Annotated in this window: 58 protein-coding genes and 1 pseudogene (1 of these 59 only partly in view); 29 read left to right on the forward strand and 30 right to left on the reverse strand. The window is 68.2% G+C overall.

Going from position 1 to position 55,389, the window contains the following annotated elements:
* Window positions 1–68: 68 nt before the first annotated feature.
* Window positions 69–1,430, forward strand: coding sequence for an HNH endonuclease signature motif containing protein (locus CRM90_RS17175; RefSeq protein WP_102808160.1), 1,362 nt, complete (start codon window positions 69–71; stop codon window positions 1,428–1,430).
* 22 nt (window positions 1,431–1,452) lie between these two features.
* Here CRM90_RS17175 and CRM90_RS17180 read toward each other — a convergent pair whose 3' ends face one another.
* Together CRM90_RS17180 and CRM90_RS17185 are read right to left on the reverse strand one after the other, a co-directional pair.
* On the reverse strand, window positions 1,453–2,274 hold the full coding sequence (locus CRM90_RS17180; RefSeq protein ID WP_102808161.1) for an SAM-dependent methyltransferase: 822 nt from the start codon (window positions 2,272–2,274) through the stop codon (window positions 1,453–1,455).
* A gap of 49 nt (window positions 2,275–2,323) precedes the next feature.
* Window positions 2,324–3,116 (reverse strand): annotated as a pseudogene (locus CRM90_RS17185) (helix-turn-helix domain-containing protein).
* A gap of 130 nt (window positions 3,117–3,246) precedes the next feature.
* On the opposite strand from CRM90_RS17185, the gene CRM90_RS17190 reads away from it, so the two are divergent.
* From CRM90_RS17190 to CRM90_RS17200, 3 genes are all read left to right on the forward strand, one after another.
* Window positions 3,247–3,945: a YciI family protein gene (locus CRM90_RS17190; RefSeq protein ID WP_102808162.1), complete on the forward strand. Its 699-nt coding sequence runs from the start codon at window positions 3,247–3,249 to the stop codon at window positions 3,943–3,945.
* Window positions 3,946–5,166 carry an RNA polymerase sigma factor gene (locus tag CRM90_RS17195; RefSeq protein WP_102808163.1) on the forward strand — a complete coding sequence of 407 codons (1,221 nt, stop codon included), beginning with the start codon at window positions 3,946–3,948 and terminating at the stop codon, window positions 5,164–5,166. It abuts the gene before it with no gap.
* Window positions 5,167–5,317: 151 nt separating this feature from the next.
* Window positions 5,318–5,599, forward strand: coding sequence for a hypothetical protein (locus CRM90_RS17200; RefSeq protein ID WP_142391389.1), 282 nt, complete (start codon window positions 5,318–5,320; stop codon window positions 5,597–5,599).
* Here CRM90_RS17200 and CRM90_RS17205 read toward each other — a convergent pair.
* Window positions 5,562–6,194, reverse strand: coding sequence for a TetR/AcrR family transcriptional regulator (locus tag CRM90_RS17205; protein WP_102808165.1), 633 nt, complete (start codon window positions 6,192–6,194; stop codon window positions 5,562–5,564). The two genes, CRM90_RS17200 and CRM90_RS17205, sit on opposite strands and share 38 nt — an antisense overlap.
* 62 nt (window positions 6,195–6,256) lie before the next feature.
* Window positions 6,257–7,495 (reverse strand): cytochrome P450, encoded by a 1,239-nt coding sequence (locus CRM90_RS17210; protein WP_102808166.1) that lies wholly within the window; start codon window positions 7,493–7,495, stop codon window positions 6,257–6,259.
* An 87-nt stretch (window positions 7,496–7,582) separates the two neighbouring features.
* Between CRM90_RS17210 and CRM90_RS17215 the strand changes: the two genes are divergently transcribed.
* Window positions 7,583–9,121: an acyl-CoA carboxylase subunit beta gene (locus tag CRM90_RS17215; protein ID WP_102808167.1), complete on the forward strand. Its 1,539-nt coding sequence runs from the start codon at window positions 7,583–7,585 to the stop codon at window positions 9,119–9,121.
* 27 nt (window positions 9,122–9,148) lie between these two features.
* The gene (purD, locus tag CRM90_RS17220; RefSeq protein WP_102808168.1) at window positions 9,149–10,420 is read left to right on the forward strand and encodes a phosphoribosylamine--glycine ligase; all 1,272 of its coding nucleotides are present in this window, start codon (window positions 9,149–9,151) and stop codon (window positions 10,418–10,420) included.
* Here the strand turns inward: purD and CRM90_RS17225 are convergent.
* Window positions 10,407–11,678 (reverse strand): cytochrome P450, encoded by a 1,272-nt coding sequence (locus CRM90_RS17225; RefSeq protein ID WP_102808169.1) that lies wholly within the window; start codon window positions 11,676–11,678, stop codon window positions 10,407–10,409. The two genes, purD and CRM90_RS17225, sit on opposite strands and share 14 nt — an antisense overlap.
* Before the next feature lie 152 nt (window positions 11,679–11,830).
* Entirely contained in the window at window positions 11,831–12,739 is a 909-nt protein-coding gene (locus CRM90_RS17230) for an alpha/beta hydrolase (RefSeq protein ID WP_102808170.1), read from the reverse strand.
* A gap of 104 nt (window positions 12,740–12,843) precedes the next feature.
* On the opposite strand from CRM90_RS17230, the gene CRM90_RS17235 reads away from it, so the two are divergent.
* Window positions 12,844–13,473 (forward strand): TetR/AcrR family transcriptional regulator, encoded by a 630-nt coding sequence (locus CRM90_RS17235; RefSeq protein WP_199189936.1) that lies wholly within the window; start codon window positions 12,844–12,846, stop codon window positions 13,471–13,473.
* 18 nt (window positions 13,474–13,491) lie between these two features.
* The gene (locus CRM90_RS17240; protein ID WP_102808171.1) at window positions 13,492–14,490 is read left to right on the forward strand and encodes an SDR family NAD(P)-dependent oxidoreductase; all 999 of its coding nucleotides are present in this window, start codon (window positions 13,492–13,494) and stop codon (window positions 14,488–14,490) included.
* A gap of 20 nt (window positions 14,491–14,510) precedes the next feature.
* On the opposite strand, the gene relZ is transcribed toward CRM90_RS17240, so the two are convergent.
* On the reverse strand, window positions 14,511–16,229 hold the full coding sequence (relZ, locus tag CRM90_RS17245) for a bifunctional ribonuclease/(p)ppGpp synthase (protein WP_102808172.1): 1,719 nt from the start codon (window positions 16,227–16,229) through the stop codon (window positions 14,511–14,513).
* A 40-nt stretch (window positions 16,230–16,269) separates the two neighbouring features.
* Between relZ and purB the strand changes: the two genes are divergently transcribed.
* From purB to CRM90_RS17260, 3 genes are read left to right on the forward strand one after another with little or no spacing between them, the layout of a single operon-like run.
* Window positions 16,270–17,688: an adenylosuccinate lyase gene (purB, locus tag CRM90_RS17250; RefSeq protein WP_102808173.1), complete on the forward strand. Its 1,419-nt coding sequence runs from the start codon at window positions 16,270–16,272 to the stop codon at window positions 17,686–17,688.
* Between the two features lie 4 nt (window positions 17,689–17,692).
* Complete coding sequence (locus CRM90_RS17255; protein WP_102808174.1) at window positions 17,693–18,919, forward strand: cytochrome P450; 1,227 nt, start codon at window positions 17,693–17,695, stop codon at window positions 18,917–18,919.
* A gap of 1 nt (window position 18,920) precedes the next feature.
* Window positions 18,921–19,862, forward strand: coding sequence for a tellurite resistance/C4-dicarboxylate transporter family protein (locus tag CRM90_RS17260; RefSeq protein ID WP_102808175.1), 942 nt, complete (start codon window positions 18,921–18,923; stop codon window positions 19,860–19,862).
* On the opposite strand, the gene CRM90_RS17265 is transcribed toward CRM90_RS17260, so the two are convergent.
* Window positions 19,830–20,651 (reverse strand): mycofactocin-coupled SDR family oxidoreductase, encoded by an 822-nt coding sequence (locus tag CRM90_RS17265; RefSeq protein ID WP_102808176.1) that lies wholly within the window; start codon window positions 20,649–20,651, stop codon window positions 19,830–19,832. The genes CRM90_RS17260 and CRM90_RS17265 overlap by 33 nt on opposite strands.
* 51 nt (window positions 20,652–20,702) lie before the next feature.
* On the opposite strand from CRM90_RS17265, the gene CRM90_RS17270 reads away from it, so the two are divergent.
* Window positions 20,703–21,356 (forward strand): TetR/AcrR family transcriptional regulator, encoded by a 654-nt coding sequence (locus tag CRM90_RS17270; protein ID WP_102808284.1) that lies wholly within the window; start codon window positions 20,703–20,705, stop codon window positions 21,354–21,356.
* Here the strand turns inward: CRM90_RS17270 and CRM90_RS17275 are convergent.
* The 8 genes from CRM90_RS17275 to CRM90_RS17310 all read right to left on the reverse strand — a co-directional run bounded on the left by CRM90_RS17275 (window position 21,344) and on the right by CRM90_RS17310 (window position 27,838).
* Entirely contained in the window at window positions 21,344–22,090 is a 747-nt protein-coding gene (locus CRM90_RS17275) for an amidohydrolase family protein (protein ID WP_102808177.1), read from the reverse strand. The genes CRM90_RS17270 and CRM90_RS17275 overlap by 13 nt on opposite strands.
* Window positions 22,087–23,649: a GMC family oxidoreductase gene (locus tag CRM90_RS17280; RefSeq protein ID WP_102808178.1), complete on the reverse strand. Its 1,563-nt coding sequence runs from the start codon at window positions 23,647–23,649 to the stop codon at window positions 22,087–22,089. The genes CRM90_RS17275 and CRM90_RS17280 overlap by 4 nt, the downstream gene beginning before the upstream one ends.
* Complete coding sequence (locus CRM90_RS17285; protein WP_102808179.1) at window positions 23,649–23,840, reverse strand: ferredoxin; 192 nt, start codon at window positions 23,838–23,840, stop codon at window positions 23,649–23,651. Before CRM90_RS17285 ends, CRM90_RS17280 begins: the two co-directional genes overlap by 1 nt.
* A 14-nt stretch (window positions 23,841–23,854) precedes the next feature.
* Window positions 23,855–24,280, reverse strand: a complete 426-nt coding sequence (locus tag CRM90_RS17290) for a hypothetical protein (RefSeq protein ID WP_102808180.1) — start codon at window positions 24,278–24,280, stop codon at window positions 23,855–23,857.
* Window positions 24,280–24,807 carry a hypothetical protein gene (locus CRM90_RS17295; protein WP_102808181.1) on the reverse strand — a complete coding sequence of 176 codons (528 nt, stop codon included), beginning with the start codon at window positions 24,805–24,807 and terminating at the stop codon, window positions 24,280–24,282. Before CRM90_RS17295 ends, CRM90_RS17290 begins: the two co-directional genes overlap by 1 nt.
* Window positions 24,804–26,159, reverse strand: a complete 1,356-nt coding sequence (locus CRM90_RS17300) for an aromatic ring-hydroxylating oxygenase subunit alpha (RefSeq protein WP_102808182.1) — start codon at window positions 26,157–26,159, stop codon at window positions 24,804–24,806. Before CRM90_RS17300 ends, CRM90_RS17295 begins: the two co-directional genes overlap by 4 nt.
* A 104-nt stretch (window positions 26,160–26,263) precedes the next feature.
* Window positions 26,264–27,124, reverse strand: a complete 861-nt coding sequence (locus CRM90_RS17305) for a PDDEXK-like endonuclease domain-containing protein (RefSeq protein ID WP_102808183.1) — start codon at window positions 27,122–27,124, stop codon at window positions 26,264–26,266.
* Between the two features lie 75 nt (window positions 27,125–27,199).
* The gene (locus tag CRM90_RS17310) at window positions 27,200–27,838 is read right to left on the reverse strand and encodes a hypothetical protein (protein ID WP_102808184.1); all 639 of its coding nucleotides are present in this window, start codon (window positions 27,836–27,838) and stop codon (window positions 27,200–27,202) included.
* A gap of 51 nt (window positions 27,839–27,889) precedes the next feature.
* Here CRM90_RS17310 and CRM90_RS17315 point away from each other — a divergent pair, with 51 nt between their 5' ends.
* From CRM90_RS17315 to CRM90_RS17330, 4 genes are all read left to right on the forward strand, one after another.
* Window positions 27,890–28,798, forward strand: a complete 909-nt coding sequence (locus tag CRM90_RS17315) for a phosphoribosylaminoimidazolesuccinocarboxamide synthase (protein ID WP_102808185.1) — start codon at window positions 27,890–27,892, stop codon at window positions 28,796–28,798.
* On the forward strand, window positions 28,795–30,906 hold the full coding sequence (locus CRM90_RS17320; protein WP_102808186.1) for a S9 family peptidase: 2,112 nt from the start codon (window positions 28,795–28,797) through the stop codon (window positions 30,904–30,906). Before CRM90_RS17315 ends, CRM90_RS17320 begins: the two co-directional genes overlap by 4 nt.
* Window positions 30,903–31,391 carry a glutathione peroxidase gene (locus CRM90_RS17325; protein ID WP_102808187.1) on the forward strand — a complete coding sequence of 163 codons (489 nt, stop codon included), beginning with the start codon at window positions 30,903–30,905 and terminating at the stop codon, window positions 31,389–31,391. The genes CRM90_RS17320 and CRM90_RS17325 overlap by 4 nt, the downstream gene beginning before the upstream one ends.
* Before the next feature lie 68 nt (window positions 31,392–31,459).
* On the forward strand, window positions 31,460–32,164 hold the full coding sequence (locus CRM90_RS17330) for a DUF2334 domain-containing protein (RefSeq protein ID WP_102808188.1): 705 nt from the start codon (window positions 31,460–31,462) through the stop codon (window positions 32,162–32,164).
* On the opposite strand, the gene CRM90_RS17335 is transcribed toward CRM90_RS17330, so the two are convergent.
* From CRM90_RS17335 to CRM90_RS17345, 3 genes are read right to left on the reverse strand one after another with little or no spacing between them, the layout of a single operon-like run.
* Window positions 32,165–32,971, reverse strand: a complete 807-nt coding sequence (locus CRM90_RS17335; RefSeq protein ID WP_102808189.1) for an SDR family oxidoreductase — start codon at window positions 32,969–32,971, stop codon at window positions 32,165–32,167.
* Between the two features lie 18 nt (window positions 32,972–32,989).
* A complete protein-coding gene (locus CRM90_RS17340) occupies window positions 32,990–33,331 on the reverse strand; it encodes a hypothetical protein (RefSeq protein ID WP_102808190.1) in 342 nt (113 codons plus the stop codon).
* 33 nt (window positions 33,332–33,364) lie between these two features.
* Window positions 33,365–34,003 (reverse strand): MBL fold metallo-hydrolase, encoded by a 639-nt coding sequence (locus CRM90_RS17345; protein ID WP_102808191.1) that lies wholly within the window; start codon window positions 34,001–34,003, stop codon window positions 33,365–33,367.
* Window positions 34,004–34,013: 10 nt separating this feature from the next.
* On the opposite strand from CRM90_RS17345, the gene CRM90_RS17350 reads away from it, so the two are divergent.
* The 3 genes from CRM90_RS17350 to purQ are packed head-to-tail and all read left to right on the forward strand — an operon-like array spanning window position 34,014 to window position 35,659.
* Window positions 34,014–34,691, forward strand: coding sequence for an ATPase (locus CRM90_RS17350; RefSeq protein WP_233209374.1), 678 nt, complete (start codon window positions 34,014–34,016; stop codon window positions 34,689–34,691).
* Window positions 34,692–34,745: 54 nt separating this feature from the next.
* On the forward strand, window positions 34,746–34,985 hold the full coding sequence (purS, locus tag CRM90_RS17355; RefSeq protein ID WP_102808192.1) for a phosphoribosylformylglycinamidine synthase subunit PurS: 240 nt from the start codon (window positions 34,746–34,748) through the stop codon (window positions 34,983–34,985).
* Entirely contained in the window at window positions 34,982–35,659 is a 678-nt protein-coding gene (purQ, locus tag CRM90_RS17360; RefSeq protein WP_102808193.1) for a phosphoribosylformylglycinamidine synthase subunit PurQ, read from the forward strand. The genes purS and purQ overlap by 4 nt, the downstream gene beginning before the upstream one ends.
* On the opposite strand, the gene CRM90_RS17365 is transcribed toward purQ, so the two are convergent.
* Both CRM90_RS17365 and CRM90_RS17370 read right to left on the reverse strand, forming a co-directional pair.
* The gene (locus CRM90_RS17365; RefSeq protein ID WP_102808194.1) at window positions 35,656–36,453 is read right to left on the reverse strand and encodes a family 1 encapsulin nanocompartment shell protein; all 798 of its coding nucleotides are present in this window, start codon (window positions 36,451–36,453) and stop codon (window positions 35,656–35,658) included. The genes purQ and CRM90_RS17365 overlap by 4 nt on opposite strands.
* Window positions 36,453–37,475, reverse strand: coding sequence for a Dyp-type peroxidase (locus CRM90_RS17370; protein WP_102808195.1), 1,023 nt, complete (start codon window positions 37,473–37,475; stop codon window positions 36,453–36,455). Before CRM90_RS17370 ends, CRM90_RS17365 begins: the two co-directional genes overlap by 1 nt.
* 42 nt (window positions 37,476–37,517) lie before the next feature.
* Between CRM90_RS17370 and CRM90_RS17375 the strand changes: the two genes are divergently transcribed.
* On the forward strand, window positions 37,518–38,789 hold the full coding sequence (locus tag CRM90_RS17375; protein ID WP_102808286.1) for a M18 family aminopeptidase: 1,272 nt from the start codon (window positions 37,518–37,520) through the stop codon (window positions 38,787–38,789).
* Window positions 38,790–38,795: 6 nt separating this feature from the next.
* Here CRM90_RS17375 and CRM90_RS17380 read toward each other — a convergent pair whose 3' ends face one another.
* The gene (locus tag CRM90_RS17380; RefSeq protein WP_102808196.1) at window positions 38,796–39,188 is read right to left on the reverse strand and encodes a nuclear transport factor 2 family protein; all 393 of its coding nucleotides are present in this window, start codon (window positions 39,186–39,188) and stop codon (window positions 38,796–38,798) included.
* Window positions 39,189–39,332: 144 nt separating this feature from the next.
* On the opposite strand from CRM90_RS17380, the gene CRM90_RS17385 reads away from it, so the two are divergent.
* The 4 genes from CRM90_RS17385 to CRM90_RS17400 are packed head-to-tail and all read left to right on the forward strand — an operon-like array spanning window position 39,333 to window position 45,241.
* The gene (locus CRM90_RS17385; protein WP_102808197.1) at window positions 39,333–40,598 is read left to right on the forward strand and encodes a cation:proton antiporter; all 1,266 of its coding nucleotides are present in this window, start codon (window positions 39,333–39,335) and stop codon (window positions 40,596–40,598) included.
* Between the two features lie 10 nt (window positions 40,599–40,608).
* Window positions 40,609–42,915 (forward strand): phosphoribosylformylglycinamidine synthase subunit PurL, encoded by a 2,307-nt coding sequence (purL, locus tag CRM90_RS17390; protein WP_102808198.1) that lies wholly within the window; start codon window positions 40,609–40,611, stop codon window positions 42,913–42,915.
* The gene (locus CRM90_RS17395; protein ID WP_102808199.1) at window positions 42,912–44,696 is read left to right on the forward strand and encodes an alpha/beta hydrolase; all 1,785 of its coding nucleotides are present in this window, start codon (window positions 42,912–42,914) and stop codon (window positions 44,694–44,696) included. Before purL ends, CRM90_RS17395 begins: the two co-directional genes overlap by 4 nt.
* Window positions 44,693–45,241, forward strand: coding sequence for an Rv0804 family intramembrane glutamic endopeptidase (locus CRM90_RS17400; RefSeq protein WP_102808200.1), 549 nt, complete (start codon window positions 44,693–44,695; stop codon window positions 45,239–45,241). Before CRM90_RS17395 ends, CRM90_RS17400 begins: the two co-directional genes overlap by 4 nt.
* Here CRM90_RS17400 and CRM90_RS17405 read toward each other — a convergent pair.
* Window positions 45,238–45,663 carry a PPOX class F420-dependent oxidoreductase gene (locus tag CRM90_RS17405; protein WP_102808201.1) on the reverse strand — a complete coding sequence of 142 codons (426 nt, stop codon included), beginning with the start codon at window positions 45,661–45,663 and terminating at the stop codon, window positions 45,238–45,240. The genes CRM90_RS17400 and CRM90_RS17405 overlap by 4 nt on opposite strands.
* A gap of 51 nt (window positions 45,664–45,714) precedes the next feature.
* Between CRM90_RS17405 and CRM90_RS17410 the strand changes: the two genes are divergently transcribed.
* Together CRM90_RS17410 and purF are read left to right on the forward strand one after the other, a co-directional pair.
* Window positions 45,715–46,107, forward strand: coding sequence for a sterol carrier family protein (locus tag CRM90_RS17410; RefSeq protein WP_102808287.1), 393 nt, complete (start codon window positions 45,715–45,717; stop codon window positions 46,105–46,107).
* Between the two features lie 89 nt (window positions 46,108–46,196).
* Window positions 46,197–47,729 carry an amidophosphoribosyltransferase gene (purF, locus tag CRM90_RS17415; RefSeq protein WP_102808288.1) on the forward strand — a complete coding sequence of 511 codons (1,533 nt, stop codon included), beginning with the start codon at window positions 46,197–46,199 and terminating at the stop codon, window positions 47,727–47,729.
* Window positions 47,730–47,732: 3 nt separating this feature from the next.
* On the opposite strand, the gene CRM90_RS17420 is transcribed toward purF, so the two are convergent.
* Entirely contained in the window at window positions 47,733–49,055 is a 1,323-nt protein-coding gene (locus CRM90_RS17420) for a DUF2867 domain-containing protein (protein WP_102808202.1), read from the reverse strand.
* Window positions 49,056–49,111: 56 nt separating this feature from the next.
* Window positions 49,112–49,522 (reverse strand): cupin domain-containing protein, encoded by a 411-nt coding sequence (locus CRM90_RS17425; RefSeq protein ID WP_353616981.1) that lies wholly within the window; start codon window positions 49,520–49,522, stop codon window positions 49,112–49,114.
* Between the two features lie 53 nt (window positions 49,523–49,575).
* Here CRM90_RS17425 and CRM90_RS17430 point away from each other — a divergent pair, with 53 nt between their 5' ends.
* Together CRM90_RS17430 and purM are read left to right on the forward strand one after the other, a co-directional pair.
* Window positions 49,576–50,193, forward strand: coding sequence for a DUF2461 domain-containing protein (locus CRM90_RS17430; protein WP_102808204.1), 618 nt, complete (start codon window positions 49,576–49,578; stop codon window positions 50,191–50,193).
* 48 nt (window positions 50,194–50,241) lie between these two features.
* A complete protein-coding gene (gene purM / locus CRM90_RS17435) occupies window positions 50,242–51,312 on the forward strand; it encodes a phosphoribosylformylglycinamidine cyclo-ligase (protein ID WP_083118618.1) in 1,071 nt (356 codons plus the stop codon).
* 37 nt (window positions 51,313–51,349) lie between these two features.
* Here the strand turns inward: purM and CRM90_RS17440 are convergent, their stop codons facing one another.
* Together CRM90_RS17440 and ygfZ are read right to left on the reverse strand one after the other, a co-directional pair.
* Window positions 51,350–51,541, reverse strand: a complete 192-nt coding sequence (locus tag CRM90_RS17440) for a DUF3073 domain-containing protein (protein ID WP_102808205.1) — start codon at window positions 51,539–51,541, stop codon at window positions 51,350–51,352.
* Window positions 51,542–51,678: 137 nt separating this feature from the next.
* The gene (gene ygfZ / locus CRM90_RS17445) at window positions 51,679–52,770 is read right to left on the reverse strand and encodes a CAF17-like 4Fe-4S cluster assembly/insertion protein YgfZ (RefSeq protein WP_102808206.1); all 1,092 of its coding nucleotides are present in this window, start codon (window positions 52,768–52,770) and stop codon (window positions 51,679–51,681) included.
* A 65-nt stretch (window positions 52,771–52,835) separates the two neighbouring features.
* Between ygfZ and CRM90_RS17450 the strand changes: the two genes are divergently transcribed.
* Complete coding sequence (locus tag CRM90_RS17450) at window positions 52,836–53,696, forward strand: aminodeoxychorismate lyase (protein WP_102808289.1); 861 nt, start codon at window positions 52,836–52,838, stop codon at window positions 53,694–53,696.
* A gap of 276 nt (window positions 53,697–53,972) precedes the next feature.
* Here CRM90_RS17450 and CRM90_RS17455 read toward each other — a convergent pair whose 3' ends face one another.
* From CRM90_RS17455 to CRM90_RS17465, 3 genes are all read right to left on the reverse strand, one after another.
* Entirely contained in the window at window positions 53,973–54,314 is a 342-nt protein-coding gene (locus CRM90_RS17455; protein WP_102808207.1) for a hypothetical protein, read from the reverse strand.
* A gap of 144 nt (window positions 54,315–54,458) precedes the next feature.
* Window positions 54,459–54,776, reverse strand: coding sequence for a hypothetical protein (locus CRM90_RS17460; protein ID WP_102808208.1), 318 nt, complete (start codon window positions 54,774–54,776; stop codon window positions 54,459–54,461).
* Window positions 54,776–55,389, reverse strand: the 3' portion of a protein-coding gene (locus CRM90_RS17465; protein WP_102808209.1) for a heme-binding beta-barrel domain-containing protein. 31 nt of this gene lie beyond the right edge of the window; the window shows 614 of its 645 coding nt (coding positions 32–645); the start codon falls outside the window, past its right edge; the stop codon is at window positions 54,776–54,778. Before CRM90_RS17465 ends, CRM90_RS17460 begins: the two co-directional genes overlap by 1 nt.

Raw genomic sequence — 55,389 nt, forward strand, 5'->3', positions numbered from 1 at the left:
CCGAAAATAGCCTCTGAACAGCAAAAAGCGCCCACTAGAACACTAGGAGCGCCACTAGTGTTCGAGTCATGAGCTCGATCGATGCGACGCTGGAGGCGCTCGACGATGCGGTCGCGGCCCTGGCTGGAGTCGATCTCGATGTGCTTGATCCGCCGCAGCGGTTTGTGGTGTTGGAGCGGCTGGAGTCCGCGCGGCGTCGGCAGGTGGCTGTGGCGCATGCGGTGGTCACCCGGTTGGAGCAGTTCGAGGGCTGCCCGCCGGTGCCGATCACACTGGCCGATGTGTTGCGGATCAGCCCGCGCGAGGCGAGACGGCGGATCCGGGATGCCGAGCAGGTGGCGCCTCGCCGGGCGTTGACCGGGGAACCGCTGGCTGCGGTCTTGCCGGAAACGTCGAAGGCCTGGCATTGCGGTGAGTTGGATGGTGAACATCTGCGGGTGATCCAGAAGTTCTTCCGCGAGCTACCCGAGCATGTGCCGCCGATCGAGCGGGCGAAAGCTGAACGCTCCCTGGCAAACAAGGCGCGGGTGCTGCGACCCGATCAGTTGGAGAAGGTCGCCCACCGGCTGGCGCTGCACCTGAATCCCGACGGGACATTCTCTGATGAGGACCGGGCTCGCAAGCGCGGATTCGTGTGGTGCGGTGGGCAGGGTGTCGATGGAATGAGTGTGGGGCGGCTGGTCGCCGACCCGGAGCTACGGTCGCTCGTCGATGCCTGGATGGCGAAGTTCGCCGCACCGGGTATGTGCAACCCCGCCGAGGAAAGTCCTACGACGACTCCGAGCGAGGAGGTCGCTGAACGGGATGCCCGCAGTTTCGCCCAGCGTCAGCATGATGCGCTCAAGGCGTTGGTGCGCGGACAGCTCGGTGATCCGAAATTCGGTCAGCACAACGGCTTACCCGTCACGGTGATTGCGACGGCAACGGTGCAGGACCTCCAAACGCAGGCCGGGCACGCGGTCACCGCGAGCGGAACACTGCTGCCGATCCCGGACCTGATCCGGATGAGCGCGCACGCCTACCACTACCTGGCACTGTTCGACGGTGTGGATGGCCGCGCGCTGTGGCTGGGCCGCACCAAACGGATTGCCTCGGCTGATCAGCGAATCATGTTGCACTCCAAGTACCTCGGCTGTACCCGGCCGGGTTGCGACGCGCCCGGCTATCACAGCGGAGTGCACCACGCGGCGCAAGACTGGAAGAACGGCGGCACCACCGACGTCGACGACCTCACCTTGGCCTGCCCACCGGATAACCAACTCGTAGAAACCGGTGGCTGGACCACCCGGCAACTCCCCGACGGCAGCACCGAATGGATCCCGCCACCCGATCTCCCCATGCTGCGGGGCGGTGTCAACGACTACCACCACCCGGAACGACTACTGGGCGACGACAGTGACCCGCCGTCGGATGAAGCAGGTGCGGCCTGAGAATTCGTGGACGCCTCGGCAATCAGCCCGGCTTGGACGCGACGACAAAGTAGCCACGTGGCACGTCTGGCTCGCCGGCCGGCGTGACCGGCGCGTACCAACGGCCCCAGCGGTTGCCGGGTTCGGCGACATCGGTCACCGTCGCCGACCATCCGGGTACCAACTGCGCGGGGTCGTCGGTGCCGAACAACCACGGAGCTCCGTTGTCCGCCATGGACTTCAGCAGCTCAGCCATGAACGGAGCGTTCAGCAGCGACTTGCCCACGACGTCGTAGCAGAGCACTGATCCCGGAGCCGACGCGGCGTCGATGCGCGCGAAGAGCCGATGCACGGCGTGTTCATCGAGGTACTGCAGCAGGCCCTCGATCAGCCACGCCGTCGGGGTGGTGGCGTCGAAACCCGCCGAGCACAGTGCCGTCGGCCAGTCATCGACGAGGTCCACCCCGATCGGCACACGCGCGCACTGCGGGGTGTCGTCGGCGAGTAGCGCGTCCTTCGCGGTCATCACCGACGGCTGGTCCAGTTCGAACACTGAGGTGCCCGTCGGCCACCTCAGCCGGTAAGCCCGGGCATCCATACCAGCTGCCACCAGAACGATCTGCCGGCAGGACGAGGCCGCCTCGAGCAGCGCGTCGTCCCAGAATCGGGTGCGCACCACGATCTGCAGGGTGGTCCGTTCGCCGGAGGTGGCCAGTGCCGCATCAAGGATCCGGTAGCCGGCCTCACCGGCGAGCTTGTCGGCGAACGGATCGGAGAAGAGCCGATCGCCGCGCACCGATTCGCGGGCGCGGATCGCGGCCACCAGCAGTCCGGTGCCGGCTACCGCATCTGGTCTGGTGTCCATCTCTCGATGGTGTCAGCCGTGATGTCGGCGGGTCTTGTACTTTTGCGCCCTAGGTGACGAGGTCCAGATGGCTGGGCAGGCTCGACCGGCGACTCGGGTACTGGCTCGGGGTGATCGCGGTGAAGCTGCGAAAGTCGCGGACGAAGTGGGCCTGGTCGCAATAGCCGAGGTCGGCGGCGATCTCCGCACCCCGTTGCGTCCCGGGCATCCAGGCGACGCAATGCTGCCTGCAACCGGCGCACCCGCAGATACGTCTTGGGGCCGAGTCCCACCTCGTGGCGAAAGAGTGCGGACAGCCGCTTCGCCGACAGCGATGTCATTGCGCAGAGTTCGGCAACACCGATCGACGGATCGGTCTCGACATAGCGGAGTAGGTTGCCGAGCCGTGCGTCTCGCACATCCATCTTGTCCACGAGGAATTGCTCCAGGATCAAGAATCGCGCAGCGGCCGAGAGTGTTTCGGTGAGCCTCGCGCGCAATGCCCGTGCCGGTGCGCCCCAGAGATCCTCGATGCCGACGCACCGGTCCTGCAACTCACCCAGCGGGATCGCGAGGAACGGTCGCGCCCCGGCCGGACGGAAGTGCACCGTCATCACGGTGTGCCCCGGGTCGATCTGGGTGACGTAGGACGTGGCGCCCGCGCCGGTGATGAACGCCGCCGGAACCCGCCCGGCCGGCGCACCTACGGCGGCGAACTCCACCTGGTCGCGGTTGCCGAGTTCGATGACGAGGGTGAGCGCGCCCCGGGGCAGGGCGGTGCTGCGATGTCCTACGGCGCCGTCGTGGCACCAGTAGCCGAGGTAGTTGATGTGCTGCGACAGCGGGGGTCCCGGACGGTACAGGCGCGGGCCCCCCGATTCCACGCGTCCAGAATAGTTCGATTCGGATGTCGGATTCCGCGCGCGCCATTCGTCGTAGGGATGGAGAGTGAAACCAGCGGGGTTTCACGGCCGACGTTGGAAGGACATCGCCATGTACTACTTCGCACTGCTGCAGGTCCGTGAGCGCGATCTCACCGCAGAGGAAGCAGGCCGGGAAATGCAGGCCTACGCCGAGTTCCACGCCCGCGAGTCGGCGGCGATCCGAGAGGGAGATGCGTTGGGTCCGGCCGCCGACGCGGTCCGGATCACCGGCGGACCGGATGCGCCGGTCATCACGGACGGTCCGTACGCCGAGGGCGCCGAGGTGGCCGGCGGTTATTACCTGTTCGAGGCCGACAACCTCGACGACGCACTGCAGTTGGCCCGGCAGATCCCGGCGGCCCAGTATGGCGCGATCGAGGTGTGGCCGGTGGTGCACTGGAACGCGGTGGGGCGGCCGACGACCGATTCCGATTGGCTGGCACTGCTTCTCGAACCCGCCGATGAGGTCAATGTTCCTGGCACGCCGGAATGGGATCAGGGGCTGGCCGAGCACGCCGAGTTCGGGGCCGCGGCGGGATCGCACATCCTCGGCGGGGCGCCGCTGCATCCGCCGTCGACGGCGACGACGGTGCGTGTGCGGGACGGCGAGGTGGTGTTGACCGACGGTCCGTACGCGGAGGGCGCCGAAGTCGCCAACGGGTTCTATGTGCTGTCGGCCGCCGACCGTGACGAGGCGACGAAGGTGGCGTCGATGATCCCGGCGTCGGTCGTCGAGCTGCGCCGGCTGGCGGGAGTGTCTGGGCTGTAGATGGGTTCGCTGGACAGTGTCTTCCGGCGGGAGTGGGGTCCCGCGGCGGCTGCGCTTGCGCGGTGGTCGGGTGATCTCGACATCGCCGAGGACGCCGTCCAGGAAGCCTGCGCGGAGGCACTGCGGAGCTGGCCACGCGACGGGTTGCCGGATAATCCCGGCGCGTGGCTGGTCACCGTCGGCCGTAATCGGGCCAGGGATCGCCTACGTCGCGAATCCGTGCGCCCGGGAAAGGAATTGCTGGCTGTGCAGGGTGATGGGCGTGCCGATGACCGCGTGGTGCACGGTGTGCGTGACGACGAGCTCCGGATGATCTTCACCTGCGCGCATCCCGCCCTCGAGCGGTTGTCACAACTCGCGCTGACCCTGCGGCTGATATCGGGCCTGACTGTGCCGGAGATCGCTCGCGCGCTTCTGCTCACCGAAACAGCCGTCGGACAACGCATCACCCGCGCCAAGAGCAAGATCCGGCACGCCAACATCCCGTTGCGAGTGCCCCCGTCCGAGCTGTTGGCCGAACGCACCCCGCACGTGCTGTCATGCATCTATTCGGTGTTCACCGAGGGGTACTGGTCCACGGCCGGACCGTCCGCGATCCGGGACGAGCTGTGCGACGAAGGTGTCCGGCTGGCCGGCGAATTGTGCCTGCTGATGCCCGCCGAGCCGGATGCCCGCGCGTTGTATGCCCTTGTTCTGTTGCATGATTCGCGACGGTCGACGCGGGTCGATGCCGACGGTGCGTTGGTGCCGCTCGACGAGCAGGACCGGTCCCGGTGGGACCGCGGCCGGATCTCCCGAGGACTCGACGAGTTACGCCGTGCGCAGGGGGCGAGCGGGCCGTACCTTCCGCAGGCGGTGATCGCCGCCGCGCACGCGACTGCGCCGAATTGGGAGCAGACCGACTGGCAGACCATCTGCCGGGCGTACGACCAGCTCGTGCGGCAGACGGACTCGCCGGTGGTGCGGGCGAACCGGGCGCTCGCGATAGGCCTGCGCGACGGCCCGGATGCCGGCTTGGCGGCTCTGGAGCAGGTGGCGCACGATCCGCGGCTCGCCCGATCCGCGCTCGTGCCCACGGTGCGTGCCGACTTGTTGCGCCGAGCGGGCCGACGCGCAGAGGCGGCGCGCTGGTATCGGAACGCGATCGATGTGAACGGATCCGAACCGGGCAAGGCGTTTCTGCGCCGTCGAATTGCCGAATGCGGCGGGGCGATCGCATAACAAAGAGGTCGGTAAGACAACGGTAAGGAAACGCGCAGATCGCAAACGGTTATCGCGCCGTGTCACAAATGTGACATTTGTGCACCAGTGTTACCGAAGTGAAATCGAGCGCCGCCGGCCTCGGTGAGGGATGGGAGTGGCCGTGACCTCTATGACTTCTATGACGATGTACGACCAGTCATGGACGGCCCCGACCATGTTGAGCCTGTGGACGGAGCCGCTGACCAAGCGCGGCAAGGTCGTTCGTCAGGCATCCAAATGGGCCGGTGTCATCGACACGACCGTGACGGTGCTCTGCCCGCCGGTGGTGTCGGTGTGCGCGATCTTCGCCGCCGTGTTGTGGCCTGCGCAGGACCCGAGCGAGCTGGTCGGCCACGCGGCGACCTCCGCGCCGGTCAACGCCCTGGTGCAGGAGAGCGCACCGGCTCCCTAGCCGGCGTGAGCAATGCCGCGCCGACCCAGCGGCGCAGATACTGGCGCAAGTCGTCGCCGTGTCGCGGCGGCCGGCCCGGATCGAGCACGAACGACTGGATGATCCGCAGCAGGTGTTCACCGAGCTCGTCGAGATCACTGTCGCTGAAACCCGCTGCGCCCCAATCGACGTCGAAGCGGCGCAGCATCGAACCCGCGAACGCCAGCGCGACATCGGAAGTGACCTCGGCGCTGAACGTGCTCGAGCGTTCGGGTCCGAGCAGCAGACCCATGTGCTTGTCGTGGGGCAACCATTCCACCGCCGCGGCGATGCCTTCGGTCACCGCGTCGGCCGGGTCGGTGATGCCGGCCAGGTGATCGGCCAGCCGGTCGAGGAACCCGGTCGCGGCCGCCATGGCCGACGCCTGCAACAGCGCGTCGGTGCTGGGGAAGTAGCGGTAGACGGTCTGGCGGGTGACACCCAGCGTGCGCGCGACGTCCGCGATGCTGAGGTCGGCACCGTGTGAGTCGATGGCCTTGTTGGCTGCCGCCAGGATTCTGGCGACGGCTTCCTCGTCGGTGGCCGGCGCTGCTCCCGACCATCCGTGTGTCCGCATGTCAGCCGCCCACTGCGGAGTTCGGATAGCCCGGGTAGCCCATGACCCGGGATGTTATCGCGCTACCGGTAGTTGACCGGCAATTGCTTGACGCCGTTGAGCCAGCCCGACCGCAGCCGCTTCGGGTCGCCGAGCTTGCTGATGTCCGGGATCTGGTTGGCGATCTCGTTGAAGATCAGTTTGATCTCCATGCGCGCGAGGTTGGCGCCGATGCAGAAGTGCGCGCCGTTGCCGCCGAAACCGAGGTGGGGGTTCGGGTCGCGCAAGATGTTGAACTGGAACGGGTTGTCGAAGACTTCCTCGTCGTAGTTGGCCGAGCTGTAGAACAGGCCGGCCCGCTGACCTTTGCGGATCGTGACGCCGCCGAGTTCCACGTCGGCGGTGGCGGTGCGCTGGAAACAGTGCACCGGGGTGGCCCACCGAACGATCTCGTCGGCCGTCGTCTCCGGCCGTTCACGCTTGAAAAGCTCCCACTGGTCCGGGTTTTCGAAGAAGGCGTTCATGCCGTGGGTCATCGCGTTGCGGGTGGTCTCGTTTCCGGCCACCGCCAGCAGGATCACGAAGAACGCGAACTCCACCTCGGACAGCGACTCTCCGTCCAAGTCAGCCTCCACCAGGCGGGTGACGATGTCGTCGGCCGGGCACTGCCTGCGCTGCTCGGCCATCGAGTACGCATAGCCCATCAGCTCGGCGTTGGCCTCGATCGGATCGACGTCGTTGAAGTCCGGGTCGTCGGTGTTCATGATGCTGTTGGTCCAGTGGAACAGCTTCTGGCGATCGTCTTCCGGAACGCCCAGCAGGTCGGCGATCGCCAGCAGCGGAAGCTGCATCGCGATGTCGTCGACGAAATCGCCGGTGTCTTTCGCGGCGGCCGCGGCCACGATGTCGCGTGCGGCGTCGGCCAGCTTCTCCTCCAGCTTGGCCACCGCGCGCGGGGTGAAGAGCCGCGAGACCAGCTTGCGCAGCCGGGTGTGCTCGGGTGCGTCGTGGTTGATCAGCAGGGCTTTGGTGATCTCCACCTGGTCTGCGGTCATGTCGTCGGCGAAGCGCATGACGACGCCCTTGGCGTTGGTCGACCACAGGTCGCCGTCGCGGGAGATGTCCCGGATGTCGCGGTGCTTGGTGATCACCCAGTACCCGCCATCGTCGAAGACGGTGCTGCCGAGCGGCTGCTCGTTCCACCAGACCGGCGCGGTCTGGCGCAACTGCGCGAATTGCGCGACGGGCATGCCCGCTTCCAGCAGGTCGGGGTCGGTGAAGTCGAAGCCCGCTCCGAACGGACACACGCTGGCGGTGGTCATGGTCTACCTCGCTGTGGTTGTGATGGAGCGCACCTTTGGAACGACCATACACTGCAACGCTGAGTGTATGCCCGTTAGGTTCGATCGATGACGGATCGTCCCGACCTCGCGGAGTTGCTGCGCCGGCGCGCGCTGACCGAAGACGCGGCCCGCCCCGACGCGGTCGACCGCAGGCACGCCGCCGGCGGCCGGACCGCCCGCGAGAACATCGCCGACCTGGTGGACGCCGATTCGTTCGTCGAGTACGGGCGGTTCGCGATCGCCGCGCAGCGCCGCCGCCGCGACCTCGACGACCTGATCGCCCGCACCCCCGCCGACGGGCTGATCGCCGGCACCGCGCAGGTCAACGGCAAGCCGTGCGCCGTGTTGTCCTACGACTACACGGTGCTGGCCGGCACCCAGGGCTACGTCGGGCATCGCAAGAAGGACCGGCTCTTCGAGCTCATCGAGCGGATGCGGCTGCCCACGATCTTCTTCGCCGAGGGCGGTGGCGGCCGGCCCGGCGACACCGACGTCCCTACGGTTTCGTCGCTGGAAACCCGGGCCTTCAAACTGTGGGCGGCGCTGTCAGGGGTGGTGCCGCGCATCGCGGTCGTCAAGGGCCGCTGCTTCGCCGGCAACGCGGTGATCGCCGGCTGCTCGGATCTCATCGTGGCCACCGCCGACACCTCGATCGGTATGGGCGGTCCGGCGATGATCGCCGGCGGCGGGCTGGGTGACGTCGAACCCGACGCTGTCGGCCCGATCTCGGTGCAGGCGCCCAACGGTGTCGTCGATGTCGTCGTCGCCGACGAGGCCCAAGCCGTCGCCGTGGCCAAGCAGCTCCTCGGCTATTTCCAGGGCGTCACCGAGCCCGGCGCCGTCGCCGACCAAAACGCTTTGCGCACAGTCATTCCCGAACGTGCCCGGCGTGCCTATCCGATCAAGCCGGTCATCGAGACCATCGCCGACCAAGGCTCCGTGACGTTCTTGCGGGAGAAGTTCGCCGCCGAGATGGTCACCGCGCTGGCCCGCATCGACGGCCGCCCCGTCGGTGTGATCGCCAACAACACGATGGTGATGGCCGGGGCGATCACCGCGGCGGCGGCCGACAAGGCGGCGCGCTTCCTACAACTGTGCGACACATTCGGCCTACCGGTCGTCTCGCTGATCGACTGCCCCGGTTACATGGTCGGCCCGGCCGCCGAGGCCGAGGCGCTGGTGCGGCGGGCGTCGCGGATGCTGGTCGCCGGCGCGGCACTGCGGGTGCCGTTGGTGGCCGTCGTGCTGCGCCGCGGCTACGGGCTGGGCGCTCAGGCGATGACCGGCGGCAGCCTGCACGAGCCGCTGCTGACCGTGGCCTGGTCAGGTGCGCACCTCGGGCCGATGGGTCTGGAGGGCGCGGTCCGCCTAGGCATGCGCAAGGAACTGGAGGCCATCTCCGACAACGCCGAGCGGGAACAGCGGGTCGCCGACGCCACCGCTGCGATGGAAGAGAACGCCAGAGCGCTCAACGCCGCGCAGATCTTCGAGGTCGACGACGTCATCGACCCGGCGGAGACCCGCGGCCTGATCGTCGCGACACTGGCCGCCGCCGCGGCGCGCGGTGAACTCCCGCCACCGAGGCGATTCGTCGACACCTGGTAGCGAAGTGGGGCGATAGGGTGTGAACCTGTGCGCGTCCTCGTGATCGGATCCGGTGCCCGCGAACACGCCCTGTTGTTGGGCCTGCGCAGAGATCCGCAAATCGACTTTCTGGCCGTCGCCCCCGGCAATGCCGGCACGTCGGCGCTGGCCGAGCAGCACGAGGTGGACGTTACCTCCGCCGAAGCCGTCACCGCGCTGGCCCGCAAGCTCGAGGTGGACCTGGTGATCATCGGCCCCGAGGTGCCGCTGGTGCTCGGCGTCGCCGACGCGGTGCGCGCCGCGGGGATCGCCTGCTTCGGCCCGTCGAAGGACGCCGCCCGGATCGAAGGCTCCAAGGCGTTCGCCAAAGACGTGATGGCGGCCGCCGGTGTCCGTACCGCGGGCAGCGAGACCGTCGACAACCCGGCGCACCTCGATGCCGCCCTGGATCGCTTCGGTCCAGCCGCGGGCCAACCCGCCTGGGTGGTCAAGGACGACGGGCTGGCCGCGGGCAAGGGTGTGGTGGTCACCGACGATCGCGATGTGGCCCGTGCGCACGCCGCGTCGCTGCTCGACTCGGGGCACCCGGTGCTGTTGGAGGCCTTCCTCGACGGACCCGAGGTGTCGCTGTTCTGTCTGGTCGACGGCGCGACCGTGGTTCCGCTGCTGCCCGCCCAGGACTTCAAGCGGGTCGGGGACAATGACGCCGGGCCCAATACCGGTGGGATGGGCGCGTATTCGCCGCTGCCGTGGCTGCCTGCCGACGTGCTGTCGGCGATCGTCAGCGGCGTTGTCGAACCCGTCGCCGCCGAACTGGTTCGCCGCGGCTGCCCGTTCTCGGGGCTGCTGTATGCGGGGCTCGCGATCACCTCGACCGGGCCCGCCGTCATCGAATTCAATTGCCGCTTCGGCGATCCCGAGACCCAAGCGGTGTTGGCGCTGCTGGAATCCCCGCTGGGGCAGCTGCTGCATTCCACCGCGACCGGGACACTGGCTGACGCAGGCCCGCTCGAGTGGCGCGACGGATACGCCGTCACCGTGGTGGTGGCCGCCGAGAACTACCCCGGCCGCCCTCGGGTCGGAGATGTCATCACCGGGTCGGAGGCCGACGGCGTCCTGCATGCTGGCACCGCCCGGCGCGACGACGGCGCAGTCGTGTCCTCCGGCGGCCGGGTGCTCTCGATCGTCGGCACCGGAGCCGACCTGGTCGCCGCCCGCGAAGAGGCCTACCGGATCGTCTCCTCGATTCGATTGCCGGGCAGCCACTTCCGCAGTGACATCGCGCTGGCGGCCGCCGAGGGCCGCATCACACTAGCTTGACCGGCAGCCGCTTCACTCCGTGAATCACATTGCTGTGCAAGTACTCCGGCTCGCCTACCTGTACCTCGGGTAGCCGGGTGAGGAGCTGGTGGAACAGCTGCCGCAGCTCGGTCCTGGCGAGGTTGGCGCCAAGGCAGAAGTGCGGCCCGCCGCCACCGAAACCGAAGTGCGGGTTCGGTGATCGGGTGATGTCGAATTCGCCTGCCCGGTCGAACACCGCGTCGTCGCGGTTGGCCGAACAATAGAACAGCGCGACTTTCTCCCCGGCCTTGATCGGGGTGCCGGCCAGTTCGGTATCGGCGGTGGCATGGCGGGCGAAGTTCAGCACCGGGGTGGCCCAGCGGATGAACTCCTCGACCGCTGGGGCGATGCGAGTGTCGAAATCCTCCATCAGCCAAGCCTTTTGGCTGGGGTTGTCGGCCAGCGCCTTGAACGCATGCGAGGTGGTCTGCTTGGTGGTGTCGTTGCCAGCGGAGGCCAGCAGCACCATGAACGACCCGATCTGGACGTCGGTGAGCTGGTGGCCGTCGACCTCGGCGTTGACGATGTCGGTCATCAGGTCGTCGTGTGGCTCGCGACGGCGCAGCTGAGCCAGCTCGATTCCCGAACTCGTGAGGATCCCGATCTGGGTCAGCGCGTGCGTCGCGCGTTCTTCGAATGAGACGTAGTCGTCATCGGTTGCGCTGAACAGGCTTTCGGCCGCGTAGGCCACCGCGTGCTGATCTTGCGGAGCGATGCCGATCATGTCCGACACCGTGCGCATCGGGAGCTTGGCCGAGCATTCGGCGACGAAGTCGATCTCGTCGCCGTCGCGCAGCCGTTCGATCAACCGGTCGACGATGTCGGCGGCGTTGGCCTGGATCTGGGCCTCGATGCGGCGAACCTGCTTGGGGGTGAACGTCGCACTGATCAGCCGCCGGTACAGGGTGTGCTCCGGCGGATCCATGGCCAGGAAGAAGCTGGTGGCCTGCTGGATCTCGGCGGGAAGCGGGTCGACGCTCATGCCCAGCGCCGAGCTGAAGATGTCGGTGTGCTGGCTGACGTACTTGATGTCGGCGTGGCGGGTGACCGCCCAGTACCCGGTCTCGGAATGGGGGAAGACCGAGGACACCGGCGCATGCCAGGACAGCCCGTCGGCGGCCCTCAGCTGCGCGAACGTCCGGTCCCGGGTGGCGAAGTCGGCGGTCCAGAAGTCCGGCGCCGAGATGTCGAGCGGGTGGTACGGCCGTGGGGAGAGCAGGGGGCTTGCGACGGTCATGGTCTCCTCGCCGGGCTGTCGAGAGGCTTATCGAATGGTTGACAGTAACTGCGACTGTAGACAATTCCACAACGAGAGACAATCGCCGTCGAGACGGCACACAGATCCACAAATTGGCGCAGCAGCCGCTCTCAGTGCGACCTCAACGTGGTTTAAGCCGTGAGTAGCGGCGCCATCCACGCGATTTCGCCGGGCAGCTGCGAACTCCAGTAACCGCCGTCGTGGCCGCCGGGCGAGAATCCGCCGGCCGGCGGGGTGGGCAGCTGGGCGATGAACTGCTTGGTTGCTGAATAGAACGGGTCGCTGTTGCCGCAGTCGATCCGGATCGGGATCGACGCCAGCGCAGGCAGGCCGAACACGGTGTTGGCGGCAAAGTCGTCGGGGCCGTCGAAGGCACCGGGTGCCGCCGCGCCCGATGACAGCCACAGCGCCGGGCTGACCGCGGTGATCGCCGCGGTGCGGGCCGGTCCGAGGCGCGCCCCGAGCAGCAGGGCTCCGTAACCGCCCATCGACCAGCCCAGGAACGCCACCCGAGAGGTGTCCAGGCCCTGGCTGCTGAGCATCGGGATCAGCTCGTCGAGCACCATTTTCCCGGAGTCCTCACCCGAGGCCCGCTGATGCCAGTAGCTGCCCCCACCGTCGACCGCGACCACCGCGAACGGCGGCAGTCCGGCCGCAACCGCTTGCGCCAGGCCCTGTTCGACGCCGCCCGCCATCACGCCGGCCGCGTCCTGACCCTTGCCGTGCAGCGCGATGACCGGCCGCAACGGCGCGGTCTGGCCGGGCGGGCGGGCGATGGCCCAGTTGGTGTTGACCCCGCCGCGCGCGGCCGAGACGAACGAGCCGGTGACCATCGTGGGGGCGGCGCCCGCTGCGGGAGGCTCCAGCGGGGCGGGTGGTGCCAGGGGAGCGCCGACGCCGGTCATCGCGACGTCCGGTCCCGCGAGCTGAGTCGCGGAATCCAGGGCACGGCCGGCGGCGAAGGCGCCCGCGGCACCTGCAACGGCTCCGGCGCCGAGTCGCAGAACCGCGCGACGGCTCAGGTTCGCCATGCGGGCCATCTTGCCATCGCGCCGGGGGCGTGGGCGATCGAGCCTAGCGCCACCTCGGTGCCAGGTTAATGATTCGGTGAAAGAGCGATGTCCAGTTGATGCTGCTGGCAGCATTGCTGAACGTGACGGCAGCGATGACGCCCAAGGGTGAGCGGCGACGGTATGCGCTGATCAGCGCTGCCGCCGAGCTGCTTCGCGAAGGCGGATTCGAAGCGGTGCGCCATCGTTCGGTGGCGCGTCGTGCAGGGTTGCCGCTGGCGTCCACCACCTACTACTTCTCCTCGCTCGACGACCTCGTACTCAAGGCCGTCGAGTACATCTGCGCGGTGGAAACCGCCCAATTGCGGGCCCGGGTGGACGCGCTACCGCGTCGGCGGCGCGGCGCCGAGGCGATTGCCGACGTATTGGTGGACCTGCTGGTCGGCGATCCCGACGGGGAGGCCAGCAGCGAAGAATTGATCTCGCGGTACGAGCGCTACATCGCCTGCGCCCGGCAGCCCGAGCTGCGGGAGATCCAGCACCGGCTGGCCCGGCAGCGGGTCGACGCCGTGGTGTCGGCCATGGCGCGCTCGGGCCGCAACGCACGGACCGACCTGGTGACGGCTCTGGTCAACGCCGTCGACGGCTCGGTGGTCTCGGCTCTGGTCAGCGACGGCGACGGTCCGCGAGAGGTGGCCAGGGCCACCGTGATGGACGTGATCGACGTGTTGGTCCCGATCGACGAGCGCACTGTGCGGGTCTGAGCGATTACGTTCGAAGACATGGATCTTTCCGGGCTCGCCCGGCCGGCTACGGAACTGCTCGACGGCGTGATGGACCGGGCGCTGATCGTGGGCTACAGCAAAATCGGCTCGGGGCTGCGCAGGCGTTGGTGGGCCGCCGACGCCGACCCGCAGGCTCTGCTGGGTAAACGGGTGGTGATCGCGGGCGCGACGGCTGGGATCGGCCTGGCGATGGCGCACTCGTTCGCCGCGCTGGGTGCGACCGTCCATCTGCTGGGCCGCAACCCCGAGAAGGTGGAGACATCGTGCGCCGCGATCCGGGAATCGGTGCCCGGCGCCCACGTGGTGGGGGAGGTGTGCGACGTCTCGGACCTCGATGCGGTGCGGGACTGGACAACCGATTTCGCCAACCGGGTCCCTGCGCTCAACGGCCTGGTCCACAACGCCGGCCTGATGCCCAAGGAGCGCGTCCTCACCCCGCAGGGTCATGAGGTGCAGCTGGCGACGCATGTGCTGGGTCCCCATCTGATGACCGAGCGGCTGCTCCCGCTGCTGCGGGCGGCAGGCGGGGCGTCGGTGGTGTGGGTGTCCTCGGGCGGCATGTACGGCTCACCGCTGGTGGTCGACGATCTGGAGTTCCGGCGCGGCTACAACGGGGTGCGGGCGTACGCGCGGACCAAGAAGATGCAAGTGGTGCTGGCCGACTCGTGGGCACGCCGGCTGGCCGGCACCGACATCCGGGTGGAGAGCATGCATCCCGGCTGGGTGGACACCCCCGGCGTGGCCGAGTACCTGCCGCGGTTTCGGGTCCTCACCCGGCCGCTGCTGCGGGACGTGGCCGACGGCGCCGACACCGCGGTCTGGCTGGTCGCCACCCGGCCGGAGTCCACGCCCGGGCATTTCTGGCACGACCGCCGGCAGCGGCCGACCACGTTCGGCTGGCAACGCCATGAAAATCCGGCCAAGGTGCGGCGCCTGCTGGAACAGGTCAGCCGGCTGACCGGGACGTCGGACGAGTGGACCGGCCTGCGGGCGTGAGCATTACGTCGCCCCCCTTGTCAGCTCGGCGGGCCCTGCAACCGCACGAGCCGGTTCTGCAGCAGCGCCACCCGATGCGCGTTGCCCGGCAGGCCGACGTAGCGGTCGGCGAACGTGGCCAGTAGTGCGTCGTCCAAGCGTCGCACCGCACCCGCCGGGAAGCGGTAGTCCATCTTCTTGTTGACGGCATCGGTGTCGACATTGGTCAACAGCTCCTCGAGGGCGTCGAGGGTGAGGATGCCCAGGTCGACGAGCAGCGCCGCCATCCAGCCGTAATGCTCGGTCCGCGACCAGCCCGCTTCGGGGAAGCGGTGCCCCAGGTAGGTGGCCAGCACCGGCGTCGCGATACCCGCCTCCGCGGTGTCCGGGCTGCGCACTTCGGCCATGGATGTGCGCAATCGGTCACGGATCTCGGTGAACTCGCGGTCGGCCAACTCGAGCAGGCCCGCGGCCAGGGTGAACCGGCGGTCGAGCTCCGCGGCGTCCTGCTCGGGGACCGTTCCCTTGTACCGGATGTCGTGTTCGAACTCCGCCCACGCGTGCTGCAGGACGGTGCGTATCTGGACCGAGGCCGGCTGCGTCTCAGCGTCATTGGCGATCAGCATGTGCCTGCTGGCATACCCCCAGCGGCCCTCGCGAGCCGTCACCTGCCCCATGTCGAGGTCGGTCAACACGTCGAATTCCTCGGCCAACAGGGTGCCGACGGCGGTGACGTCCTCGCGCAGGTAGGTGATCACCCGCAGGCCGACCTGGTCGGTGATCTGCGCGGACGGATCCGTGTAGAGCCGCTGGCCGTTGCTGCTGCGATCGGCCTTGGCCGCGAACGACGCGACGCTCTTGGTGCGGGCCGTCACGCTGAGGTAGTTGATGCCCGCGTCGTCGAGCAGACGCGTGACCAGCGCCAGGTAATTCTCGGTGGTGGCGACCAAAGCAGGCCGACGCTCGGCGTACCGGGCGACGGCGTCACCGACCACACCGGGCATGGGTTCCGGCGGCGTGGGCGTCAGATCCGACGGCAGTGTCGGCGTGACGATGTAGCCGGTGGCGAAGTCGCCGTAGATGGTCACCGAACCCGGCCGCGCAGTGGCGTACAACCCGACGTAGGCGCACACCACCGCATCGATCGGATCCTCTGCGCGGCGCAAATCGCTTTTGCGCTGGGCGTTCTCGACGGTCGCACGCATGGCGATCCAGTCCGGGTGATCGCCGACCCGCAGTGGCACCGTGGCATGGGCGAGTCGCTCGATCTCGTCCATCAGCCGCAGCAGCTCGGTGCGCAGTTGGGGCAGGCTGCGGCCCTGCTTCTGCTTGTACTTCAGCGTGCGGCCCAGCCGGAACAGCACCACCGTGGCCGGATGCGGATAGACCTCGATGGCCCGCCGCGACGCCCGGGAGTGCGGGTCCATGTCCAGGCCGAGGGTTTCGGCGATCCGCGCGCCCCGCGGCGTTCCGGCGAATTCCGGCTTCTTTTTGTTCGCGGGGTGCGCGCCGGCCTCGAACTTGGCGAAGTCGCGGTTCAGGTCCGTTTCGCAGCCCCGCTGGCCCGTCTCGTTGGTGACGATGAGTGGGGCGTCGATGGCGACCAGGCAGGGTCCGTCGACGAACGGGCCGACCTCCTCGAGGATGCTCGAATCGTCTTGCGCGCTAGCGATATGGACGAGCCGTCCGTCGTCGTCGAGCGCGGCGACGCCCGTCGGCTTGCGTTCACCCCAGGCGAGATCCAGGCCGACAAAGTGCATCCGTCTACCTTGCCGTACCAGGGCCGTAAGCTGTGGGCTTGTGACAATCCCCAATGTGCTGGCCGGCCGCTACGCCAGCGCGGACATGGTCGCGATCTGGTCGCCCGAAGCCAAGATCGTCGCCGAACGCCGGCTGTGGCTGGCAGTGCTGCGCGCCCAGTCCGAACTCGGCGTGGACGTGCCCTCTCGCGTGGTCGAGGACTACGAACGGGTGCTCGATCAGGTCGACCTCGCGTCGATCGCCGCGCGCGAACGGGTCACCCGCCACGACGTCAAGGCCCGCATCGAGGAATTCAATGCCCTGACCGGACACGAGCACGTGCACAAGGGCATGACCAGCCGCGACCTCACCGAGAACGTCGAGCAGCTGCAGATCCGCCGCTCGCTGGAACTCGTGCATGCCCACGGGGTGGCGGTGGTGGCACGGCTGGCCGAGCGCGCGGTGCTCTACCGCGACGTGGTCATGGCCGGCCGCAGCCACAACGTCGCCGCGCAGGCCACCACGCTGGGCAAGCGGTTCGCGTCGGCCGCCGAGGAGACCCTGATCGCTCTGGAGCGGATTCGTGAGCTGATCGACCGCTATCCGCTGCGCGGCATCAAGGGCCCGATGGGCACCGCCCAGGACATGCTCGACCTGTTCGACGGCGACGCCGTCCGGTTGGCCGAACTGGAGCGCCGGGTCGCCGAATTCCTGGGCTTCAACGCCGTCTTCACCAGCGTCGGCCAGGTTTACCCGCGGTCGCTGGACCACGATGTGGTCTCGGCGCTGGTTCAGCTGGGTGCCGGTCCGTCGTCGTTCGCGCACACCGTGCGGCTGATGGCCGGGCACGAGTTGGTCACCGAGGGCTTCGCGCCGGGGCAGGTCGGCTCGTCGGCGATGCCGCACAAGATGAACACCCGCAGCTGTGAGCGGGTCAACGGGCTGCAGGTGGTGCTGCGCGGCTACGCGTCGATGGCCGCGGAACTGGCTGGCGCGCAATGGAATGAGGGCGACGTCTTCTGCTCGGTGGTGCGCCGGGTGGCGCTGCCGGACGCGTTCTTCGCCATCGACGGGCAGATCGAGACGTTCCTGACGGTGCTCGACGAGTTCGGCGCCTATCCGGCGGTGATCCAGCGGGAACTGGATCGCTACCTGCCGTTCCTGGCCACCACCAAGGTGCTGATCGCGGCGGTGCGGGCCGGTGTGGGCCGCGAGACCGCGCACGAGGTCATCAAGGAACACGCGGTGGCCGTCGCGCTCGCGATGCGGGAGAAGGGCGCCGAACCCGACCTGCTGGATCGGTTGGCCGCCGACGAGCGGCTGCCGCTGGACCGGGCGGCGCTGGACGCCGCGCTGGCCGACAAGGCGGCGTTCACCGGGGCCGCGGGCAGTCAGGTCGACCAGGTGATCGTCGCAGTGGACCACCTGGTCAGCGACTACCCCGACGCGGCCAAGTACACCCCCGGCGCGATCCTGTAATCCAATGTTGCTGCGCGACATCGACTTCACCGACCTCGATAACTTCGCCGAGGGTTTCCCGCACCACTTGTTCGCGATCCATCGCCGCGACGCGCCGGTGTACTGGCACTCGCCGACCGACAACACACCGGACGGCGAAGGGTTCTGGTCGGTGGCCACCCACCCGGAAACCCTTGCCGTGCTGCGAGATCAGGACACCTACTCGTCGGTGACCGGTGGAGACCGGCCGTTCGGCGGCACACTCCTGCAGGATCTGTCGATCGCCGGTCAGGTGCTCAACATGATGGACGACCCGCGCCACACCCGGATCCGGCGCCTGGTCAGCTCGGGCCTGACCCCGCGGATGATCGGCCGGGTCGAGGACGACCTGCGCCAACGCACCCGCGCGCTGCTGGACGCGGTCGAGCCCGGGGTGCCCTTCGATTTCCTGGTGGACGTGGCCGCCGAGTTGCCCATGCAGATGATCTGCATTCTGCTGGGAGTGCCGGAGAGCGAACGGCATTGGCTGTTCCGAGCCATCGAACCGAGCTTCGACTTCGGGGATTCCCGCAAAGGCGAAATCGGCACCATGTCGATCGAGGAGGCGGGATCGCGGATCTATGCCTACGGCTCCGAGCTGATCGCGAAGAAGCGCGCCGAGCCCGGTGACGACATGCTCTCGGTGGTGGCCAACGCCACCGTTGACGACCCGGATGCGCCGTCGCTCAGCGACATCGAGCTGTACCTGTTCTTCAACCTGTTGTTCAGCGCGGGTGCGGAGACCACGCGCAACGCGGTCGCCGGCGGCCTGCTGGCGTTGGCTGCGCACCCTGATCAACGCCGGCGGCTGAAGGACGATCTCGAACTGTTGCCGACCGCGGTGGAGGAGATCGTCCGGTGGACCTCTCCGTCACCGTCCAAGCGGCGCACCGCAACCCGGGACACCGAGCTCGGCGGGTGCTCGATCCGGGCGGGTGACAAGGTGCTGGTGTGGGAGGGTTCGGCCAACCGCGACGGCGCCGTGTTCGACGACCCCGACTCCTTCGACGTGGGCCGTAAACGCAACCCGCACCTGGGGTTCGGCCAGGGTGTGCACTACTGCCTGGGCGCCAACCTGGCCCGGCTGGAGCTGCGGGTGCTCTACGAGGAACTCCTGACCCGCTTCGCCGAGATCCAAGTGGTCAAGCCGGTCGAATGGGCCCGCAGTAATCGGCACACCGGCATTCGGCATCTCTTCGTCGAGCTCGGCTGACATGCGGCCACCGCCCGACGTGTTCGCGGCGGTGATGGCCACCGGCATCGTGTCGATAGCTGCCGCCGACCACGGCCACCGCTGGATCAGCCTGGCGCTGGCAGTGATCGCCGCGGTTGCATTGCCGGTACTCGTCGTGGCGTGCGCGCTCATCTGGCGGCGGTCGGCACCGGACTTCGGCGACCCGGACGTGCTGCTGCGGCTGTTCACCTACGTCGCGGCGTGTGCGGTGCTCGGCGCGCGCCTGGTCGAATACCGCGCTGTGCTGTGGATCCTGGCCGGTCTGGCCTTGCAGTTCTGGCTCACGCTGACGCCGCTGGTGGTACGGCGGATGTGGCGGATTCGCTGGCTCGGGTTGCGCGACCGTTCGCATGGTGCGTGGGAACTGGCCAGTGTGGCCACCTCGGGGCTGGCCATCCTGTCCGCGGATCTGAAGTGGCTGTTCGGTGCGCTGTTGTTCTGGGTGCTGGCGCTGCTGGCGTACGCCGCGATGACGGCGCTGATTCTCTGGCGGGCCTTCCACGAGCGGCTGGACCCCGGCGGGTTCGAGCCTGACGGCTGGATCCTGATGGGCGGCCTGGCGATCGCTACCCTCGCCGGTGATCGGATCCACCGCATCTGGACCTCGGAGGTGGTCGTGACGACCACCGTGGTCACCTGGGCGCTTGCGACGCTGTGGATTCCGGTGCTGGCCTACTTCGGGATCCGGCGCTTGACTCTTCCCGGTGCGTGGGGGTTCCGGGGGGTGTGGTGGGCGATGGTGTTCCCGCTGGGCATGTACTCGGTGGCGACGTTCGCGATGGCCGCCGAAACGGGGTGGCGCGGACTGCACACCGTCTCGCTGGTGTTCTTCTGGGTCGCGTTGGCCGCGTGGGTCATTCTGACCGCGGGCGGGCTGCGCTACCTCCGGTCACATCACCGCGTGACCGGCATCGACCGGTAGCGCGACGCCGGTGATGTAGCGAGCCTTGGGGCCGGCCAGGAAGACCACCACATTGGTGACGTCCTCGGCTTCGACGAACGGGACCGGCAGCAGATTGGCCGAGAGCGCGGCGCCGTTGGGGTTCTCCTGGAACGTCTTGAGCGTGTGGTCGTTGAGGATCATCGGGGTGCCGACCCCGCTGGGGTGCACGGTGTTGACCCGGATGTTGTGTTGGGCATAGGCATTGGCCGCGGAGCGCATCAATCCGACGACGCCGTGCTTGGCCGCGGCATAGGCGAACATCGCCGCGCTGCCGTCGCCGCCCTTGCCGACCAGGCCCTGCGCCGAGCTCGTCAAGATGATCGAGCCGCCGCGGCCCTTGCGGATGATCGAGGGCACGGTGGCAACGATGGTGTGCCACACCCCGGTGAGGTTGGTCTCGACGATGTCGCGGTACACCTCGGTGTCCAGCGGATCCTTGCGACCGATCGCCACCACCCCGGCGTTGGCCACCACGATGTCGATCTCGCCGAGCGCGTCCACGCCGCCGCGTACCCCGGCCTGCAGTGCGTCGAGGTCGCGCACGTCGGCGACGATCGGAACGATGCGGCGGCCCTGGGCCTCCACGAGGCGGACGGTCTCGTCGAGATCTTCCTTGGTGGCCAGCGGGTAGGGGATCGAGTCGATGTCGGCGCAGCGGTCGATCGCGATGATGTCGGCGCCCTCGGCGGCCAACGCGACGGCATGGCTGCGGCCCTGGCCGCGGGCTGCGCCGGTGACTACTGCGACGGTGTCGATGAGGTCTGCCACGACGCGGACTCTAACCGATCGGCGCACGACTGTGAGAAGCTTCTGGAAGCGATGGCGAAACCCAAAGGTGCAGCGTCGGCCACATCCTCGCTCCTCGGCCGGCCGGTGGGCGCCAACAGCGAGGAGACGAGGCAGCGCATCCTCGAGGCGACCATGCGCTGCGTCGCGGCCGTCGGCTACTCGCGGACGACGATCCGAGAGATCGCCCGCGCGGCGAACATGACCAGCGGCAGTCTCTATCACTACTTTCCGAACAAGGCCGAACTCGTCAAGGCCACCTTCGACGAGGTCGCGACCATCGCCGTGCCCCGGCTGGAGCAGGCCGCCGAAGACAACACCGCGACAATCGACAAGCTGATGGCGGTGCTTGACGAGAGCGTGCGGGTGATGCAGGACTACCCGCTCGCCGTCGCCTTCGATCGGGCTATCCGCGCCGAGAGCCCGCAGCATCTGCACCTCGCCGAGAACAGCGACACCCGATTCGTCGCGCTGCGCAACCTGATCCGCGACATCCTCTCCCAGGGCGCCCGCGAGAAGGTGCTGGGCCGCGGTGTCGACGTGGAAAGCGCGGCCAACGCGGTGTACATGATCTTCCGGGGCCTGAACGAATACGCCGCCAGCACACCGCCGCCCGAGGAGTACCACGCGACGGTGGCCGCACTCAAACAGCTGCTCCGTGGCCAGCTCTTCGGTCAGAGCCGGTAGAAGTTCCGCGCGTTCGTCGCCAGCACCGCATCGATGTGGTCGGCGCCGACGGCATTGGCTATCCGCGTGATATCGCTGTCCTGGAACGGAATTGCCGCTCGGGTGGAGGGTAGGTCACTGCCGAAGATCAGCGCGGCGGGATTCGCGGTCACGATGTCGCGCATCAGGGCGTCGGGGTCGGTGACACTGATCCGGCCGAAGCCGGTGGCCTTCACCACGGCGCCGGATTCCACCAGCCGCAGCAGCGCTTCCCCGGTGTCGTCCGACATGGCCAGGTGGTCGATGCTGATCCGGGGCAGGGCGGCCAGGATGGGGGCCAGTTCGGTGAAATCGGCGGCATCGAGGTAGAACTCGCTATGCCAGCCGGCGACCTCGTGCACGCGGCGGGCGAGAGTGTCGACGTCGCCGAGTGTCGCCGATCCGCCGCGGTACAGGTTGAACCGGACGGCCCGCACGCCGGCGCGGTCCAGTGCGATGATCTCGTCGTCGGTGCTATCACCGGGAATCTGGGTGACACCGACGAATCCCGGACCAAGTTGTGCCAGAGTATCTTTCAGGTAGCTCTGGTCGAAGGCCTGGAAGGATCCACTGACCACGGCACCACCGCTGACGTCGAGCGGGACGACACGCTCGCGGTAGTCGGCGACGGTGAACGCCGCAGGCAGGTAGCCGTTGTTGGGCACCAGCGGAAACCGGGGATCGATGATGTGGAAATGCGCATCGAAGATGCTCACACGCCGGCCTTGATGAAGTCGGCGCACCGCTCACCGACCAGGATCGCCGGTGCGTTGGTGTTGGCCCGGGGTATACGAGGGAACACCGACGCGTCGGCCACCCGCAGGCCGGCCACGCCGCGCACTTTCAGGGTCTCGTCCAATACGCTGCTGTCGTCGGTGCCCATCGCCGCCGAGCAGGCGGGGTGCCCGGTGGTGGCGACCGAACTACGCAGCCACGCCCCGATCTGGGCGTCGGTGACGGTGTCCGGGCCGGGGTGCAGTTCGGCGGTGACCACCGAGGCGAACGGCTCGGTGGCGACGATCTCCCGGGTGCGTCGCACGATGCGGATGAACGCCTGCACGTCGTCCGGGTGGCCCAAGGTGTTGAGCCGAATCTCCGGCGGCACATGTGGATCCGCGGACTGCACCAGCACTGTGCCCCGGCTTCTCGGTGTCCAGTAGGACTGCAGCACCGACGAGGCACGACGAAGCTCTTGCTCCATCGCGATCAGGTTGACGTAGCTGGGGGAGTGGATCAGCTGAAAATCCGGGGCAGGCAGGTCAGGCGTGGACCGGACCTGCGCGATCGCCTCCATCGCATTGCTGGTGAATTTCCCGGTGCGGCGAAACAACCACCGCAGCAACCACTGTGGCTTCTGTGCGTCCGACAGGCCGACGAAGCCGGGCTGGACGTCCCAGCTCATCGCGGCGGCCGGATGATCGGTGAGGTTGGTTCCCACCCGAGGGCTTTCGACGACTGGCGTTATTCCTGCCGCGCTGAGGTGGTCGGCCGCGCCGATGCCGGAGAGCTGTAGCAGCTGTGGCGTTCCGTACGCCCCGGCCGACAGGACGATCTCGCGACCGGCGGAGACGATATGTTGCCGCCCCTTGCGTTCGTACTCCACGGCCACCGCGCGTCCGTCGCGAATCACCACCCGGTGCACCAGCGCGCCCGTCACCACGCTGAAATTCGGACGACGCCGCGCCGCGGGCAGATACGCCCGAGCGGTGTTCCAGCGCTGCCCCTTCCAGACCGTCACCGGCGCAATGGACGAACCGTCGAGATCAGGTCCGCCGATGTCCTCGTTGTCGCTGACGCCGGCGGCGCGGGCGGCGTCCACCCATCGAATGGAGGTCACGTCGGGCTCCGCCAGCCGGGTGATTCGGACCGGGCCTGCGGTCCCGTGCGACGGGCCGCCCAGATAGTGCGACTCGATACGGCGGAACACCGGCTCCACATCGGACCACTCCCAGCCGGGCAGGTCCCAGCCGTCGTAGTCGAGTCCGGTGCCGCGGATCCACACCATCGCGTTCATCGAGCTGGTCCCGCCGAGCACCCGGCCCCGGGGCTGAGGGATGACCCGGCCGTCGCACGCGGGCTCCGGTGCGGTGCGGTAGTCCCAGTCGGTCGGCCCGCCCATCTGCGCGGCGAAGGCCAGCGGAGCCCGCACCGTCAGGCGCCGGTCCGAACCGCCGGCCTCCAGCAGCAAAACGCGTGCGTTCCCTTCGGCCAGGCGCGCGGCCACCGCACAGCCTGCCGACCCTGCGCCGATGACGACGTAGTCGAATGCGGCCACTAGCCTTGTGCGCTGATGGCGTGTTCGGGGCAGTCCTGCACGGCCTTGGCGACGAGATCCTGGTACTGGGCCGGTATCTCGTCGACCACCACTTCGGCGTAGCCGTCGGCGGTCCAGGCGAACACATCCGGGCACGTCGACACGCAGTCGCCGTGGCCGGCGCAGCGGTCCGGATCCACCGAAGCCTTCATCGGTTCCCTATCCGTCAGATCTCGACACCTTCGTAGCTGGCGAGCATATCGGGATCGGGCAGTGCCATTTGGAGATATACGTCGATGCGGGTGATCTTTCCGCACTGGTCGAACTCGTAGACCGACACCGAGTTGACCGAGTTACTGAAATCGCCGATTCTGCTGCGCTCTTCGAGCTCGAGGAACACCACGTTGCCGGCCTCGGTGACCCGCTTGAAGTCCGACTCCCACTCCGACGATGTCGCCCAGTTGGTCAGGAACGCGACATACTCGCCCCAGTTCATCACCTCTTTGAAATTGCCCACCCGGACGAAGTTCTGCGTGTCGATGAGTTCAGCCAGCGGCGCCCAGCTCTCGGCGCTGAAGCCCGGCTGCTTGGCCTCGTCGACCAAACGCTTCATCAGGGCGCTGTAGTCCAGCACGGTCTGCGACAGCGTCATCAGACGGTCAATCCCTCCTCGGCCAGCCGGCGATCCAAGGCATCGGTGTATTCGTGGGTTCCGTGGAACGGTCCGTGCACACCGATCGCGACATCCAGGAAGTCGCTGTACTCGCTGTTGACGTGGGTCTCCCAGCGCACCACTTCACCGTTGTCGTCGGTGTCGATGAAACTGTAAGAGTAGAAACCCATTACGGCGCCGGTGTCTTTGTTGGTGCCCTGCCAGCGGGTCTTCATCACGAATCCGTTGTCGGCAGGCCAGTGCTTGAAGTCGACGGGTTTCCAGTCCGGGAAGCGCAGGGAATAGACCTTGGCCTCCATGGTCGAGGCGCGCGCGGATTCCTCCGGGAACTCGCTGACTTTGAACGCCTCGTCGCCGGTGAAGTACGGCGAGGCATACATGCAGTCCGGGTGGAACTTCCAGACGTCGACGAACTGTTCGCCGTCCTGCACACCCTGGCGCAGGTAGGCGTCGCCGTAGGCCCGGGCCATCCGATTGTGCAGCGAGATGCGGTCTTCGAGGTTCACTGTGCTGCCTTTCCTGCCATCCATCGATCCATGGTGTCGTGAAACTTTGCGACCACGACCTCTTCGTTCACCAACATCAGGTGATCGAGTCTCTCGTTGCGCAGCCCTGCCTGCTGACGCTGCATCTGCTCGTAATCCTGTTGCAGCGCTTCGAAATACTTGTAACTGCCTGGTTCGTCGACCTCGGTCAGGTCCACCGAGAACTGGTCGGCCATCTCCTTGGGCAGATACATGTAGCTCGCGACATGCCAGATGCACCGGTTGGGGTCCCCGTCGGGGTGCGGCCTCGCCAGGATCACGTGGCACTCGCCGGCCCTGATGGTCATCATGAAGTTGGGGAAGAGGAACCAGCCGTGGTTGTCGCTCATCTGGGCGTCGGTCAGGCCGCTGACGTCCAAGCCCATCTCGGAGAGGTGCGTACGGGTGGCCTTCTGCAGCAGCGTGCGCGCCGTGACCCCGTCGGGGAAGTCGATGGAGCCGTCGTCCGCGGTGTATTCCTCGACGAGTTCTTGGAATCGAGGGATCACCGCGACCGTCCCCGGAAAGGTCTCGGGCAGTGACAGCGTGCCTTCGACCTGTTTTTCGGGGGTGGCCCCCACGACGTCGAAAGGGGCCATCGCGATGGTGTGGTTGTCGAAGAACTTGTAGCGCGTGGTCTCGGGCTGAATATTGAGCACCGCCAACAATTGTGGGTGGACTCCATTGACGTGATAGCCCTCGTTGAAGGCGTCCATCACGACCTTCCAGTTGCAGTCCAGTGCTTCTCGGACGTTCATCACCGTCGACATCAGTTCGAGGTGATACGGCTGTAGCGTCGCCATCGCCTCCGCACCGATCCACTCCGCCAGCGGCTGGGCGCCGGGATCGGGGTTGATGAAGATGAAGCCGCCGAAGGTGTCCACCGGAACTGTGATCAGCGAGTTGTCGCTCTTGTCGATGCCGCCGGCGTTCTGTTCCCGCAGCAGCCCCTTGAGCCGGCCGTCGAGGTCGTAGGACCACAGGTGGTATTGGCACAGGAAGCCGCGCTTGGCGTTGCCGGTGCGACCCTGGCAGATCGCATTGCCGCGGTGCCGGCAGGCGTTGACGAAACCGCGCAGGTGTTCGTCCTTGCCCCGCACGATCAGGAAGGACTGGTCGTAGATCGTGTGCTCCAGCCAGTCGCCGACTTTGGGAAGGTCGTCCACCCGGCCGGCGATCTGCCACGTCTTCATCCAGATCGCGGCACGCTCGCGTTCGGCGTACTCCCGCGATCGGTAGCGATCCGTGGAGACCCGGGACGCGAAGCTGCCCGCCAAGTCGTCGAGTCCCGGTGCGTGGTCGACCCATTCGCCGGGCAGGGCAGTAGACGTCATTGATGAACCTCCCTGAGCAGAGTAATCAATCATTTGATTAATTACTCTGCGGCCCTCGAGGCGCGGTGTCAAGGTTTGGCGCGGTTACGGGGGTACAGGTCCGGTTATCGCGCCGAAGTCGCGCGGCGGATCTCCGCGACGACGCGGTCTGGCTGCTGGGTGAGGTCCAGCCAGGTGAAGCGCAGCACCTGCCAGCCCTGCAGGGCGAGCCGATTCTGTCGAACCCGGTCGTTTTGAAAGGCGGCCTGATCACTGTGGAAAGCCCAACCGTCGATCTCGATGGCAACCCGCTGAGCCGGGAAAGCGATATCGATGACATACCCGTCAACCGGGTAGTTCGCCCGCCAGCCGGTGATGCCCGTCCGCTTGAGGAGGCGGATGATCAGTCGCTCGGCCTCGGAGCGCGCACCGCCGCCGGCGGCGTCGAGCAGCCGCCCGCTTGCGGTGGCTCCGTGCCGGCCACGGTTGCGGGCGTGTGCGCGCCTCAGCGCAGCGAGTTCGACGCGACGCTGCAGAGCGGTGTCCATGATGGCCGGGCTGCCACCGCGGCGGACGGCTGCCTCCAGAGCGGTCAGCGGCGGGGCGGTGACCCGTAGCCCGCGGTGCTCGGTGACGTCGACTTCGGCGAGATCCCGCCGCCGCACGCGTGTCCCAGGGGCCGCGCGGCCGTGGCTGTTGCGCGGCACCGTGATCTCGACGAGGTCGGGTGGCTCTGCCGAGAGTCCCAGCCACCAGCCGGCCGCCAAACCGCTTGCGGCAGCGCGGGGCCCGCGACTCCACACCGCGGCACGAATGCGTGCCGCGGCCGTGAACGGACGGTCGTCCACGAAGTACACCCCGGGGCCGCAACGTCGCCACAGCCCGGCGCCGACCCGGTGTCGCACCGCGTCCTGGCTGAGCCCCGACCGGCGCGCCTGAGCCAGTGTGACCACTCCGTCCTGGTAGCGCAGGTAATCCTCGAGCACACAAGATTTGGACGCGGTACGCGCCGCGGCGGTTCCTGAGCGAACTCGGGCGCGCTAACCGGGGTTCAGGCCCGGTCAGCGCGCCGGATTCCGCCAATAGCGCGGGGCGGCCACACCTGCGGAGCGCAGCTCGAGGGTGGCCAGGCCGCGGATCGCATACGGATCCTCGCGCCGCCAGGCGCCGACCGGGTCGAAGCTCACCTCGGTGAGCTTGCGCAGCGGCCGGTTGGCCAGGGCGCGCAACGCCAGCAACTGCTCGCCGGCGGGGGTGCGGGCCAGTGCGATGACCGTCCACTTGCGGCGGAAGAACCGGATCCGCAGAAACAACCACGGCATACCGACGGCCAGGACCGGGGGAGCCGCCACCGCGAACGCCAGCACCACCGCCAGCCAACTGGCCGTGGTGTCCAGGCTGTGGCCCGCGCCCGCGACATCGAGGGCGGCCTCACTGGCGGCCCGCAGCGGCTTGGCGACGGTGTCGCCGACCAACGGGATCTTGTGCGCACTGTCACCGGCGGAATGCAGGTTGTCCGAGATGCCGGTGGCACCGTCTTTGACCTGGCGGCCGACGTCGGCGATCGTCGTGACAGCGGTGTGCACCGCCAGCCCGACCACAACCCACACGGTGATCCACGATGCGACCAGCAGGTCGCTGACCAACTGCACCAGCAACCGGCCGGGGGTGGTGGCGTAGGGCAGGAACCGCGATCTCATGGCTCGATCCCAGCACAGTCGCGCCAAGTCAGCGGCCGTTAGGCTGACGCGGTGTCCCGCCCCGCCCTGAGCGACTATCAACATCTGGCCAGCGGAAAAGTCCGCGAGATCTACCGGATCGACGACGAACACCTGTTGTTCGTCGCCAGCGACCGGATCTCGGCCTACGACTTCATCCTGGACAGCCTGATTCCCGACAAGGGCCGCATCCTCACCGCGATGAGCGTGTTCTTCTTCGATTTCATCTCGGAGCAGATCCAGGTGCCCAACCATCTGGCCGGCCCGCCCGACGACCCGCGGATCCCCGCCGACGTGCTCGGTCGCGCTCTCGTGGTGCGCAAGCTGGAGATGGTGCCGATCGAATGCGTCGCCCGCGGCTACCTGACCGGCTCTGGCCTGCTGGACTATCAGCGCGACGGCACGGTGTGCGGAATCGCGCTGCCGCCGGGCCTGGTCGAGGCGAGCAGGTTCGACGAGCCGCTGTTCACCCCGGCGACCAAGGCCGAACTCGGCGAGCATGACGAGAACATCTCGTTCGACCGGGCCGTCGAGCTGGTCGGCTCGGTGCGCGCCAACCAGCTTCGCGAGCGCACGCTACAGGTCTACCGGCACGCCGCCGACCACGCGCTGACGAAGGGCATCATCATCGCCGACACCAAGTTCGAGTTCGGCGTGGACGCCGACGACCGGGTGGTGCTGGCCGACGAGGTCTTCACCCCCGACTCGTCGCGGTATTGGCCGGCCGACACCTACCAGGCCGGTATGGTGCAGCCCAGCTTCGACAAGCAGTTCGTCCGCAACTGGCTCACCGGTCCCGAATCAGGTTGGGACCGCTACGGTTCGGCGCCGCCACCGCCGCTACCGGACGAGATCGTCGAGGCCACCCGCGCCCGTTACATTGAGGCATACGAACGCATTTCGGGGCTGTCGTTCAACGACTGGATCGGAGCAGGCGCATGAACCCACCCGTCGCCAAGCGGGTCGACACCCGGCGCGTCTTCCACGACGACGTCTTCGTCGACCCCTACGAATGGTTGCGTGAAAAAGCCGATCCGGAGGTCATCGCCCACCTCGAAGCGGAGAATGCCTACGCCGACGAGGCCACCGCACATCTGGAACCGCTGCGGCAGAAGATCTTCGACGAGATCAAGGCGCGGACCAAGGAAACCGACATGTCGATTCCGACGCGTCGCGGTGACTGGTGGTACTACGGTCGCAGCTTCGAAGGCAAGCAGTACGGGGCACACTGCCGCTGCCCGGTCGCCGGGCCAGACGACTGGGACCCGCCGGTGTTCGACGAGGACACCGCAGTCCCCGGCGAGCAGGTGCTGCTCGACGAGAACGCCGAAGCCGACGGGCACGAGTTCTTCTCGCTCGGCGCGAGCAGCGTGAGCCTCGACGGCCACCTGCTGGCCTATTCGGTCGACACTGTCGGTGACGAGCGATACACGCTGCGGTTCAAGGACTTACGCACCGGTGAGCTGTACGCCGACGAGATCGCCGGGATCTCGTCCGGGGTGACCTGGGCGGCCGACAATGCCACCGTGTACTACACCACCGTCGACGAGGCGTGGCGGCCCGACACCGTGTGGCGGCACCGGCTCGGCTCGGGCGAGCCCGACGAGCAGGTGTTCCACGAACCGGACGAACGGTTCTGGGTCGGCATGGGCCGCACCCGCAGCAACAAGTATGTGATCATCGCGGCTGGATCGGCGATCACCTCCCAGGTGTGGGTGGGTGACGCCGATGACCCGAACGCGGAGTTCACCTCGGTGCTGCCGCGCCGCGACGGTATCGAGTACTCGGTGGAGCACGCGGTGATCGGGGGCGAGGACCGCTTCCTGATCCTGCACAACGACGGCGCGGTCAACTTCACCCTGGTTGAAGCGCCGGTCAGCGACCCGACTGACCAGCGCACGCTGATCGCCGCGCGCGACGACGTCCGCCTCGACGGGGTCGACGCCTTCGCCGACCACCTGGTGGTCAGCTACCGGCGGGAGGCGTTGCCGCGGATTCAGTTGTGGCCCATCGGCGCCGACGGCTACGGAACGCCGGAGGAGATCGCGTTCGACTCCGAGCTGGCCTCGGCGGGCCTGGCCGGCAACCCCAACTGGTCGGCAGCCAAGTTGCGGCTGGGCACCACCTCGTTCGTCACTCCGCTGCGCATCTACGACCTCGATCTCGCCACCGGTGAGCGCACCCTGCTGCGCGAGCAGCCGGTGCTGGGCGGTTACCGCAGCGAGGACTACGTCGAGCGCCGCGACTGGGCGCTCGCCGAGGACGGCACCAGGGTGCCGATCTCGATCGTCCACAAAGCGGGCACCGAATTCCCCGCTCCCACAGTGTTGTACGGATACGGCGCGTACGAGTCGTCGGAAGATCCGCGATTCTCGGTGGCGCGCCTGTCGCTACTCGACCGGGGAATGGTTTTCGCGGTCGCCCACATTCGTGGTGGCGGCGAGATGGGCCGGCTCTGGTACGAGGACGGCAAGCTGCTGCAGAAGCGCAACACGTTCACCGACTTCATCGCGGTCGCACAGCATCTGGTCGACACCGGGTTGACCAGGCCGCAGAATCTGGTGGCGCTCGGCGGAAGCGCGGGCGGTCTGCTGATGGGTGCGGTGGCGAACCTGGCGCCGCACCTGTTCGCCGGCATCCTCGCGCAGGTGCCGTTCGTGGACCCGCTCACCTCGATCCTCGACCCGTCGCTGCCGCTGACGGTGACCGAATGGGACGAGTGGGGAAACCCGTTGGAGAACAAGGACGTGTACTTCTACATGAAGTCCTATTCGCCGTACGAGAACGTCGAAGCCAAGGAATACCCGGCGATCCTGGCGATGACATCGCTCAACGACACCCGCGTTCTCTACGTCGAACCCGCGAAGTGGGTTGCCGCGCTTCGGCACACCAAGACCGACGAGCATCCGGTGCTGCTGAAGACGCAGATGGCCGCGGGTCACGGTGGCATCAGCGGCCGCTACGAGCGGTGGAAGGAAGCGGCGTTCCAGTACTCCTGGCTGCTGGCCACCGCAGGCGCCGAACAGCACGAGGTAACCTCACCGGCATGAGTCTGACCGACATCCCGCTCACCACCCTCGACGGCGAAGCCACCTCGCTGGCCGACTACGCCGACCGGGCGATCCTGCTGGTCAACGTCGCGTCCAAATGCGGCCTCACTCCGCAGTACGGGGCGCTGGAGAAGCTGGCCCGTGATTACGGTGACCGCGGCCTGACCGTGATCGGGGTGCCCTGCAACCAGTTCATGGGGCAGGAGCCGGGGACCGCGGAGGAGATCCAGACGTTCTGCTCCACCACCTACGGGGTGACGTTCCCGCTGTTGGCCAAGACCGACGTCAACGGCGACGACCGGCACCCGCTGTACGCCGAGCTCACAGGCGTCGCCGACGGTGACGGCAAGGCCGGCGACATCGCGTGGAACTTCGAGAAGTTCGTGATCGCGCCGGGCGGAACGGTGGTCAACCGGTTCCGGCCGCAGACCGAGCCCGACGCCCCCGAAGTGATCGCCGCGATCGAGGCGGTCCTTCCCGGCTGACCCCAATGGTCGCCTGACCTCAAGGTGACAGACACCATCTGGACACCTGGAATTGCCAGACTGCGAGGGTGGCTGGACAACTCATCGTGTCGGTGTCCGGGATCAGCGATCGGACGCGCGGCGACGTCGACGAGTTCTGTGCCGCGCTCGACAGTCGCGCGGTTCCGCTGTCGCTGCTCGTCGCCCCTCGGCTCAAGGACGGGTACCGGCTGGAATCCGACTCCCGCACCATCGGCTGGCTGACGGACCGGCGATCCGGGGGTGATGCGGTGGTGCTGCACGGATTCGACGCCGCCGCCACCAAGAAGCGCCGCGGCGAGTTCGGTGCGCTGCCCGCGCACGAGGCGAACCTGCGGCTCATGGGCGCCGATCGGGTCCTCGAACACGTCGGTCTGCGGAGTCGGCTGTTCGCCGCGCCGGGCTGGACTGTCTCCGCGGGGACGGCACTGGCGTTGCCGCGCAACGGCTTCCGTCTGCTCGTCGATTTGCACGGCATCACCGACCTGGTCACCGGCACGACAACGCGCTCCCGGGTGGTCGGAATCGGCGAAGGGTTCGTCACCGAGCCATGGTGGTGCCGGACGCTGGTGCTATCGGCGGAGCGCACCGCGCGACGTGGCGGGATCGTCCGATTGGCCGTCACCGCAAAGCAATTGCGCAAGGTCGGGCCCCGTCAGGCCATGCTCGACGCGATCGATCTGGCCTTGCTGCACGGCTGCACGCCGACGGTGTACCGGTGGGAAACCGACGCCCCCGCGGCTTCCGCAGCCTGACTAGCTGCGTGAGCTCGACCCGCTCGCCGTGGTCGCCATACCGCCGTCGACCGGGATGATCGCCCCGTTCATGTAAGACCCGGCCCGGCTGGCCAGGAACACCGCGACACCAGCCATGTCGTCGTCGCGGCCGATCCGCCCCAGCGGCGACGAGGCCGCGATCGCGTCCCCGAACGCGTCCAGCGTGGCGGCCATCATCTTCGACTGGAACGGCCCCGGTGCCACCGCGTTCACCGTGATGTGCTGAGGGCCAAGTTCTTTGGCCAGCACGCGAGTCAACTGGTGCACGGCTGCCTTGCTGGCCGAGTACGAGTAGGTGTTCATCACCGGCACCTGGATCCCGTCGATGCTGCCGATGTTGATCACCCGTGCGGGATCGTCGGCAGTCGCGGCATTGCGCAACGCGCCGACCAGTTCCTGCACCAGCCAGAACGGCGACTTGACGTTGAGGTCGAGCACCTTGTCCCAAGCCGAGGTCGGAAACGATTCCAGCGGCTCGCCCCACGTCGCCCCGGCGTTGTTGACCAGGATGTCCAGCTTGTCGGTGCCGGCCAGGACCTCGGCGGCCAGGCGCTTGCATTCGTCCTGACGGGACAGGTCGGCCGGGATGGCGCGGATGGTGCCGAACTGCGACAGCTCGCCGACCACCTGCTCGCACTTGTCGGCCTTGCGCGAACTGATGATCACCTCGGCGCCGGCCTGCAGCAGGCCGCGGGAGATCATCACCCCGATACCGCTGCTGCCCCCGGTGACCAGCGCGGTCTTGCCGGACAGTCCGAACAGCCTGGTCAGGTCAGCTGTGCTCATGAGTTTCTCCCTGGGTCTCTAATCCGGCGGCTGGTCGAGTAGGTTGTTGCGCCGCGCGTCCTGCTGCGCGCGGAGCGCCTTGATGTCGTAGCGGGGGTCACCGTCCAGGTCGAAGACGGCTCGGTTCGAGGTGGCGTCCCATCGCACCCCCACGATGTCGCCCACCGCGGGCTTCAATCCGCCGACGGTGAACGTCTCGGTGATCTCGACGCGGACCGGTGCGGCGCCCGGAGGATGAACGTCGACGACGAATTGGTACTTGCGGTAGTCGTTGGTCGCGATCTTGGCGGCCTGCTGCGCGTGCACGACGGTCGCCTGACACTGTTGTCCGCGTCGACGCACCCGCCAGCTGTCGAACATCAGTTGGTCAATTCGCCTGTCCGCCTTGTGCGCTCAGAACCGGAACGAATTCTCTTCCGGCAGCACCCGGAAATCCGTGTCGGTCATCTCGGTGAGCCGACCGTAGTAGATGCCGCGCGCCTCCGGAGCCACCACCCCCTGATGGATCGGAACCGCGTGCTCCGGCGCGACCGCCCGCAGATAGTCCACCGCCTCGGAGATCTTCATCCACGGGGCGGCCGCCGGGGTGGCCAGCACATCCACCGGCTCGCCGGGGACGAACAGCGCGTCACCGGGGTGCATGAGCCGGGCCGGGTGCTCGGCGTCGCCGACCAGATACGAGATGTTGTCGATGACCGGAATCTCCGGATGGATTACGGCGTGGCGCCCGCCCACCCCGCGGATGGTCAGCCCGGCCACGTTCAGCTCGTCGCCGACCTGCACGGCGCGCCAGGGTTCGCCGAGCTCGGCCGCGGTCGCCGGATCGGCGTAGAGCACCGCGTTCGGGTTGGCCTCCACCAGCGCAGGCAGCCGTTCGCGGTCGGCATGGTCGGGATGCTGGTGGGTGATGAGGATCGCCGACAGACCGGTCACGCCCTCGAAGCCGTGCGAGAAATTACCCGGATCGAACAGCACGGTGGCGCCGTCGAACTCGGCGAGAAGACATGAATGCCCGAAATGCGTCAGCTCCATGCTTACGATTGTGCGCGCACTGGAAGGCGTCGAATACATGCGGTTGGTCATCGCGGTGATGCTGGTGGCCTGCGGGCTCACCATCCCGCCGCACGCTGCCGCCGATCCCGACACCTGCCCGCCCAACTGCGACCGCATTCCGGACGCGGCATGGATAGCCCCCTGGGCGATACCGCTCAACGCCCGCTACACCTGGCCCCGGCTGGCCGGGGTGGCGGTCACCGCCGTCGCACCCCGGTTCCGGTTCGAGGAGCTGTGCCGAACACCGCCGGTGGCCCAGGACCCACGCGCCTACGCCGTCGCCGAACGCGCCTCCGTCGTCAACCCCGACGGCCAATGGCAGCTGCAGGCACAGGTGATGCACTGGCGAGGAGAGACCTGGCGCGGCGGCCAACTGGCGCAGGACGTCTTCCACGCCGCGGTCGCCGCGCTGCGGTCCTGCCAGCGCACCAACCCGACAGCGTCGCCGTCGCTGACCGTCAACGAGCCCGACCGGATGGCCGCGGTGATCAGCGGTCCGGTGATCCTGCGCCAGTACGTGGTGGCCAATCCGGCCAACAGCACGGTGACCGAGCTGGCGATGTGGTCAACCGCACCGCCGCAGACCCCATGGCCGATGGCCAGCGACGACAACCTGCTCGACGCCCTCGGCGCGCCGCTGTGCACCGCCTACATCGGGTCCTGCTGATGAGCCGCCGGTAGAGTTACACCGCAACATTCGCCGACGTCAGCAGGAGCGCCTGTGGCCCGAGTAGTGGTCAACGTGATGCCCAAAGCCGAGATCCTCGACCCGCAAGGTCAGGCGATCGTCGGCGCACTGGGCCGGCTGGGACACACCGGCATCTCGGATGTCCGGCAGGGCAAGCGATTCGAGCTCGAGGTCGACGATTCGATCAGCGACTCGGCGCTCGCGGAGATCGCCGAATCGCTGCTGGCGAACACCGTGATCGAGGACTGGTCGGTCACCCGGGAACAAGGGTGAGCGCCCGGATCGGGGTCATCACCTTCCCCGGCACGCTCGACGACGTCGACGCCGCCCGCGCGGTACGGCTCGCCGGCGCCGAGGCGGTCAACCTGTGGCACGGCGACGCCGACCTCAAGGGCGTCGACGCCGTGGTGGTGCCGGGCGGCTTCTCCTACGGTGACTACCTGCGCTGCGGTGCGATCGCGAAGTTCGCGCCGGTGATGGGCGAGGTGATCACCGCCGCCAAGGCCGGTATGCCGGTGCTCGGCATCTGCAACGGCTTCCAGGTGCTCTGCGAAGCCGGACTGCTGCCCGGCGCGCTGACCCGCAACGCCGGGCTGCACTTCATCTGCCGCGACGTCTGGCTGCGGGTGGATTCGATCACCAGTGCATGGACGTCGCGGTACGAATCCGGCGCCGAACTGCTGGTCCCGCTGAAGTCCGGGGAGGGCCGCTACGTGGCCGGCGAGGCTGTGCTCGACGAACTCGAAGGCGAAGGCCGGGTGGTGTTCCGCTACGCCGAGAACCTCAACGGCTCGATGCGCGACATCGCCGGGATCAGCTCCGCCAACGGCCGGGTCGTCGGGCTTATGCCGCACCCCGAACACGCCACCGAAGCGCTGACCGGCCCGTCCGACGACGGGCTCGGCATCTTCTACTCCGCGCTGGACGCGGTGCTGGCGGCCAGCTAGGCGGTCAGCGCGACCGACGCCTCAGCGGTGTAGCACAGGAACGTCAGCGTTTCCTCCAGGTACAGCTGGACCGTCTCCGCGTCATGGCTCAGGTAGCCGATCGCGACATCGGTGCCCAGCTGCAGGTCGAAATCGCCGCCGCGGGTGCTCAGCAGGAACGCGCCGTCGATCGCGGGCGCCCAGATGATCTCGCCATCCACCAGCCGGTTGAGGTGCTCGCGGATCGGATAGCCGTGCTCGGTGGTCTCGCTGACCTTGGTGTAGGCGTCGGCGGACAGCAGCACCGAGTACGGACCGTCCACACCGGCCAGCCGCAGCTCAGACAGGGCCTGGGCGAAGACGTCGGGATACTCGCGGGCGTCCTCCGGCAGGGCCAGCGCCGGGTTGGAGCTGCACGTCCGGATGCCGTCGATCGACGCGTCGGCGTACCCCTCGAAGATCGCACGGTCCTCGATGAACGCCAGCTTCTTGGCCGCGGCTTTGACCGGATCCCAGTCCGAGTCCTGCGCGCCGCGCTCCACGTCGTCGATTGCGGTGCGCGACACCGTGAACGGCACCCGCAGCCGAACCAACGGCTTGGATTCCCGAAGGTGCGCGAGCACGCCGTCGGCCGGCGCTGCCACGTCGCGCAGATGACCGGTGCTCACCGCGGCCGTCACCGGACCGCCCGGCTCACTGACGTCGACGACGCGACGACCGGCGATATGCCGCTTGAACGTCCGGCTGGCCTCCAATTCGATTTCGCTCCAAGCCGATTCGGTGATCGGAGCGAGCTCGCGGTAGAGGTTGTTCATCAGGACTGTCCTTTCAGGCTGCCGATCGCCAATGAGCCGTCGGAGGTGGGGGCGGGTGCCGGGGGAGCTGTGTCGACGTCGCCGAAGCCCGGCATCGGCGGCGGATCGTTGAGGAAATCGGTGAGGGGGGTGAAGAACAGGGTGCCGGTGACGGCGGTGGAGAAATCCAGGATCCGGTCGGTGTTCCCGGGCGGGTCGCCGATGAACATGTTCTCCAACATCTTCTCGGTGACGGCCGGGGAGCGCGAATAGCCGATGTAGTACGTGCCGAACTCGGCTTTGCCGATCTCCCCGAACGGCATGTTGTGCCGCAGGATCTTGAGCTCGTTGCCATCGGCGTCTTCGATGACGTTGAGCGCGATGTGGGAGTTGGCCGGCTTCACGTCGTCGTCCATCTCGATGTCCTCGAGTTTGGAACGTCCGATGACGCGTTCCTGTTCGGTCACCGACAGCGATTCCCACGACGCCATGTCGTGCAGGTACTTCTGCACGTGCACGTAACAGCCGCCGGCGAAATCCGGGTCCTCGTCCCCGATTTGGCTGGCGCTCACCGCAACCGGACCGTCCGGATTCTCGGTGCCGTCGACGAAGCCGAGCAGATCGCGGTTGTCGAAGAACTTGAAGCCGTGCACCTCGTCGACGATCGTGATCGCCCCCGCCATCGCCTTGGCGACCCGGCCGGCCAGCTCGAAGCAGACGTCGAGCACCTCGGCGCGGATGTGGAACAACAGGTCACCCGGAGTGGACGGGGCGTGGTGGCGGGCGCCGTGCAGCTCGACGAACGGGTGCAGATCCTTCGGACGCGGCCCGGAGAACAGGCGATCCCACGCCTGCGATCCGATCGACGTCACCATCGAGAGGTGCTTGGACGGATCGCGAAAGCCGATCGCCCGGACCAGCCCGGCGAGGTCGGGCAGCGCGTCGTGCACTGCGGCCTCGCCGCCGTCGTCGATCGTGGCCACCAGGAAGATGGCGGCAGGTGTCAGGGGAGCCAGTACCGGTTGCGGTAGCGGGGTGGGCACCGTCTGACCCTAACGAAAATGACGTCGGCGATGATGGTGATCATGTCCACAGCTGCCAGCGCGCGGGGATTGTGCGAATTCATCGACGCGTCGCCGTCGCCGTTCCACGTCTGCCAGACGGCGGCGCAGCGGCTACGCGACGCGGGCTACACCGAACTGGCCGAAACCGATCGGTGGCCCGACCGGGGCGGCCGGTTCTTCACGGTGCGGGCCGGATCGCTGGTGGCCTGGAACAGCGGCGGCGACAATCGGCCGTTCCGCATCGTCGGCGGCCACACCGACAGCCCGAACCTGCGCGTCAAACAGCATCCGGACCGGGTGGTGGCCGGCTGGCAGGTGGTCGCGCTCGAACCGTACGGCGGGGCGTGGCTCAACTCGTGGCTGGACCGCGACCTCGGGATCAGCGGGCGGCTCTCGATACGGGACCGCGGCGCCGACGGCGGGGTGTCGCACCGGCTGGTGCGCATCGACGCCCCGATCCTGCGGGTGCCGCAGCTGGCCATCCACCTCGCCGAAGACCGCGCAGCGGTCAAGCTCGATCCGCAACGCCACGTGAACGCGGTCTGGGGGCTGGGTGACACGCCACGGTCGTTCCTGTCCTACGTCGCCGAGCACGCCGGGGTGAACCCGGCAGACCTGTTGTCGGCCGACCTGATGACCCACGACCTGACCCCGTCGGCGCTCATCGGTGCGGATGGCGAGTTCGTCAGCGCACCCAGGCTGGACAATCAGGGCACCTGCTACGCCGGGCTGGAGGCGTTCCTGGCCGCCGAGCCGCACGGTTACCTGCCGGTGTTGGCACTGTTCGACCACGAGGAGGTCGGCTCGACCTCGGATCACGGCGCCCAGTCCGATTTGCTGCCGACCACGCTGGAACGCATCGTGCTGGCCGCCGGTGGTGACCGCGAGGATTTCCTGCGCACGCTCACCGCGTCCATGGTGGCCTCCGGCGACATGGCGCACGCGACCCATCCCAACTACCCCGACCGGCACGAACCCGGTCACCTGATCGCCGTCGACGGCGGCCCGGTGCTCAAGGTGCAACCGAACCTGCGCTACGCCACTGACGGCCGGACCGCGGCCGCATTCGAACTGGCCTGCCGGCAGGCGGGTGTGCCGCTGCAGCGCTACGAGCACCGCGCCGACCTGCCGTGCGGCTCGACGATCGGGCCCATGACGTCGGCGCGCACCGGCATCCCCACCGTGGACGTCGGGGCGGCCCAGCTGGCCATGCACTCAGCCCGCGAACTGATGGGTGCGGCCGACATCATCGCGTATGCCGCTGCGCTGCAAGCATTTCTGGCGCCGCGGTAGCTGCGCTCAGCCGGGGAACTCGGCCGGGTCGTAGCGGATGACGTTCTCCACCACGATGCCGTCGCGGGTGCGCACCCGGTCGATGCCACGGATGCGGAACGGCCCGCCTGGACCTGTCGCCGTTCCGACGTAATGCAGGAACACCAGCTCCTCGTTTGCCGAGTCGCCGGGAACCGTTGCGCTGTCGATCAATTCGAGCCGCAGGTCGGGGTAGGCCGTCAGGAGATCGGCGATCTTCTGGGTGTAGCCGTCGAGGCCCCGAACCGGTTCGGGGTGTCCGGGCCAGTATCCGACGATGTCGTCGGCCAGGATGACCTGGCCTGCTGACAACTCGGGCGCGGCCCAGAAGGCGGCCCACATCTGCGCGCTGAACGTGTGCGTGGTCTGGATATCGGTCATGGTCGGCCTCCTGCGTCGGGCGCTCGGTGTCGGGCGCGTCACCGCCAGCCTGTCGCCGCCGCTGCGGGCGCTCAATTACCCGCGAGGTCATGCCGGGTCACCCCGGCGCGCGCACGCCGGGTGTCTGCGGAAAGATGCGTTGCTGTGGTGCAGTCGCTGATCGCGCTCTCGGTGGTGCTGGCGGTCTGGGCGCTGCTGGCCCGCCCGATGCAGCGGGGCCGGATCACCGCGCCGATCCTGCTGGTGGTCGTCGGGGCGGGCATCGAGTACGGCACCTACCACGCGGTGGCCGACACCTTGAACTCTCAGGTCGCCCAACACCTTGCGGAACTGATCCTGGCGGTGCTGGTGTTCGTCGACGCCACCGACGTGCGCGGCGGGCTGTTGGGCCGCGACCCGCGCTCGGCGTTGCGGTTGCTGGGTGTCGCGCTGCCGCTCAGCATCGGGCTGGCCTTCGTCCTGGGCTGGTTGCTGCTGCCCGGGGTCACGTGGCCGGTGCTGCTCGTGCTGGCCTGCATCGTGGTGCCGACCGATTTCGCGCCCGCGTCCCGGATCCTGCGCGACGCGCGCATTCCCGAGCGGGTGCGCGACCTGCTCAACGTCGAGGCAGGCTACAAAGACGGAATCATCGCGCCGGTGTTGGTCTTCGCGCTGGCGCTGGCGTCGGGTCCCGACGACGAAGAGCCGCCGATGGACGCGCTCGCCGAGGCGCTTCCCGAGATCGGCATCGCCCTGCTCGTCGGCCCGGCGGTCGGCTGGCTACTCGGCAGGCTGGCCAACGCCGCCGACGGGCGCAACCTGATGACCGAGCAGTCCAAGCGGATCATCTACGTCGCCGCGCCGCTGCTGTCCTACTCGCTGAGTGTGGGCCTGGGCGGCAACGGGTTCGTGTCGGCGTTCCTGTGCGGGATGGCGCTGAACTATGTGCGCAAGGTCCGGCGAGCAGGAGCGGAGCGACCCGGGGATTTGGCTGAGGACAAGCACCGGGAACTGGAACTCATCGACGACGTGGCCGTGCTGCTGACAGCGTTCATGTGGTTCGTGGTGGCCGGGATCGGCGTGATCGCGCTGATGTCGGGCGGTGTCACGTGGGGCATCGTCGGTTACACGGTCGTCGCCGTGACCATCGTGCGGCTCATCCCGGTGATGTTCGCGCTGCTCGGATCGAGGATGGATTGGCGCGAACGGCTGCTGGTCGGCTGGCTGGGACCCCGGGGGACCACCTCGATCGTCTTCGGTCTGCTGGCGTTCAACGTGCTCGAAGGCGGCATCGAGAAGCAGGTGCTGTTGATCATGGTGCTGGTGGTGTTGAGCAGTGTGGTCGTCCACGGCCTGTCCGCCGCGGGCGTCGCGCACGCCTTCGCCCGCTCCCAGGCGCGACGACGCGGCGCTGCGCAGCTGCGCCACTAGACTGTTTGGCGTGACATCTGGGCTCTCTGGAGCAGTCGACACCGTCGACCACGCGTCAACCACCCCCGAGCACCCGCAGCCGTATCGCGAACTCGGCCTCAAAGACGACGAATATCAGCGGATCCGGGACATCCTCGGCCGCAGGCCCACCGACGCCGAGCTCGCCATGTACTCGGTGATGTGGAGCGAACACTGCTCGTACAAGTCCTCCAAGGTGCACCTGCGCTACTTCGGTGAGACCACCACGGAGGCCATGCGGTCCTCGATGCTGGCCGGTATCGGCGAGAACGCCGGCGTGGTGGACATCGGCGACGGCTGGGCGGTGACGTTCAAGGTCGAGTCGCACAACCACCCGTCCTACGTCGAGCCCTACCAGGGCGCGGCCACCGGTGTCGGCGGCATCGTGCGCGACATCATGGCCATGGGCGCGCGCCCGGTGGCGGTCATGGACCAGCTGCGGTTCGGTGCTGCCGACGCCCCCGACACCCGCCGGGTGCTCGACGGCGTGGTCCGCGGCGTCGGCGGCTACGGCAACTCGCTCGGCCTGCCGAACATCGGCGGCGAGACGGTGTTCGACGCCTCCTACGCCGGCAACCCTCTGGTCAACGCGCTGTGCGTGGGGGTGCTGCGCAAGGAAGATCTGCACCTGGCATTCGCCTCCGGCACCGGCAACAAGATCATCCTGTTCGGTGCGCGCACCGGCCTCGACGGCATCGGCGGGGTGTCGGTGCTGGCGTCGGACACCTTCTCCGGCGACGAGTCCGGCGCGGGCCGCAAGAAACTGCCGAGCGTCCAGGTCGGTGACCCGTTCACCGAGAAGGTGCTCATCGAATGCTGCCTGGAGCTGTACGCCGCCGGCCTGGTGGTCGGGATCCAGGACCTCGGCGGGGCCGGATTGTCCTGTGCGACATCCGAACTCGCATCCGCCGGTGATGGCGGGATGCGCATCGAGCTGGACCGGGTGCCACTGCGGGCCAAGGACATGACCCCGGCCGAGGTGCTGTCCAGCGAGTCGCAGGAACGCATGTGCGCAGTGGTCACCCCGGAGAACGTCGAGGCGTTCCTGGCGGTGTGCCGCAAATGGGATGTGCTGGCCACCGTCATCGGTGAGGTCACCGACGGCGACCGGTTGCAGATCACCTGGCAGGGCGAGACCGTCGTCGACGTGCCGCCGCGGACCGTGGCCCACGAGGGTCCGGTCTACGAGCGCCCGGTGCAACGGCCCGACAGTCAGGACGCGCTGATCGCCGACACGTCGGCCACCCTGCCGCGGCCGCAGACCGGTGACGAGCTGCGCGCGACTGTGCTTGCGCTGGTTGGCAGTCCGCATCTGTGCAGCCGGGCGTTCATCACCGAACAGTACGACCGCTACGTGCGCGGTAACACCGTGCTGGCCGAGCACGCCGACGGCGGGGTGCTGCGCATCGACGAAGCCACCGGCCGCGGCATCGCGCTGTCCACCGATGCGTCGGGACGGTACACACAGCTCGATCCGTACACAGGCGCACAGCTGGCGCTGGCCGAGGCCTACCGCAATGTCGCCGTCACCGGGGCGACGCCGGTCGCGGTGACCAACTGCCTCAACTTCGGTTCGCCCGAAGACCCCGGGGTGATGTGGCAGTTCTCTCAGGCTGTCCGCGGGTTGGCGGATGGCTGTGCGGCCCTCGGCATTCCGGTCACCGGCGGCAATGTCAGCTTCTACAACCAGACCGGGGCGACGCCCATCCTGCCCACCCCGGTGGTGGGTGTGCTGGGCGTCCTCGACGACGTGACGCGCCGGTTGCCCACCGGGCTCGGCAACGAGCCGGGGGAGACCCTGCTGCTGCTCGGCGACACCCGCGACGAGTTCGACGGCTCGATCTGGGCGCAGGTCACCGGTGACCACCTCGGCGGTGTGCCGCCACAGGTGGACCTGGAACGGGAGAAGCTGCTCGCCGAGGTGCTGGCGGCCGCGTCCCGCGACGGCCTCGCCTCGGCAGCCCACGACCTCAGTGAAGGCGGGCTCATCCAGGCGGTCATCGAAGCGGCGTTGGCCGGTGAAACCGGTTGCCGCATCGTGCTTCCCAGCGGTTGTGACTCCGTGGCGGATGCGTTTGTTCTGCTCTTCTCGGAGTCCGCTGGCCGTGCCCTGGTCGCCGTGCCACGCACCGAGGAGAGCCGCTTCGTGTCGATGTGCGAGGCCCGCGGGCTGCCGGTCACCCGGATCGGGGTGTCGGACCCCGGCTCGGATTCCGTTGACGTGCAAGGCTTGTTCACCGTGACGCTGGCGGAGCTGCGCGCCACCTCCGAGAAAGTGCTGCCCGGGCTGTTCGGATGACCAGTGCGGTCGACGACGTCACCGGTGAGGCGCAGTCCCCGCAGGGGGCGCAGCGTCGCCGCGAGTCGCTGATCGAGTGGGCGTGGAGCCTGGTCCGGCTGGACTTCGTCGGGGTGGCGGTCGGCGCGCTGTTCTTCTGCCTGTCCCTGACTCCGTCGTTGGTGCCGCGCGACTGGGTACTGTCCGGTGTGATCGGCGGGATCAACGCCGCCATCGGCTACGCCATCGGGGTGCTCGCAGGCAAAGTGGTTCGCCGGCTCTTCCTCAACCACCAGCCGTGGTGGCCGCCGAGTGCGCGGGTCGCCGTCCGCCTCAAGATCGCGACCGTGGTGCTGTCGATCGGTGCCAGCGTGCTGATGCTGGTGCCGGCCGCCGCGTGGCAGCGCCAGATCGCGGCCGTCATGGGTATCGACGGTCCGTCCACGCTGATCTACCTGCGTACGCTGGCCGTCGCGCTGGTTGCCGGTGGGCTGTTCGTCAGCGTCGCGCGGGTGATCAAGGACGCCATCAAGTTCCTCGCGCGGCAGATGATCCGGCGCTGGGACATCAACGACGAGGTCGCGATGTTCATCGGCACCGCGATCGTCGTGGTGCTGGTCATCACCCTCGTCAACGGTGTGCTCTACCGCGGCTTCATCGCCGGTGCCAGTGCGGTGTTGCAGCCGCAGAACGACACCACCCGCCCCGGCGTCGAACAACCTATCCAGCCCGAAAGATCAGGCAGCCCAGCATCATTCGCCGCATGGGACACCCTTGGATTCCAGGGCCGCAACTTCGTCGGCACCGGGCCGGATGCCGCCGAGCTCACCGAGCTCAACGGGCAGCCCGCCAAGGAGCCGATCCGGATCTACGCCGGCCTGGAAACGGCGGACACCACCGAGGGCCGGGTGGCTGTGCTGCTCTCGGAGTTACAGCGCACCAAGGCTTTTGAGCGCAAGGTTCTGGTCATCATCCCCACCACCGGCACCGGCTGGGTCGACCCGGTGGCGGCCAGGGCCATCGAGTCGGTGTACAACGGCGACACCGCGCTGGTCGCCATGCAGTACTCGTACCTGCCGAGCTGGATCTCGTTCCTGGCCGACCGCGACAAGTCGGTCGAGGCGGGCCGGGCGATGATCAACGGCATCCAACGCCGATGGCTGCAATGGCCGGAGGCCACGCGGCCCAAGCTGATGCTCTACGGCGAGAGCCTGGGGTCGCTGGCCGGACAAGGCGCGTTCGGATACCTGCCCGACGTCGTCGACAAGGGGTTCTCGTCGGTGCTGTGGGTCGGGCCGCCCAACGCCAGCGCCTTGTGGAAAGCGCTGACCGTGCGGCGCGATCCCGGCTCCCCGGAGTACCAACCGCGCTACGACGGCGGGCGTACTGTGCGGTTCGCGCAGGCGGCCGGGCCCGAGCAGATCGCCGGGATCGCGGCATCGCCGACGTGGAAGGGCACCCGGGTGCTCTATCTGCAGCACCCGTCCGACCCGGTGGTGTGGTGGTCACCGCGGCTGCTGTTCACCAGGCCGGACTGGCTGCGGGAGCCGCCGGGCTTCGACCGCAGCCCGGCCATGCAGTGGTACCCGATCGTCACGTTCTGGCAGGTGAGTGCCGATATGGCGGGCAACGTCACCAGCTCGCAGGCGGCGCCGAACGGGCACGGCCACAACTATGGCGACAGCCCGCTCGACGGCTGGGTCGCGGTCGCCGCACCTGACGGCTGGACGCATGCCGACACCGACCGTGTCCGGCGCTCCCTCGACAAGCTCATCGCGGCAGGCGGGCCCGAATTCCAATGATCACCAAGGATTCCGGCGCGCCTGCCGTGCGCGCGATCGTCAGCACCGGGTTGGCGGCGGCCGTCGGCGCGCCGCTGGGGTTGCGCCCGCCGCGACTGTGGTCGGGGCTGAGATCCGGTGCGGTGGTCTTCGGGCTGGTGGTCACGGCTGTCGCGGCATTGACGAGAGTTCCCCGGGTGCGCCAAGGGATGATGGACCGCACGGTCCCGCCGGATCCCGTCCGCTGGCTGGCACTGGAGATTCCGGTCGCCACGGCCTGGACGGAGGAGATGCTGTTTCGGGGACTGCTCCAGACCGCCGCCGTACGGGCGTTCGGGCCGACGTTCGGCCCGCTGGCGCAAGCGGTCGCCTTCGGGCTGTGGCACATCCCCGACGCCCGGCGGGTCGGCGACCCGGTACTGGGCACCGTGGTGGTGACGGGCGTGGCCGGATGGGTGTTCGGCTGGCTCGCCAGACGGTCGGGGAGCGTGCTGGCGCCGGTGCTCGCACACACGGCGTTCAACGAGTCCGCCGCGGTCGCCGCACTGGTGCTGCAGCGGCGCTAGTCGCCCGTCGTCGGCACGTCCCGGCTGTCCGGCACCAGGTCGTGCGGCTCGGTCTCGGTGTCGTCGATGCCGAAGCTGATGATCCGTTTGGGCGTGATCCGGATGATTGCAGTGTCGATGCCGTCGCCGGGGGAGTCGGTCTCGGCCTGCTCGGCGGTGCCACGGATCTCCAGACACCGCACCCGCCAAGGGCTGCGCGAGGCGATGTCGTCGACCACGAACGCAACGGTGTTGTTGGTGGCCAGGTTGCGGAACTTGCGGCTCTTGGCCATGTTGTAGCCGACGACGTCGAGGGTGCCGAGTGCGTCGTTGTAGGAGAAGCCGACCGGACTGTTCTGCAGCGTGCCGTCCGGCGCGATGGTGGCAAGCCTGCCGAGATCCGCCGACTTCAGGTACTCGATTTCGTGCGGTTTGAACGCCATCACGCCACGGTAGGACCTCAACTTCGGTTGACGTCAATACCGCATACTCGACTGGTGCCCGCTCGCAGCGCCGACCCCGAAGCCACCGTCGCCGCGGTGCGCGCCGTGGCGGACTGGCTGCGTGACGACAGCGCGGCCGGCCCCGACCGCCAGGCGATCGCCACAGCCGTCCGATTGACCGCCCGTACCCTGGCCACGCTCGCGCCAGGCGCGAGCGTCGAGGTGCGCGTGCCACCTTTTGTTGCGGTGCAATGCATCTCCGGGCCCCGCCACACCCGTGGCACACCCCCCAATGTGGTGGAGGTCGATCCGCGGACGTGGCTGCGGCTGGCAACGGGTCTGCTCGACGTCGGCGAGGCGGCCCGACTGGGCGCGTTGCGGCTGTCGGGATCCCGGGCGGGCGAGGTCGCGGCCTGGCTCCCCATCGTGACACTCACCGACTGAGGCCCCGACACTCGGCGTTCAGTTCCGTGTTTGGAGCCGATGCCCGTAAACTGGCTTACGTCACCAACCTGCGCCAGGGAGCAGCCCATATCGTGACCGAACAAGTGGAGAACGACCCTCGGGAAGAGTGCGGCGTCTTCGGCGTATGGGCTCCAGGCGAGGATGTAGCCAAGCTCACTTATTACGGTCTCTATGCCCTGCAGCACAGGGGTCAGGAAGCCGCAGGCATCGCCGTAGCCGACGGATCGCAGGTCCTGGTGTTCAAGGATCTGGGTCTGGTCAGCCAGGTGTTCGACGAGCAGACGCTGGCCGCCATGCCGGGCCACGTCGCCATCGGCCACTGCCGGTATTCCACCACCGGGTCCACGACCTGGGAAAACGCCCAGCCGGTGTTCCGTAACACCGCGGCGGGCACCGGAATCGCGTTGGGACACAACGGAAACCTGGTCAACACGACCGATCTGGCCGCCCGCGCGCGCGACGCCGGGTTGATCAACCCGAACATGCCGGGTGCGGCGACCACCGACTCCGACATCCTCGGCGCCCTGCTGGCCCACGGCGCGGCGGACTCCACGATCGAGCAGGCCGCCCTGGAACTGCTGCCCAGCGTGCGCGGGGCGTTCTGCCTCACCTTCATGGACGAGAACACGCTCTACGCCGCGCGCGACCCGCACGGCGTGCGCCCGCTGTCGCTGGGCCGGCTCGACCGCGGCTGGGTGGTGGCCTCCGAAACCGCCGCCCTCGACATCGTCGGCGCCTCGTTCGTCCGCGACATCGAGCCCGGTGAGCTGCTGGCCATCGACGCCGACGGGGTCCGCTCCACCCGGTTCGCCAACCCGACCCCCAAGGGTTGCGTGTTCGAGTACGTCTACCTCGCCCGCCCCGACAGTGTCATCGGCGGCCGGTCCGTGCACGCCACCCGCGTCGACATCGGCCGCCGGCTCGCCGCCGAGCAGCCCGTCGACGCCGACCTGGTCATCGGCGTCCCGGAGTCAGGCACACCCGCCGCGGTCGGATACGCCCAAGGGTCCGGCATCCCGTTCGGCCAGGGGCTGATGAAGAACGCCTATGTCGGGCGCACGTTCATCCAGCCATCGCAGACCATCCGCCAGCTCGGTATCCGGCTCAAGCTCAACCCGCTCAAGGAAGTGATCCGCGGCAAGCGGCTCATCGTCGTCGACGACTCGATCGTCCGCGGCAACACCCAACGCGCGCTGGTGCGGATGCTGCGGGAGGCGGGCGCGGTCGAGGTGCACGTGCGCATCGCGTCGCCGCCGGTGAAGTGGCCGTGCTTCTACGGCATCGACTTCGCCACCCCGGCCGAACTGATCGCCAACGCGGTGGACCATCAGGGCGAGATGCTCGAAGCGGTACGCCACGCGATCGGCGCCGACACCCTGGGCTACATCTCACAGCAGGGCATGATCGCGGCGACCGAACAGCCCGCGACGCGGCTGTGCTGCGCCTGCTTCGACGGCACCTACCCGATCGAACTGCCCGGCGAGACGGCCCTGGGTAAAAACGTCGTCGAGCACATGCTGGCCACCGCCGCCCGCACCGGGCTTCCGATCCAGCCGGTCTCCGTCGACAACGACAACGTCTCGGCGCTCAGCAGGCCCTGACGCTCACCCGGCGGCCTCGCTGACCTTGCGCAGCTGCGCGCGGAGCGTCGCCGAGTGCAGCGGACGTCCGGCGAGCCAGTAGACCCGGCCCAGCAGCCCGCGCGGATAGAAGATCGCCCGCTGCTCGTATCTGCTGCCGCCTTGTTCGGGTGAAACCCGCATCTCCAGCCACCGAACGCCTGGGCTGCGATCGTCGGCCCGTAGCCGCAGCATCGCACCCTCGTCGCGGCCCTCGACATGCCAGCGCTCCGGAACGCTGTGTTCGACCGCTTCCCACAGCCGCTCCGGGCTGACCTTCGTGCGCCACGACCGGGCGTCGGTGTAGACGATGGCGCCGGCCCAATCCGGGTCGCTGGGCAGCGGTGCGGCGGTGCCGGTGTCCCACGTGGTCTCCACCTCGCCGCGGGCGATCCGGGCCAGGGCGAGGGAAACCGCCCGCCGGTAGGGGGTGAGGCCGGCGGCGGGCCGGTCGATGATGGTGTCGATGTCGTGGTTGGCCATGACGGCGTCGCAGTGCAGGGATTCGACCAGCGGACGGGCCAGACCGGACGGGATGGGCGTCACGAACCCCACCCACAGTGCGGCGATCCGTGGGGTCAGCACCGGCAGCACGATCATGTGCCGTCGACTCAGTCCCGCCACCTCGGCATAGATCTGCATCATGTCGCCGTACTCCAGGACGTCCGGCCCGCCGATGTCCCAGGCCCGCGACTTCGGCACGTCGGCGGTGGCGGCAGCAGCCAGGTAGTGCAGAACGTCGCGGATCGCGATCGGCTGAATCTTGTTGTGCACCCACTTCGGCGTCGTCATCACCGGCAGCCGGTCGGTGAGGTGACGGATCATCTCGAACGACGCCGACCCCGAGCCCACCACCACCCCGGCCTGCAGCACCACGGTCTCGATGCCCGACGCGATGAGGATCTCACCGACCGTGGTGCGCGACGCCAGATGCGTGGACAACTCGGCGCCCTCCGGGTGCAGGCCGCTGAGATAGACGATGCGCTTCACGCCCGCGCTGCGGGCGGCGGTGACGACGTTCTGGGCCGCCCGCCGCTCGTCGGCGGCGAAATCCGCCGACGTGCCCATGGAGTGCACCAGGTAGTAGACGACGTCGACGTCGGTGAACGCCTCGGTGAGTGAGTCGGCGTCGGTGAGGTCACCGCGGGCGATCTCGATCTGGTCGCGCCACGGCACGTTCGCGAGCTTGTCCGGATTTCGTGCCAGCGCGCGCACCGCGAAGCCGTCCTCCAGCAGTCGCGGCACCAGACGGCCGCCGACGTAACCGGTGGCACCGGTCACCAGGCATCGGATCTGCTTCGCCGACATGGATCCTCCGTTCGTCGCCTCCGTAATTCGGAGCCGAGGACCGGTTGGATTGCCACTTATTCGAACGGGCAACCCGGATTCGGTGCATCGACTGCCAGCTGGCTGCCCGCGGGCTTGATGTAGAGCACCCACATGACCACGGGGACCGGGCCCTCATTGCGGCCCTCGTGGATGTACCCGGTGCCGCTGCCCTCGCTGATCGAGTCGCCCGCGTTGTACACACCGTCGACCGAGCAGTCGCCCTTGTAGTGGGTCAACGTGCCCTGCTTGATCACCCCGAACACCTGGCCGGGGTGGTAGTGCCAGCCGGTGGTTCCGCCGGGGGCGATGGTCAGCTCCCGGGTGACGAAGTCCCTGCCGTTGAGAGTGGACTGCACCAGGGTCTCGGCCTCGATGCCCGAGTTGGGCGTGGCCACAGCCGGCGCGGCGAACAACACCGCACTGGCCATCGCGACGGTCAACGCCACAGGGAAACACCGCACTGGTTTCATCGGGCACCAGAGTGTCACACAATGTCGGAATGGCGTTTCGGGGCTGGCCGATCGAGGCCGTGGAGTTCTACGAGGGCCTGGAGGCCGACAACTCCAAGGTCTACTGGACCCGGCATCGCAGCGTCTACGACCGTCAGGTGAAGGCGCCGATGGAGGAACTGCTCGCCGAGCTGGCCGGTGAGTTCGGCGAGGGCACGCTGTTCCGGCCGCACCGCGACGTGCGGTTCAGCGCCGACAAATCCCCGTACAAGACCAACTGCGCGGCCAGGCTCGGCTCCGGCTACGTGTCCTTCTCGGCTGACGGTCTGTCGGTGGGCAGCGGTCTGTACATGCCCGATGCCGCGGCGCTGGCCCGGTACCGGGCGGCCGTCGACGCCGAGAAGTCTGGCGCCGCGCTGGCCGGGATCGTCGACACGCTGCACAAGGGCGGCTACGACACGATGGCCCACGATGTTCTCAAGACCGCGCCGAGGGGCTACCCGAAGGATCATCCGCGCATCGAGCTGCTGCGCCACAAGGGCATCGCGATGATGAAGACCTGGCAGGTCGGCGCCTGGCTGGGCACGGCGAAGGCCAAGGGTCGGGTGGTCACCACCCTGCGGGCCGGGGCGCCGCTGCGTGACTGGCTGGCCCGGCACGTCGGCTGACGACTGGCCCGTTCCGGCGGCGGACGTCGACCGGTAGCCTTATGCCCGATGACGGATCGCGAGGAAGACAACCTGATCTCCTACGCATCGGCCGGGGTTGATATCGAGGCCGGTGACCGCGCGGTCGAGCTGTTCAAGCCGCTTGCGAAGCGGGCCACCAGGCCCGAGGTGCGGGGCGGACTGGGCGGCTTCGCCGGGCTGTTCGCGCTGCGCGGGGACTACCGGGAGCCGCTGCTGGCCGCGTCGACCGATGGTGTCGGCACCAAGCTCGCCGTGGCGCAGGCGATGGACAAGCACGACACCGTCGGCTTGGACCTGGTCGCGATGGTGGTCGACGACCTCGTGGTGTGCGGCGCCGAACCGCTGTTCCTGCAGGACTACATCGCCGTCGGACGTACCGTTCCGGAGCGCGTCGCCGCGATCGTCTCGGGCATCGCCGAGGGCTGCGTGATCGCCGGATGCGCGTTGCTGGGCGGGGAGACGGCAGAACATCCCGGGCTGATGGAGCCCGACCATTACGACATCTCCGCCACCGGCGTCGGCGTCGTCGAGGCGGACGACGTGCTGGGTCCCGACCGGGTACGCCCCGGCGACGTGATCATCGCGATGGGATCGTCCGGCCTGCACTCCAACGGCTACTCGCTGGCCCGCAAGGTCCTGCTCGAGATCGACCGGATGAACCTCGCCGGCCACGTCGAGGAGTTCGGCCGCACGCTCGGGGAAGAGCTGCTCGAGCCCACCAGGATCTACGCCAAGGACTGCCTGGCGCTGGCTGCCGAGACGCAGGTGCGCACGTTCTGCCACGTCACCGGTGGTGGGCTTGCCGCCAACCTCGAACGCGTCATCCCGCACGGTCTGGTCGCCGAACTGGACCGCGGAACCTGGACTCCCGCACCGGTGTTCGCGATGATCGCGCAGCGCGGCCGTATCGACCGCCCGGAGATGGAGAAGACGTTCAACATGGGCGTCGGCATGGTCGCCGTCGTCGCGCCGGAGGACACCGACCGCGCACTGGCGATCCTGACTGCACGCCATCTGAACTGCTGGACACTGGGCACCGTCACCAAGGGCAAGGATGGCCCGAGAGCGAAGCTGGTAGGACTACACCCTCGCTTTTAGGGATCAGGCCCAGCGCGTGTGAACAGGGGGCGGCGGCTCAGCGCCGCCAGCTACCCTCGTCGGCCCACGGGTCCTCGCCGAACCCGTTGTCCACGGTGTCAGGCTCATCCGACTCAGACTCCGACCCGGACAGCTCCTGTTGGAGCCGACTGAAATCGGTCTGTGGGGAGCTGTATTTCAGCTCCCGAGCAACCTTGGTCTGCTTTGCCTTAGCCCGGCCGCGGCCCATGGGGGAACCCCCTCGCGCAATAACGGAGCGGCCCGGGATGCAGGCGGCTCCGATCTGTGTGTTCGTTATTGTCCTGTCCACACCTTACCGTGCCCCGCTGCGATGTGCTGGCAGGCCCGTTCGGCCGTGGGAGAACGTCAGTTCGCGCCGCGGCGCAAACGCTCGACCGCGAGCCGCCCGGCCCCCACGGCATCGGTCGGCGGCAGCGATTCCGGGTCCATCTCGGCGGCCACCTCATGCTCGCCGCCCGTGGTCAGAGCGGTATCGGCCGGAATGCCCCGCTTCACCAGGGCCAGGGCGATCGGCCCCAGATCGACATGGTCGACGACGGTGCCCAGCCGGCCCACGACACGCCCAGCGGCCAGCAGCGGATCACCCGTGACCGGCCGCTCCCCGGATCCGTCGAGATGCACCAGGACCAGCATCCGGGGCGGCTTTCCCAAGTTGTGGACCCGCGCGACGGTCTCCTGGCCGCGATAGCAACCCTTGTCGAGGTGCACAGCTCCTTGCCCGGGGCCGCCGATCCACCCGACCTCGTGCGGGATCGTGCGCTCGTCGGTGTCCACGCCCAGCCGTGGGCGCTGGCCCGCGACCCGAAGCGCCTCGTACGTCCATACCCCGGCGCGGCGAACGCCGGCCGCGTCCAGCCTGCTCAACCAGGTCGTCACCTCGGCCCGGGGGACCACCAGGTCGAGTTCGATCTGGCCGGCCGCCGCGGGCATCCGGCGCAGGAAACCACCGCCGGCCAGCGGAACGGCTGTCGACTCCGCGGGCAGCTCGTCGACGCCCAGCGCGCCGAGGACCGCCGATTCGGCGAGACGCGGCCCGAGCAGGGAGAGCACAGCCAGGTCGGCGGCCTCGGGTGCGACATCGGCCCAGAACACCATCTTGCGCAGATAGGCCAGCAGCGGTTCACCGCGGCCGCGTTCGGTGTCGAGATAGGTGACGCCACCCAGCTCGGTCTGCACCCAGTGGTCTTCGACACGGCCCTGGCCGTCGAGGCTCAGGTTCTCGGTGGAGGCGCCGTCGGGCAGCTCACTGACGTGCTGGGAGCACAGCGAGTGCAGCCAGCTGCGCCGGTCGGATCCGGTGAGTGTGATGACCGCACGGTGCGAGCGATCGACGACGACGGCATCGTGCTCGGCGCTGCGCTGCTCACCGAACGGGTCGCCGTAGTGCCAGATCACGCCGGCATCGGGGGAGTTGTCAGGTGCGGGGACTGCTGACACACATCAACTCTACGGGGCTGCCACTACGCTCATGCTCCATGCTTGGAATGCCCGGCCGCCCCTCGGTGCTCGTCACTCTCGACGGCGAGGTACGAGATCCGGCGCAGCCGCTGCTGTTTGCCGACGACCTCGCGGCCGTCCGGGGCGACGGCGTGTTCGAAACCCTGCTGGTCCGCGACGGCCGCGCCTGCCTGGTGGACGCGCATCTGCGCCGGCTCACCCAGTCGGCCAAGGTGATGGACCTGCCGGAACCGGACCTGTCGGCCTGGCGGCGGGCCATCGGCATCGCGGTGGGGCAGTGGACGTCGTTGACGGCTGCCGAGGGCGCCCTTCGCCTGGTGTACAGCCGCGGTCGGGAGTCCGGCTCGGATCCGACCGCCTACCTCACGGTCAATCCCGTGCCGGACCGGGTTGCCGCCACCCGTCGCGACGGGATCGCCGCCGTGCTGCTCGACCGCGGGCTGCCGTCCACCGGAGTGGACGCGATGCCGTGGCTGGTGGCGGGTGCCAAGACGCTGTCGTATGCGGTGAACATGGCCGCGCTGCGGCACGCCGCCGACAGGGGTGCCGGTGACGTGATCTTCGTCAGCTCCGACGGGTACCTGCTGGAGGGTCCGCGCTCGACGGTGGTGATCGCCACCGACGACGGCTCGGGGACAACCCTGCTCACGCCGCCGCCGTGGTACCCGATCCTGCGTGGCACCACGCAGCAGGCGCTGTTCGAAGTTGCCCGTGAGAAGGGCTACGACTGCGACTTCCGCGCGCTGCGGCCATCCGACTTGTATGCCGCACAGGGGGTTTGGCTGGTGTCCAGCATGACACTCGCGGCTCGGGTGCACACTCTCGACGGGCAGCCCCTGCCGCCCACTCGGCTGGCCGCCGAAGTAGCGGCGCTGGTCGATGCCGCGATCGTCTGTGATCGCTGATCGCGAAAATGTGTTGGCACAACCTTTCTGACGCGGGTACTTTCGTCGGTACACAAGAAGGGAGGTGGTCCGGAAAATTGATAGCTTCTAGGACATGTGAGGTGGCTGCCCGCTAGCAGCACCAGGTGCCGGGATTTACCTGCGCTCTGAGCGCGCTGGCGAATTCCAGGCAGCTACCCGGCCCCCGAGCTCTTGGTTAGTCCGACCAAGGAATAACGGCTCGGGGGCCGCCCCTTTTCTCAAGCCCTTTTCTCAAGCCTTTTTCTTTGGGGCCCCTCAGCGCTGTTGAGGCGGCGCGGGCGCCAGTGACGCGCACGCCTGTAGACCCTTGTCCCACACCGATTGGTCGACACCCGGCGGTGCCGGCGGCGGCCCGCCGGCCGCGCCGGGGTTGGGCTGCCCGCCCGGACCGCCTGACGGCGGGCCGTCCTGTCCACCAGGGCCGCCCTGCGGTGGTGCGGGCACACCGTTGTCGGTCATGCACTTCGCGAACGGATCATTCGGCCCGGCCGGGTTGCCCGGTGCGGCGTCGCTCGAGGGCGCACAGGCCACCGCGGCGCCGATCAGGGCCGCACTCATGGCGCCGATAACCGCGGTGTGCAACGGTCGCAGAGTCATCTCGTCGTCTCCATCTGTAGGGGAAGACCGACCGTATGCACTGTGTGTAGGCGTCGATTAGCCGGCGGCTGTGCGACAGCTGTGAGTGATCGCGCGGGCGGGTGTCGAGGAAAAGCGTTGTCGGCGAGGCGGATTCGTCAGAGATTAGCCGGCCGGGCCCGGCTCGAGCGGCGAGCAGGCTTTCATCGCTTGATCCCAGACGCCGGGGTCGACCCCCGACGGCGGACCCAGGACCGCGGTACCGGCCGAGTCTGGAACGCCGTGCTCGTGCAGGCAACGGGCCAGCGAACCGTGCTCGGCCGGGGCGGGTGTCGTGCTGCTCGGGGGTGTGGTGCCAGGCAGGGGACTGGTGGTGCTCGGCGCCGGGCTGATCGCCGTCGGCTGCGAGGGCGACGGGGCGGGGACGCACCCGGCGAGGAGTGCGGTGGCCGCCGTGGCGACCACCAGTGCAACGCCGCGCATCAGCCGACGTATCGCGTCAGCCGCGCGGACAGGTGCGGAACGAGGCCGCCGTCGGCGTCGACCCGCTCCTCGACATAGGCCAGGTCGCCCTCGACGATCCCGTACAACCGTTTCGCACCGCCGACCAGCACACCGGACTTGCTGCGCGCCAACGCATCGGTCACCAGCTCCCACGACGACTGATTGCGGGGGTGGCCGTAAAACAATTCGACGTAGCCCGCGGAGTGCGCCAGCATCAATTCGATGGCCTGCGACTCACCGGGGTCGGCCGGGTCGGTGACGAATCGCCAGAAGCCGGATTCCCGCAACCCCGGGCCGGCGTACTCGCCGGACTCGTCGAGGCGCCAGGACCGGGACTCCCAGTTCAGATATTCACCGCCGTCGTGCGAGACGATGATCTGCTGTCCGAAGTGGTAGTCGCCGTGGGTGCCGCGGCCTTCGCCCTCGCCGCGCCAGACCCCGACCAGCGGCAGCAAGGCCAGCAGTGCGTCGTTGAGGTTGGCGCCCAGGCGCAGATTGGCGGTGTCGGCGGGTACCGGTAGGTCGTCGAAAACCGGGACGTTGCGGACGGCCGTTTCCTTCGCCCGCTCGGCCGCAGCCGCTACGGCGCGAT

The sequence above is a fragment of the Mycobacterium sp. ENV421 genome, assembly GCF_002887815.1.
Taxonomy (GTDB): Bacteria; Actinomycetota; Actinomycetes; order Mycobacteriales; family Mycobacteriaceae; genus Mycobacterium.

Coding starts and splice junctions, on each gene's coding strand:
- CRM90_RS17175 (WP_102808160.1), top strand. CDS start 69: ATGAGCTCGATCGATGCGACGCTGGAGGCGCTCGACGATGCGGTCGCG.
- CRM90_RS17180 (WP_102808161.1), bottom strand. CDS start 2,274: ATGGACACCAGACCAGATGCGGTAGCCGGCACCGGACTGCTGGTGGCC.
- CRM90_RS17190 (WP_102808162.1), top strand. CDS start 3,247: ATGTACTACTTCGCACTGCTGCAGGTCCGTGAGCGCGATCTCACCGCA.
- CRM90_RS17195 (WP_102808163.1), top strand. CDS start 3,946: ATGGGTTCGCTGGACAGTGTCTTCCGGCGGGAGTGGGGTCCCGCGGCG.
- CRM90_RS17200 (WP_142391389.1), top strand. CDS start 5,318: ATGACTTCTATGACGATGTACGACCAGTCATGGACGGCCCCGACCATG.
- CRM90_RS17205 (WP_102808165.1), bottom strand. CDS start 6,194: ATGCGGACACACGGATGGTCGGGAGCAGCGCCGGCCACCGACGAGGAA.
- CRM90_RS17210 (WP_102808166.1), bottom strand. CDS start 7,495: ATGACCACCGCCAGCGTGTGTCCGTTCGGAGCGGGCTTCGACTTCACC.
- CRM90_RS17215 (WP_102808167.1), top strand. CDS start 7,583: ATGACGGATCGTCCCGACCTCGCGGAGTTGCTGCGCCGGCGCGCGCTG.
- CRM90_RS17225 (WP_102808169.1), bottom strand. CDS start 11,678: ATGACCGTCGCAAGCCCCCTGCTCTCCCCACGGCCGTACCACCCGCTC.
- CRM90_RS17230 (WP_102808170.1), bottom strand. CDS start 12,739: ATGGCCCGCATGGCGAACCTGAGCCGTCGCGCGGTTCTGCGACTCGGC.
- CRM90_RS17240 (WP_102808171.1), top strand. CDS start 13,492: ATGGATCTTTCCGGGCTCGCCCGGCCGGCTACGGAACTGCTCGACGGC.
- relZ (WP_102808172.1), bottom strand. CDS start 16,229: ATGCACTTTGTCGGCCTGGATCTCGCCTGGGGTGAACGCAAGCCGACG.
- CRM90_RS17255 (WP_102808174.1), top strand. CDS start 17,693: ATGTTGCTGCGCGACATCGACTTCACCGACCTCGATAACTTCGCCGAG.
- CRM90_RS17260 (WP_102808175.1), top strand. CDS start 18,921: ATGCGGCCACCGCCCGACGTGTTCGCGGCGGTGATGGCCACCGGCATC.
- CRM90_RS17270 (WP_102808284.1), top strand. CDS start 20,703: ATGGCGAAACCCAAAGGTGCAGCGTCGGCCACATCCTCGCTCCTCGGC.
- CRM90_RS17285 (WP_102808179.1), bottom strand. CDS start 23,840: ATGAAGGCTTCGGTGGATCCGGACCGCTGCGCCGGCCACGGCGACTGC.
- CRM90_RS17290 (WP_102808180.1), bottom strand. CDS start 24,280: ATGACGCTGTCGCAGACCGTGCTGGACTACAGCGCCCTGATGAAGCGT.
- CRM90_RS17300 (WP_102808182.1), bottom strand. CDS start 26,159: ATGACGTCTACTGCCCTGCCCGGCGAATGGGTCGACCACGCACCGGGA.
- CRM90_RS17310 (WP_102808184.1), bottom strand. CDS start 27,838: ATGAGATCGCGGTTCCTGCCCTACGCCACCACCCCCGGCCGGTTGCTG.
- CRM90_RS17320 (WP_102808186.1), top strand. CDS start 28,795: ATGAACCCACCCGTCGCCAAGCGGGTCGACACCCGGCGCGTCTTCCAC.
- CRM90_RS17325 (WP_102808187.1), top strand. CDS start 30,903: ATGAGTCTGACCGACATCCCGCTCACCACCCTCGACGGCGAAGCCACC.
- CRM90_RS17335 (WP_102808189.1), bottom strand. CDS start 32,971: ATGAGCACAGCTGACCTGACCAGGCTGTTCGGACTGTCCGGCAAGACC.
- CRM90_RS17340 (WP_102808190.1), bottom strand. CDS start 33,331: ATGTTCGACAGCTGGCGGGTGCGTCGACGCGGACAACAGTGTCAGGCG.
- CRM90_RS17345 (WP_102808191.1), bottom strand. CDS start 34,003: ATGGAGCTGACGCATTTCGGGCATTCATGTCTTCTCGCCGAGTTCGAC.
- CRM90_RS17365 (WP_102808194.1), bottom strand. CDS start 36,453: ATGAACAACCTCTACCGCGAGCTCGCTCCGATCACCGAATCGGCTTGG.
- CRM90_RS17375 (WP_102808286.1), top strand. CDS start 37,518: ATGTCCACAGCTGCCAGCGCGCGGGGATTGTGCGAATTCATCGACGCG.
- CRM90_RS17380 (WP_102808196.1), bottom strand. CDS start 39,188: ATGACCGATATCCAGACCACGCACACGTTCAGCGCGCAGATGTGGGCC.
- CRM90_RS17395 (WP_102808199.1), top strand. CDS start 42,912: ATGACCAGTGCGGTCGACGACGTCACCGGTGAGGCGCAGTCCCCGCAG.
- CRM90_RS17400 (WP_102808200.1), top strand. CDS start 44,693: ATGATCACCAAGGATTCCGGCGCGCCTGCCGTGCGCGCGATCGTCAGC.
- CRM90_RS17405 (WP_102808201.1), bottom strand. CDS start 45,663: ATGGCGTTCAAACCGCACGAAATCGAGTACCTGAAGTCGGCGGATCTC.
- CRM90_RS17420 (WP_102808202.1), bottom strand. CDS start 49,055: ATGTCGGCGAAGCAGATCCGATGCCTGGTGACCGGTGCCACCGGTTAC.
- CRM90_RS17430 (WP_102808204.1), top strand. CDS start 49,576: ATGGCGTTTCGGGGCTGGCCGATCGAGGCCGTGGAGTTCTACGAGGGC.
- purM (WP_083118618.1), top strand. CDS start 50,242: ATGACGGATCGCGAGGAAGACAACCTGATCTCCTACGCATCGGCCGGG.
- CRM90_RS17440 (WP_102808205.1), bottom strand. CDS start 51,541: ATGGGCCGCGGCCGGGCTAAGGCAAAGCAGACCAAGGTTGCTCGGGAG.
- CRM90_RS17455 (WP_102808207.1), bottom strand. CDS start 54,314: ATGACTCTGCGACCGTTGCACACCGCGGTTATCGGCGCCATGAGTGCG.
- CRM90_RS17460 (WP_102808208.1), bottom strand. CDS start 54,776: ATGCGCGGCGTTGCACTGGTGGTCGCCACGGCGGCCACCGCACTCCTC.